General features: G+C 59.9%; 53 protein-coding genes and 2 tRNA genes (2 of these 55 running past the window's edge). 23 read left to right on the top strand and 32 right to left on the bottom strand.

Annotated elements, in window-relative coordinates; genetic code table 11:
- From GSQ82_RS20650 to GSQ82_RS20665, 4 genes are all read left to right on the top strand, one after another.
- A protein-coding gene (locus GSQ82_RS20650; protein WP_158794156.1) for a DUF507 family protein crosses the window boundary here: on the top strand, positions 1-236 show its 3' portion. 43 nt of this gene lie to the left of the window's left edge; 236 of the gene's 279 nt are visible here — the last part of the coding sequence; the start codon falls outside the window, past its left edge; its stop codon occupies positions 234-236.
- Positions 233-508, top strand: coding sequence for a DUF507 family protein (locus GSQ82_RS20655; protein WP_158794157.1), 276 nt, complete (start codon positions 233-235; stop codon positions 506-508). Before GSQ82_RS20650 ends, GSQ82_RS20655 begins: the two co-directional genes overlap by 4 nt.
- 586 nt (positions 509-1,094) lie before the next feature.
- Positions 1,095-1,171, top strand: a tRNA-Glu gene (locus GSQ82_RS20660).
- A 73-nt stretch (positions 1,172-1,244) separates the two neighbouring features.
- Positions 1,245-1,321, top strand: a tRNA-Glu gene (locus tag GSQ82_RS20665).
- A gap of 119 nt (positions 1,322-1,440) precedes the next feature.
- On the opposite strand, the gene GSQ82_RS24595 is transcribed toward GSQ82_RS20665, so the two are convergent.
- Both GSQ82_RS24595 and GSQ82_RS20670 read right to left on the bottom strand, forming a co-directional pair.
- On the bottom strand, positions 1,441-1,926 hold the full coding sequence (locus GSQ82_RS24595; protein ID WP_174243120.1) for a hypothetical protein: 486 nt from the start codon (positions 1,924-1,926) through the stop codon (positions 1,441-1,443).
- A 296-nt stretch (positions 1,927-2,222) separates the two neighbouring features.
- Positions 2,223-3,146, bottom strand: a complete 924-nt coding sequence (locus GSQ82_RS20670; RefSeq protein ID WP_158794158.1) for a glycosyltransferase family 2 protein — start codon at positions 3,144-3,146, stop codon at positions 2,223-2,225.
- A 342-nt stretch (positions 3,147-3,488) separates the two neighbouring features.
- On the opposite strand from GSQ82_RS20670, the gene miaB reads away from it, so the two are divergent.
- Genes miaB through GSQ82_RS20685 form a run of 3 tightly spaced genes read left to right on the top strand, consistent with a single transcriptional unit; the run spans position 3,489 to position 6,597 of the window.
- Positions 3,489-4,874, top strand: a complete 1,386-nt coding sequence (miaB, locus tag GSQ82_RS20675) for a tRNA (N6-isopentenyl adenosine(37)-C2)-methylthiotransferase MiaB (RefSeq protein ID WP_158794159.1) — start codon at positions 3,489-3,491, stop codon at positions 4,872-4,874.
- A gap of 37 nt (positions 4,875-4,911) precedes the next feature.
- A complete protein-coding gene (locus tag GSQ82_RS20680; RefSeq protein WP_158794160.1) occupies positions 4,912-5,436 on the top strand; it encodes a bifunctional nuclease family protein in 525 nt (174 codons plus the stop codon).
- 36 nt (positions 5,437-5,472) lie between these two features.
- Positions 5,473-6,597, top strand: coding sequence for a glycosyltransferase family 9 protein (locus tag GSQ82_RS20685; protein ID WP_158794161.1), 1,125 nt, complete (start codon positions 5,473-5,475; stop codon positions 6,595-6,597).
- 19 nt (positions 6,598-6,616) lie between these two features.
- Here GSQ82_RS20685 and aroA read toward each other — a convergent pair whose 3' ends face one another.
- Positions 6,617-7,918, bottom strand: coding sequence for a 3-phosphoshikimate 1-carboxyvinyltransferase (gene aroA, locus GSQ82_RS20690; protein ID WP_158794162.1), 1,302 nt, complete (start codon positions 7,916-7,918; stop codon positions 6,617-6,619).
- Between the two features lie 302 nt (positions 7,919-8,220).
- Here aroA and GSQ82_RS20695 point away from each other — a divergent pair, with 302 nt between their 5' ends.
- Complete coding sequence (locus GSQ82_RS20695) at positions 8,221-9,129, top strand: DUF2076 domain-containing protein (RefSeq protein WP_158794163.1); 909 nt, start codon at positions 8,221-8,223, stop codon at positions 9,127-9,129.
- Between the two features lie 69 nt (positions 9,130-9,198).
- Here the strand turns inward: GSQ82_RS20695 and GSQ82_RS20700 are convergent, their stop codons facing one another.
- The 4 genes from GSQ82_RS20700 to GSQ82_RS20715 all read right to left on the bottom strand — a co-directional run bounded on the left by GSQ82_RS20700 (position 9,199) and on the right by GSQ82_RS20715 (position 15,090).
- A complete protein-coding gene (locus GSQ82_RS20700) occupies positions 9,199-11,073 on the bottom strand; it encodes a SpoIIE family protein phosphatase (RefSeq protein ID WP_158794164.1) in 1,875 nt (624 codons plus the stop codon).
- A gap of 155 nt (positions 11,074-11,228) precedes the next feature.
- Positions 11,229-12,020 carry a deoxyribose-phosphate aldolase gene (deoC, locus tag GSQ82_RS20705; RefSeq protein ID WP_158794165.1) on the bottom strand — a complete coding sequence of 264 codons (792 nt, stop codon included), beginning with the start codon at positions 12,018-12,020 and terminating at the stop codon, positions 11,229-11,231.
- Between the two features lie 235 nt (positions 12,021-12,255).
- Positions 12,256-13,857, bottom strand: a complete 1,602-nt coding sequence (locus GSQ82_RS20710; RefSeq protein WP_158794166.1) for a UdgX family uracil-DNA binding protein — start codon at positions 13,855-13,857, stop codon at positions 12,256-12,258.
- On the bottom strand, positions 13,858-15,090 hold the full coding sequence (locus tag GSQ82_RS20715; RefSeq protein WP_158794167.1) for a putative DNA modification/repair radical SAM protein: 1,233 nt from the start codon (positions 15,088-15,090) through the stop codon (positions 13,858-13,860). It abuts the gene before it with no gap.
- A gap of 135 nt (positions 15,091-15,225) precedes the next feature.
- Between GSQ82_RS20715 and GSQ82_RS20720 the strand changes: the two genes are divergently transcribed.
- Both GSQ82_RS20720 and GSQ82_RS20725 read left to right on the top strand, forming a co-directional pair.
- The gene (locus GSQ82_RS20720; protein ID WP_254061823.1) at positions 15,226-16,245 is read left to right on the top strand and encodes an LLM class flavin-dependent oxidoreductase; all 1,020 of its coding nucleotides are present in this window, start codon (positions 15,226-15,228) and stop codon (positions 16,243-16,245) included.
- Between the two features lie 67 nt (positions 16,246-16,312).
- On the top strand, positions 16,313-16,918 hold the full coding sequence (locus GSQ82_RS20725; RefSeq protein WP_158794169.1) for a hypothetical protein: 606 nt from the start codon (positions 16,313-16,315) through the stop codon (positions 16,916-16,918).
- Between the two features lie 27 nt (positions 16,919-16,945).
- Here the strand turns inward: GSQ82_RS20725 and hpt are convergent, their stop codons facing one another.
- Positions 16,946-17,524, bottom strand: coding sequence for a hypoxanthine phosphoribosyltransferase (gene hpt, locus GSQ82_RS20730; RefSeq protein WP_158794170.1), 579 nt, complete (start codon positions 17,522-17,524; stop codon positions 16,946-16,948).
- Positions 17,525-17,590: 66 nt separating this feature from the next.
- On the opposite strand from hpt, the gene GSQ82_RS20735 reads away from it, so the two are divergent.
- On the top strand, positions 17,591-18,439 hold the full coding sequence (locus tag GSQ82_RS20735) for a prolipoprotein diacylglyceryl transferase (RefSeq protein ID WP_158794171.1): 849 nt from the start codon (positions 17,591-17,593) through the stop codon (positions 18,437-18,439).
- A gap of 40 nt (positions 18,440-18,479) precedes the next feature.
- Here the strand turns inward: GSQ82_RS20735 and aqpZ are convergent, their stop codons facing one another.
- The 8 genes from aqpZ to ileS form a co-directional block, all read right to left on the bottom strand.
- Entirely contained in the window at positions 18,480-19,214 is a 735-nt protein-coding gene (aqpZ, locus tag GSQ82_RS20740) for an aquaporin Z (protein ID WP_158794172.1), read from the bottom strand.
- A gap of 227 nt (positions 19,215-19,441) precedes the next feature.
- The gene (locus tag GSQ82_RS20745) at positions 19,442-20,134 is read right to left on the bottom strand and encodes a M48 family peptidase (RefSeq protein WP_158794253.1); all 693 of its coding nucleotides are present in this window, start codon (positions 20,132-20,134) and stop codon (positions 19,442-19,444) included.
- 259 nt (positions 20,135-20,393) lie between these two features.
- Positions 20,394-20,942 carry a hypothetical protein gene (locus GSQ82_RS20750; RefSeq protein ID WP_158794254.1) on the bottom strand — a complete coding sequence of 183 codons (549 nt, stop codon included), beginning with the start codon at positions 20,940-20,942 and terminating at the stop codon, positions 20,394-20,396.
- A 101-nt stretch (positions 20,943-21,043) separates the two neighbouring features.
- The gene (locus tag GSQ82_RS20755; RefSeq protein WP_158794173.1) at positions 21,044-21,505 is read right to left on the bottom strand and encodes a hypothetical protein; all 462 of its coding nucleotides are present in this window, start codon (positions 21,503-21,505) and stop codon (positions 21,044-21,046) included.
- A gap of 25 nt (positions 21,506-21,530) precedes the next feature.
- Positions 21,531-22,826: a lipopolysaccharide assembly protein LapB gene (locus GSQ82_RS20760; protein WP_254061809.1), complete on the bottom strand. Its 1,296-nt coding sequence runs from the start codon at positions 22,824-22,826 to the stop codon at positions 21,531-21,533.
- Between the two features lie 113 nt (positions 22,827-22,939).
- Positions 22,940-25,933: an excinuclease ABC subunit UvrA gene (gene uvrA / locus GSQ82_RS20765; RefSeq protein ID WP_158794175.1), complete on the bottom strand. Its 2,994-nt coding sequence runs from the start codon at positions 25,931-25,933 to the stop codon at positions 22,940-22,942.
- A gap of 8 nt (positions 25,934-25,941) precedes the next feature.
- Positions 25,942-26,490 (bottom strand): signal peptidase II, encoded by a 549-nt coding sequence (gene lspA, locus GSQ82_RS20770; RefSeq protein WP_158794176.1) that lies wholly within the window; start codon positions 26,488-26,490, stop codon positions 25,942-25,944.
- Positions 26,490-29,468, bottom strand: coding sequence for an isoleucine--tRNA ligase (gene ileS / locus GSQ82_RS20775; RefSeq protein ID WP_158794177.1), 2,979 nt, complete (start codon positions 29,466-29,468; stop codon positions 26,490-26,492). The genes lspA and ileS overlap by 1 nt, the downstream gene beginning before the upstream one ends.
- A 166-nt stretch (positions 29,469-29,634) precedes the next feature.
- Between ileS and GSQ82_RS20780 the strand changes: the two genes are divergently transcribed.
- Complete coding sequence (locus tag GSQ82_RS20780; protein ID WP_254061810.1) at positions 29,635-30,843, top strand: energy transducer TonB; 1,209 nt, start codon at positions 29,635-29,637, stop codon at positions 30,841-30,843.
- A gap of 140 nt (positions 30,844-30,983) precedes the next feature.
- Here GSQ82_RS20780 and GSQ82_RS20785 read toward each other — a convergent pair whose 3' ends face one another.
- The 3 genes from GSQ82_RS20785 to GSQ82_RS20795 form a co-directional block, all read right to left on the bottom strand.
- Positions 30,984-32,690: a methyl-accepting chemotaxis protein gene (locus GSQ82_RS20785; protein ID WP_158794178.1), complete on the bottom strand. Its 1,707-nt coding sequence runs from the start codon at positions 32,688-32,690 to the stop codon at positions 30,984-30,986.
- Between the two features lie 72 nt (positions 32,691-32,762).
- Entirely contained in the window at positions 32,763-33,101 is a 339-nt protein-coding gene (locus GSQ82_RS24790; RefSeq protein ID WP_216847144.1) for an energy transducer TonB, read from the bottom strand.
- A gap of 96 nt (positions 33,102-33,197) precedes the next feature.
- The gene (locus GSQ82_RS20795) at positions 33,198-33,815 is read right to left on the bottom strand and encodes a class IV adenylate cyclase (RefSeq protein ID WP_158794179.1); all 618 of its coding nucleotides are present in this window, start codon (positions 33,813-33,815) and stop codon (positions 33,198-33,200) included.
- Positions 33,816-33,865: 50 nt separating this feature from the next.
- Here GSQ82_RS20795 and GSQ82_RS20800 point away from each other — a divergent pair, with 50 nt between their 5' ends.
- Entirely contained in the window at positions 33,866-34,891 is a 1,026-nt protein-coding gene (locus tag GSQ82_RS20800) for an L-threonylcarbamoyladenylate synthase (protein ID WP_158794180.1), read from the top strand.
- Positions 34,892-35,120: 229 nt separating this feature from the next.
- On the opposite strand, the gene GSQ82_RS20805 is transcribed toward GSQ82_RS20800, so the two are convergent.
- Positions 35,121-36,305: an ATP-binding protein gene (locus GSQ82_RS20805; RefSeq protein ID WP_158794181.1), complete on the bottom strand. Its 1,185-nt coding sequence runs from the start codon at positions 36,303-36,305 to the stop codon at positions 35,121-35,123.
- Between the two features lie 298 nt (positions 36,306-36,603).
- Here GSQ82_RS20805 and GSQ82_RS20810 point away from each other — a divergent pair, with 298 nt between their 5' ends.
- The 3 genes from GSQ82_RS20810 to GSQ82_RS20820 are packed head-to-tail and all read left to right on the top strand — an operon-like array spanning position 36,604 to position 39,179.
- On the top strand, positions 36,604-37,338 hold the full coding sequence (locus GSQ82_RS20810) for a hypothetical protein (protein ID WP_158794182.1): 735 nt from the start codon (positions 36,604-36,606) through the stop codon (positions 37,336-37,338).
- Between the two features lie 8 nt (positions 37,339-37,346).
- Positions 37,347-37,928, top strand: coding sequence for a class D sortase (locus GSQ82_RS20815; RefSeq protein ID WP_158794183.1), 582 nt, complete (start codon positions 37,347-37,349; stop codon positions 37,926-37,928).
- A gap of 12 nt (positions 37,929-37,940) precedes the next feature.
- Entirely contained in the window at positions 37,941-39,179 is a 1,239-nt protein-coding gene (locus GSQ82_RS20820; RefSeq protein WP_158794184.1) for a hypothetical protein, read from the top strand.
- On the opposite strand, the gene GSQ82_RS20825 is transcribed toward GSQ82_RS20820, so the two are convergent.
- On the bottom strand, positions 39,173-39,931 hold the full coding sequence (locus GSQ82_RS20825; protein WP_158794185.1) for a CAP domain-containing protein: 759 nt from the start codon (positions 39,929-39,931) through the stop codon (positions 39,173-39,175). The two genes, GSQ82_RS20820 and GSQ82_RS20825, sit on opposite strands and share 7 nt — an antisense overlap.
- A 224-nt stretch (positions 39,932-40,155) precedes the next feature.
- On the opposite strand from GSQ82_RS20825, the gene GSQ82_RS20830 reads away from it, so the two are divergent.
- Complete coding sequence (locus GSQ82_RS20830; protein WP_158794186.1) at positions 40,156-40,737, top strand: outer membrane beta-barrel protein; 582 nt, start codon at positions 40,156-40,158, stop codon at positions 40,735-40,737.
- 18 nt (positions 40,738-40,755) lie between these two features.
- Here GSQ82_RS20830 and GSQ82_RS20835 read toward each other — a convergent pair whose 3' ends face one another.
- The 6 genes from GSQ82_RS20835 to GSQ82_RS20860 all read right to left on the bottom strand — a co-directional run bounded on the left by GSQ82_RS20835 (position 40,756) and on the right by GSQ82_RS20860 (position 46,150).
- A complete protein-coding gene (locus GSQ82_RS20835; protein WP_254061811.1) occupies positions 40,756-42,213 on the bottom strand; it encodes a cytochrome P450 in 1,458 nt (485 codons plus the stop codon).
- An 86-nt stretch (positions 42,214-42,299) separates the two neighbouring features.
- On the bottom strand, positions 42,300-42,974 hold the full coding sequence (gene tmk, locus GSQ82_RS20840; RefSeq protein ID WP_158794258.1) for a dTMP kinase: 675 nt from the start codon (positions 42,972-42,974) through the stop codon (positions 42,300-42,302).
- A 190-nt stretch (positions 42,975-43,164) separates the two neighbouring features.
- Positions 43,165-43,521, bottom strand: a complete 357-nt coding sequence (locus GSQ82_RS20845) for a hypothetical protein (RefSeq protein ID WP_158794187.1) — start codon at positions 43,519-43,521, stop codon at positions 43,165-43,167.
- A gap of 89 nt (positions 43,522-43,610) precedes the next feature.
- Positions 43,611-44,444, bottom strand: coding sequence for a hybrid sensor histidine kinase/response regulator (locus tag GSQ82_RS20850; protein WP_158794188.1), 834 nt, complete (start codon positions 44,442-44,444; stop codon positions 43,611-43,613).
- Positions 44,445-44,520: 76 nt separating this feature from the next.
- Complete coding sequence (gene lpxD / locus GSQ82_RS20855; RefSeq protein WP_158794259.1) at positions 44,521-45,528, bottom strand: UDP-3-O-(3-hydroxymyristoyl)glucosamine N-acyltransferase; 1,008 nt, start codon at positions 45,526-45,528, stop codon at positions 44,521-44,523.
- Positions 45,529-45,610: 82 nt separating this feature from the next.
- On the bottom strand, positions 45,611-46,150 hold the full coding sequence (locus GSQ82_RS20860) for a hypothetical protein (RefSeq protein ID WP_158794189.1): 540 nt from the start codon (positions 46,148-46,150) through the stop codon (positions 45,611-45,613).
- Between the two features lie 208 nt (positions 46,151-46,358).
- Here GSQ82_RS20860 and GSQ82_RS20865 point away from each other — a divergent pair, with 208 nt between their 5' ends.
- Together GSQ82_RS20865 and GSQ82_RS20870 are read left to right on the top strand one after the other, a co-directional pair.
- Positions 46,359-48,176 (top strand): CCA tRNA nucleotidyltransferase, encoded by a 1,818-nt coding sequence (locus GSQ82_RS20865; protein ID WP_158794190.1) that lies wholly within the window; start codon positions 46,359-46,361, stop codon positions 48,174-48,176.
- A 204-nt stretch (positions 48,177-48,380) separates the two neighbouring features.
- Positions 48,381-48,971: an NADPH-dependent FMN reductase gene (locus GSQ82_RS20870; RefSeq protein ID WP_158794191.1), complete on the top strand. Its 591-nt coding sequence runs from the start codon at positions 48,381-48,383 to the stop codon at positions 48,969-48,971.
- A 25-nt stretch (positions 48,972-48,996) separates the two neighbouring features.
- Here the strand turns inward: GSQ82_RS20870 and GSQ82_RS20875 are convergent, their stop codons facing one another.
- The 5 genes from GSQ82_RS20875 to pdxT form a co-directional block, all read right to left on the bottom strand.
- The gene (locus GSQ82_RS20875) at positions 48,997-49,164 is read right to left on the bottom strand and encodes a copper resistance protein CopC (protein ID WP_158794192.1); all 168 of its coding nucleotides are present in this window, start codon (positions 49,162-49,164) and stop codon (positions 48,997-48,999) included.
- Between the two features lie 41 nt (positions 49,165-49,205).
- Positions 49,206-49,979: a cytochrome c oxidase subunit 3 gene (locus GSQ82_RS20880; RefSeq protein WP_158794193.1), complete on the bottom strand. Its 774-nt coding sequence runs from the start codon at positions 49,977-49,979 to the stop codon at positions 49,206-49,208.
- A gap of 35 nt (positions 49,980-50,014) precedes the next feature.
- A complete protein-coding gene (locus GSQ82_RS20885; protein ID WP_158794194.1) occupies positions 50,015-51,829 on the bottom strand; it encodes a cbb3-type cytochrome c oxidase subunit I in 1,815 nt (604 codons plus the stop codon).
- Entirely contained in the window at positions 51,826-52,599 is a 774-nt protein-coding gene (locus GSQ82_RS20890) for a cytochrome c oxidase subunit II (protein WP_254061812.1), read from the bottom strand. The genes GSQ82_RS20885 and GSQ82_RS20890 overlap by 4 nt, the downstream gene beginning before the upstream one ends.
- 298 nt (positions 52,600-52,897) lie before the next feature.
- Positions 52,898-53,560, bottom strand: coding sequence for a pyridoxal 5'-phosphate synthase glutaminase subunit PdxT (pdxT, locus tag GSQ82_RS20895; RefSeq protein WP_158794195.1), 663 nt, complete (start codon positions 53,558-53,560; stop codon positions 52,898-52,900).
- A gap of 173 nt (positions 53,561-53,733) precedes the next feature.
- Here pdxT and GSQ82_RS20900 point away from each other — a divergent pair, with 173 nt between their 5' ends.
- The 4 genes from GSQ82_RS20900 to GSQ82_RS20915 all read left to right on the top strand — a co-directional run.
- Entirely contained in the window at positions 53,734-54,486 is a 753-nt protein-coding gene (locus tag GSQ82_RS20900) for a YebC/PmpR family DNA-binding transcriptional regulator (protein WP_158794196.1), read from the top strand.
- A gap of 82 nt (positions 54,487-54,568) precedes the next feature.
- Positions 54,569-55,318 (top strand): acyloxyacyl hydrolase, encoded by a 750-nt coding sequence (locus tag GSQ82_RS20905; RefSeq protein WP_254061813.1) that lies wholly within the window; start codon positions 54,569-54,571, stop codon positions 55,316-55,318.
- Positions 55,319-55,334: 16 nt separating this feature from the next.
- Complete coding sequence (gene ftcD, locus GSQ82_RS20910; protein WP_158794197.1) at positions 55,335-56,249, top strand: glutamate formimidoyltransferase; 915 nt, start codon at positions 55,335-55,337, stop codon at positions 56,247-56,249.
- A 155-nt stretch (positions 56,250-56,404) separates the two neighbouring features.
- On the top strand, positions 56,405-56,625 hold the 5' portion of the coding sequence (locus GSQ82_RS20915) for a hypothetical protein (protein WP_158794198.1). 739 nt of this gene lie beyond the right edge of the window; the window shows 221 of its 960 coding nt (coding positions 1-221); it begins with the start codon at positions 56,405-56,407; its stop codon lies beyond the right edge, outside the window.

Genomic DNA, 56,625 nt, shown 5'->3' on the forward strand with positions numbered 1-56,625 from the left:
CCGTAAAACATCTCGTCGCCGAGAAGATGATTCATACCGAGAAGCCGGCTGTGGTTAATGAGCGCGTTGCCGCCGGAATGATCGATGAACTGTCGCTCGAAGACCGCATCAACGATGAGGTTCGCGTCATCCTGGAGGCGTTTCAGGAGGATATGCGCAAGACCGGCGCGAGCTATCCGGAGATGTTCAAAAAAGTGAAGATGGAACTGGCCCGCAAGTATAAGGCGGTGCTGTGAGAATCTCTCGCGATAAGTTGAATAAGCTGGCTCATACTGTGGCGGATACGCTGGCCGAGATTCCTGAGGTCGACTTTCTGGAGGATCGGAACACGATTCGGCAGGAGGCGCGCAAGGCGCTGGAGAAGCTGCTGCTGGAGGAGACCAAGATCGACGCAGCGGCTCGGATGAAGATCTCCTCGCAGCGAAAGATTATTGCCGAAGGCTCGCAGGAGTGGGACATTCTTTATCGGAAGTACTACAACGATGAGGTCAAGAAGCTCGGGCTGTAAGCCTTCTGGGGCCGCGCAGTCCCAGTACCCCCCTCCTCCCCCCGAAAAGTGCGCAAAGTATTCGAAGTAGATACTTTAGGTCTGGACTTAGGTTTGTACCTGGAGGCTAGAGCCAGGTCTGTGCATGGACGATCTGCGGTGCGCGTCAGGTGTGTGGCGATTGGGCGAGGGTGGATTTGTCAAGTCGACAGGCTTGCCTATGGGAATCCTGAACTGCACCGACTGTGTGGATGATTGAGCCGCTTGTAACCCTTCGGGTTTAGCATCTGCAGGAAGCTAGGCGGATGAGTCACAGAGTCCAAGCCGCTATCGCCATCCTTTTTATCCTTCTCGTTTTTATCCTCCTCGTTGAGGTGCTTGCCGATTTAGGTCAACGCACATGGCATGGAACTGTATTTTTGCTTGGACCCGTCGGTATGCTGGCTGTCGCAGTCTGGAGCAAGAGTAAGGGTGATTCGGATGTTGTAGGGTATGACTGAAACTGACCGGCGATCATTCGTCGGCGCTGCTTGTGTGAAGGGCTTGAAGCAGCTATACTTCAACGAGTGGTCTGGAGAGAATAACCCTCCTGTGCTGACGATGATTTGGCGTTATGGTGTAACTGGTTAACACGCCGCCCTCTCAAGGCGGAGAGTCCGGGTTCGAGCCCCGGTAACGCTACCAAATCTTCTCGTTTCTTCCGTTTCTACGAAGCAGACGGCATATAGTTGGTGAAGTAGGATGTAGTTGTGTGTTTGGCGCCATGGTGTAACTGGTTAACACGCGGCCCTTTCAAGGCTGAGAGTCCGGGTTCGAGCCCCGGTGGCGCTACCAAATTCAAATAAATGATTCGGACCAGGTTTTGGTTCGAAGATGCAGGCAAAAAAGGCCCCGGCGTTGTGCCAGGACCTTTCTTTTCGTGCGTTGTATTTGTGCTGCGTGGATGCTTCCGGTTAGCGGTGTCCCCCGCCGCCATGTCCACCACCACCGCCTGCATGCCCGCCTCCACCGCCGGGATGACCACCGCCGCCAGGACGTCCGCCACCTCCTCCGGGCCGTCCGCCGCCTGGGCGTCCAGCCGGATGTCCTCCGGCGTAGCCGCCGCGCCCGTGACCGATTCCTCCGTGTCCGTAGGAGCCGCCGCGATAGCCGCCACCATATCCACGGCCCCCTGCTGGTACGAAGCGACGACTGCCCCAGCCGTGGTTATAGCCCCAGTGATACCAGGGGCCGACGCCAAGGAAGATGCCGTTGTAGAAGTAGTTTGGTCCGTAAAAACCCTGAGGAACGCATGAGTAGGGGGCGTAGTTGTAGTAGCCGTAGGGACAGGAGGGTGGAGGACCGCCTACGCTGACGACAACCTGTGCGTTGGCATTTGGTATGGAGGCCCAGATGAGAAGGATTGCGATGCTACAGAGCAGAGCTTTCAGGACGCGCATTGATGCTCCCTAAGGATGTTGCGGTTGGTTGAATTGCGTGAGACGGCGGATGATATCTATCAGTTTAGAGGCAGATGCAACAAAAAAGGTTACTTAGCGGTGTTCCATCAGGCATATCGAGTCTTCATCTGCGTCCGATGCTGCGCCTGTTGCCTGCTATGGCCAGATTCTTACGAAGGATTTGAAGTCTTCTTGAGAGATAATTTGGCCGCTTTTGGGAGGAGGTTGTTCGTTGCGCTGGGGCACATCTCTACTCTGGTTCTCAGGAGCAGATGCGAGAGAACCGGCGGACGCAGTTACGGGTTGGATTCGATATATCCGTAGTGTCGATGGCTGCGCAGGAGCATGGCATGCAACTTTCCTGGCTTTACAAGACGCGGCAGGCGCTCCACTGCGAAGGTCACTGCGTGCAGCAGCGAAGGCCGCTCTCCGGGGAGGTTACAGATCTTCATCTTGCGGTCATGGCTTGAAGGACGGGCGACCGGCCAGGTCTCGTAGAAGAGGCGCTCCGAACGACCTACTGTACGCATTCGCCTGATCGCCTGCCGGAACGTTGTTGGATGCAGATGTGTGGCGACGGCGTTCGGGAGAAAGGTGAGTTGTAGATTGTTGTTCATCGTCAGTCGGTAGGCGAGTTCTATGTCCTCCCAGACTGCCGACTTGAACCTCTCATCGAACGGATTCTCGCGAATCAGCCTGGTCTTGAAGGAGAGGTTGCTAGTGTAAAAGTGTTTCCAGATGACGGGACGACCTGCCGTGAGGTGTTCGTAGTCGAACTGGATCTTTTCATACCATTGCATGAAGGGCGTTATCTTCTGGTGAACCGGGTCCCACTGCGTCCAGCCGATCACGGCTTTTTTTGTATCCGGATTGACGCAATGAAACTGAAGATGAGACTCGACGACTGTTGGAGTCGCGAGAGTATCGTCGCCGATCAGAAGGCAGAGATCGGTCGTGACGTGGGCGATCGCAACGTTTCTAGCTCGCGCAGGCCCGGCATTTTGCTGGTGCAGAACCTGCAGACGGAAAGGGGATCTCTGCTGAATCTCCGTGAGCGCTGCTTTTGTGCCGTCGGTCGAACCATCGTTGATGACGATGACGTCGAAGTTGGTTAGAGTCTGTGCTTCCAGGTGCTCCAGACAGATACGAAGCGTAGGCAGATGATTGAACGTTGGAATGACGACTGTGATGACGCTCGGCGCAGTGGGTCCTTCGCTCATGCGGCTCTCCCTTCGTCTGCTGGATAGGCCAGCGAATACTAGAGAACTGACGTGCGGATGAATGCTAGGGGCCCATGAATCGTGGGGAGTCAGATGATCCTACAGCATTTCGCCACAGGTTTTAGGCGGATGTTAGACATACTGGATTTCTTCACAAGTCCGAAACACTGAAACTTCGATAAAGCGCTCGGCGTCTATCAGACCAGTAACAAACCCTTTTTGGAACGTTATGCGGCCCTGCACTCCTTCCGAGCGCGCAGGGCTGGTTTTTTGCAGGGTCGACCGCCTTTGGAAGCACTGGACGAATGTAATCCGGCGTTTGCATCCAGCTATACTGGATAGGTGAGCAAGACTTTTTATATTGAGACCTTTGGCTGCCAGATGAATGCCCATGACTCGGAGAAGGTCATCGGGACGCTGGAGCAGCAGGGTTATGCCCAGGTGCAGGATGAGGCCGAGGCGGGATTGATTCTGTATAACACCTGCTCGATTCGCGATAAGGCGGAGCAGAAGGTGTTTCATCGTCTGAACGAGTACAAGAAGCTGCAGGGCGAGGGGAAGAAGTTTGCTGTGCTGGGGTGCGTGGCTCAGCAGGAGGGCGAAAAGATCTTCGAGAAGGCTCCGTATGTGTCGCTGGTGGCGGGGTCGGCGAGCTACCGCAATCTGCCGGAGATGCTGGCGCGGCTGGAGGCTGGGGAAGAGCGGATTACGGGGCTCGACGACCGGCAGACGGATCTGACGTTTGAGACGGAGTTTACGGCGCGGTCGAATCCGCATCGCGGGTACATCACGATTATTGAGGGCTGCGACAAGTTCTGCGCGTACTGCGTGGTGCCGTATACGCGCGGGAAGGAGCGCAGCCGGACCTCGGCTTCGGTGCTGGTGGAGGCGCGGAAGATGGTGGACATCGGGTTCACGGAGATCCAGTTTCTGGGGCAGAATGTGAACTCGTGGCGCGATCCTTCGGGGAGGATGTCGTTTGCAGAGCTGCTGGTGGCGGTGGGCGAGCTGCCGGGGATTCGTAGGGTCAGGTTTACGACGTCGCATCCGAGGGACTTTACGCGGGATATCGTGCAGGCGATCGATGCGACGCCGACGTTATGCGACCATGTTCATCTGCCGGTGCAGTCGGGTTCGAGCGCGGTGCTGAAGGCGATGTCGCGGGAGTATACGCGGGAGTGGTATCTAGAGCGGATGAGCTGGATCAAGGCGGCGACACGGGACATCAGCATCACGAGCGATATGATCGTCGGGTTTCCGGGTGAGACGGATGCGGACTTTGAAGAGACGATTACGCTGGTGGGCGAGGTGAAGTACGACGCGGTGTTTGCGTTCAAGTTTTCGCCGCGGCCGAATACGCCGGCGGTGACGATGGCCGATAGCATTCCTGATGAGGTGAAGACGGAGCGGCTGCGGATTTTGATGGATCGGCAGCGAGAGATACAGCGCGTACACTATGGCCGGCATCTAGGACAGGTGCAGGAGGTGATGGTGGAGAGCTACAACCCGTCGCGGAACCAGGTGGTGGGGCGGAGCTCGCAGAATAAGACGGTGAACTTTTCTACTGCGCAGATTGTGCAGGCGCAGCCGCCGGTGGGGAGCTATCTGCCGGTTCGGATTACGCAGACGCTGCCGAACTGCCTGGTGGGCGAGGCGATTGCGGATACGCTGGATACTGCGCCGTTTCTTGCGGTGGCGCGGGTTCCGGACTTTGTGGTGTTGAACTAGCTTCGTTGTTTGAACTGATTGGGAGTGTGGGTTTGATATGAGTGCTTCGGTGGTACATCCCGTGACCCAGGCTCCCGATGAGGTCGAGGTGCAGATTCGCGGGCTAATGATGGACCCGGTGACGAATATGCCGATTGTGGTGTTGAAGGATGTGGCGAGCGATATGGTGCTGCCGATCTGGGTGGGAATCTTCGAAGCAAATGCGATTGCGTTGGAGTTGGAAAAGACGGCGACGCCACGGCCGATGACGCATGATCTACTACAGAATCTGGCGCGGGGGCTGAATGCGGAGGTCCGCAAGGTGGTGGTGTCGGAGCTTCGGGACGATACGTTCTTTGCGGTGATCTGGATGGAGCATGCGGGCGAGACGGTGGCGATGGATGCGCGGCCCTCGGATGCGATTGCGCTGGCGTTGCGGTGGGACTGCCCGATCTATGTGAATCGCGATGTGCTGGATAGTTCAAGGCAGGTGGCGGGGAGTTCGCCCAACGTAAACGCGGAAGAGATGCGGCGCTGGCTGGAGAATCTGAACGACGACGATATGGGCCGCTATAAGATGTAGGCGGGTCTGGAGTCTGGGTCGAGAGGAAGCGAAGGGTTGAAGCTTAGATCGCGATTACATGCGTTTACATTTTCAGCCATTGCGAATCTTGAGCGTGGACGCGGCTTTTCTGACGAAAAACCTCTGGCTGACATCAAAGACTTTTTGCTTTTGCAGCATCCGATGGCACTGGGCACGGCGGTGCATGCGACTCCGCTGATTCCGGCACTGCGAGAGGCGGTGCCTGGTTGTAGGATCGCGGTGGCTGCGAGTGGATTTGGCCTGAACGTCTTTCACAATCATCCGGGAGTTGACTGGTTGATCGAGACGCCTGATCCATTGCGCGACTGGTGGGGTGCGGCGCGTGTTTTACGCAGGAAGAATCCGTTTAGGGGCGGCCGTTTTGCGGTGATCACCACACGCGGAAACGACCGGACGAAGGTGTGTCTGCAATCCTTATTTCTTGGATCGAGCGCACGCGTTGGTTTTACTGAGGTTCCACAGCTCTATCGAACGCCGGTTGACTATGATCCGGCCAGGAGCATGATTGCGAACAATCTTTCGATCCTTCAGGCGTTGGGTCATCGCTCTCGGCACTTTGAGCCGCAGATGTTTTTCTCTACTGTGGACATGAATTATGCCAAAGGGATGTTGGCCGAGAGCGGCGTAGAGGCTGGACAGATGATCGCTGTGTTTGTGACGCAGACGAGCTTGACGCAACGAAAGAGCTGGAGGAGAGAACGATTTCAGGCGGTGGCGAAGTTCTTGATCGACCGGTATAACGCGCACGTTCTCTTTGTCGGCACAGAGTCGGAAAGAGAGATTATCGAGGGTGTGCGCCAGGTTCTTCCGCATGGAACGAGCAATCTTGCAGGCAGGACGAGTTTGGCGCAGATGACTGCGTTGTTAAGTTTGTGCGACGTGGGTGTGACGCTGGACACCGGTACGCTGCACATCGGGCGGGCGGTTCAACTGCCGATGGTGATCGTTGCTCCAGCGTGGTCGCCACCCGTGCAGTGGCTGCCGTTGGGTGACGAGAGATATCGCATTCTCATGGGTGCGAAGCTGGACACATGCCCGCCTGAGTACGTGATCGATGAGGTCTCGGTCGATCACGTGACGGGCGCGCTCCGGGAGCTGATAGAGGCTTTTCCGCCGGGACAGCGCGGCCAGCCTGAGTGACTAGGCTGGCCGAGGATGTTCAGCGTTGGGAGAGGTCGTTGAGGTGAGTGAAGAACTCTGGGAAGCTGATGGCTGCGGCTTCGGCTCCCTGGATCTCGGTGTCGCCGTCGGCTCGAAGGGCTGCGATGGAAAAGGCCATGGCGATGCGGTGGTCGGAGCCGGAGTCGATTACGGCGCCGTGGAGTTTTTGGTTGCCGGGGATGACGAGGCCGTCTTCGTGCTCGGTGAACTCGGCTCCCATGGCGCGGAGATTTTTTGCGACGAGTGCGATGCGGTCCGACTCCTTGACGCGGAGTTCTTTGGCATCGCGGATGGTGATGCCGTCGCTGGTGTAGGGGGCGATGGCGGCGAGGACGGGGAGCTCGTCGATGAGCTGGGCCGCGAGGGCTCCACCGATGTGCATGCCGCGGAGGCCGCTGGGTGAGGCGTTGACCTGGAGGGTGCCGATGAGTTCGCCGTGAAACTCTTCGACGTTGAGGATCTTGATCTTGCCGCCGAGGGCGGTGATGACGTCGAAGAGTGAGGCGCGGGTGGGGTTCATGCCGATGCCGTCGATGATGAGGTTCGAGTCGGGGAAGAGTAGCGCGGCGCAGAGGAAGAAGGCCGCGGAGGAGATGTCGCCGGGCACGGTGGCGTCGATGGCTTTTAGTTTTTGGCCGCCGGGGATGCTGAGTCTTTCGCCGTCGCGGGTGAGGGTTGCGCCGAAGGCTCGGAGGGCGTGCTCGGAGTGGTCGCGGGTGCGGATGATCTCGGTGAGGCTGGTGGTGCCTTTGGCCTGGAGGCCGGCGAAGAGGACCGCAGTTTTGACCTGGGCGGAGGGAATGGGGGTGTCGAAGTCGATGGCGTGGAGCGGGCCGCCGTGGATGGTGATGGGGGCGTGGCCGTCGATGAGGTCCATGTTTGCGCCCATATGGCTGAGCGGCTTGCGGATGCGCTCCATGGGGCGATGGGTGAGGGAGTGATCGCCGATGAGGGTGAAGGTGTGGGGGTGCGAGGCGATGAGGCCGCTGAGCATGCGCATGGTGGAGCCGGAGTTGCCGCAGTCGAGCGGGGCGGCGGGCTGGCGGAAGGCGCCGCCGGTGCCTGTGATCTCGACGGTTCTGTTCTCTTTATGGACGATCGTCGCGCCGAGCGCCTCCATGCAGGCGAGGGAGGAGTGCGGGTCTGCGCCGGTGGAGAAGTTGGACAGGCGCGTGGTGCCTTCGGCGATGCCGGCGAGCATGGCATAGCGATGGGAGATGGACTTGTCGCCGGGGAGGGTGAGGGAGCCTTGAAACGTGCGGGCGGGGCGGACGAGCTGGGTTGTCGATATAGAGGACATTGCTTCCAGCTTAAATGCTTTTTTCGGTTGACGTGAGAGGGAGAGGTTTTCTACGGCGAAAGCAGCTTGCCGGGCGGCAGGGAACTGAGGGAGATTGCTTTGCGTAAGTTGACTGTGAGGGTTTGAGAGGCATCCCATGTGAGTCGTATTGATTTGAAGGTTGGATTCGATCGACTCGTTGGCTGGAAGCGACTTTGACGTTTGGAATACGTCTACCAGTGGTGAGTTTTCGCTGCGCTCGAATCTTCGAGGGGCGCTGTGTGCAGTTGGGCAGGAATACGGATTACTAAAAAGGACGAGAGATGACTCCTCAGGAACAGGATATGATCGGCGGTCTGATCGACCGGGTGCAGAAGACGCAGCTTGCCGAGAAAGATATGGACGCAGAGCAGATGTTGCAGCAGGGTCTGGGTGCGAATCCTGACTCGCTCTACATTCTGGCGCAGACGGTGCTGGTGCAGAAGTACGCGCTGGAGCAGGCACAGGCGCAGTTGACCCAGGCGAAGGCGCAGATCGAGCAGATGCAGCAGCATCCTGAGCCGAAGCATGCGACTAGCTTTTTGGGCAGTCTGCTAGGGCGGAACGATGCGCCTGCTCCGCCTCCTCCACCACCACCGCAGGCGTATCCTCCGCAGGGACAGGCTTATCCGCCGTATGCTCCGGTTGGTGGCGTGTATGGTGCTCCGCAGTATGGTGCTCCTCAGTACGGCGCGCCGATGGGCATGGGCGGCGGCGGATTTTTTCAGGGTGCGTTGCAGACTGCGGCAGGAGTGGCTGCGGGTGCGCTTGCGTTCGAGGGTGTTGAGTCGCTGATGCATGGGTTCGGCCACGCTGCTGGATATGGCAGCGAGGGACTTGGCGGATTTGGCGGCGGAGCAGGTGGTGGGCAGCGGCCGGAGGAGGTTATCAACAACTACTACGGCGATGACAAGGGAGACCGCGGCGGGCACGATGTCTCCTCCGATGAGAAGACGTTGGGGCAGCAGGAGGATCGCGAGTTCGGGTCTAAAGGGTCCGAGGGATCGAACTTTTCCGGCGATTCAGCGAGCTCGAAGGATGACGTTGATTCGCTGTACGGCGCAGATGGGTCGGACTCGATCGACGATGAGACCTTCGATTCGGACACTACAGATGACGCTTCCTTCGACGATAGCGGAAGCGACTTTGGCGATGATGGCTCGGGCGGCGGCAACGACGATAGCATTGCCTGATCCTGCACGATGTTTTATTGGATGAATGGTTGCGAACGAGGTCTGCGGGATGCGGACCTCTTTTGCTTGCTAGATGACGCGGAGGACGACGATGGTCTCGTCGTCGAAGTGATCGGTGCCGGATTGAAAGTCGGTGACAGCCTGGAGGATGGTGTCGACCGTCGACTTTGCGGTGGGACGGTTCTGGGTCTCGAGGAGATGAATGAGCCGCTCGTCGCCGAACATCTCATCGGTGGCGTTGATGGCGTCGACGATGCCGTCGGAGAAGAAGACGATGAGGTCGCCGGGGCGGGTGGATAGGGTGAACTCCTCGTACTCGGCGTTGGGGAAGAGGCCGAGCGGGAAGCCTTCGGCCTTGATGGTGCGGACGGTGGGAGCCTTGCTGGGATCGGAGCTGGCGGCGACGAAGAGCGGCTGGACGGAGCCGGCGTTGGCGATCTGGAGGGTCTGGTTGTTGTCGTCCCACACTGCCATCAACATAGTCACGTACTGCGAGTCGAGCTTGCGCTGCTGGAGCTGGTCGTTGAGCGCGGCGAGCATCTCCGAGGGAGAGAGATGCTGCGGCGCGAGCGAGCGCAGGATGCCGCTGACCAGTGCGGCGTAGAGGGCGGCGGGGGCGGCCTTGCCGCTGACGTCTCCGACAGCGATGGCGGTGCGGCCGGGGCCGTAGTCGAGGAAGTCGTAGACGTCTCCGCCGATGGAGCGCGCGGCGACGAACTGGGAGGCGATCTCGGCGTGTTCGAGGATCGGCGGGTTGGCCGGCATGAGGCGAAGCTGGACCTGGCGGGCCATGTCGAGGTCGCGCTCCATACGCTGCTCTTCCTCGTGGATGCGCTGGTAGAGCCGGGCGTTGGCGATGCTGATGGCGACCTGCGAGGCGAGGGTAGAGAGGGTGCGCTGGTGGTCTTCGTTGTAGTAGTTGACGCGGGTGTGTTCGAGGTCGAGGACGCCGATGACCTCGCTCTTGTAGACCAGTGGGATGGCCAGCTCGGAGCGGACTTCGGGATTGGCTTCGACGTAGCGAGAGTCTTTGCGGACGTCGGGCGCGAGGATGGGTTCGCGCAGCTGGGCGGAGGTGCCGATGAGGCCTTCTCCGAGGGCGATGGTGCGTTCGCGGGTGACGCGTTCGCCGAAGCGCGAGGAGAAGCGGTGCTCGAAGAGCTGGGTGCGCGGGTTCCACAGAAGGATGGTGAACATGTGGAAGTCGATGACGCGCTTGAGCAACTGGCCGATGCGTTCGAGGAGGTCGTCGGGATCGAGGATGCTGGTGATCTCGCGGGAGATGTCGTTGAGGACGCCAAGGGTCTGGGCCTGGCGGGAGACGCGGGTGTAGAGGCGGGCGTTCTCGACGGCGATGGCCATGCGTGAGGCGACGAGTTCGAGCAGGCGCTGATGCTCGTGGGTGAAGTAGCCGATGGTCTCGGACTGGAGATCGAGGACGCCGATGACCTTGTTTTTGACGACGAGGGGAACGGCCAGTTCGGAGCGGACGTTGGGGTTGGCGTCGATGTAGTTCTCGTGCATGGTGACGTCTTCGACGAGTAGGGATTTGCGGAGGAGGGCGGCCTCGCCGGAGACACCGCGGCCAAGCTTGATGCGCATGCGCTCGATCTCGGAGGTGTGGCCGATCTGGAAGCGCATGCGGAGGTCCTGGGAGCGGTCGTTGATCAGGAGAATGGCGAAGATCTTGTAGTCGATGACGGCGCGGACGAGATCGGCGACACGGTGCATCAGGGTGTTGAGGTCGAGGGTGGAGTTGAGGGCGTCGGCGAGGCGGTGGAGGAACTCGACCTGGAGGGGCTCGACGCGGATCCTGGGGTCTGCGGCGTGAGGATGAAAGAGGCCAGCCGCGGGTGGTCGATAGTCTCCCTCAAAGGGATGTTCCGGCTGGATCATGCCGGGTTCGGCGGGCGGGTCGGTTGGCGGTTTGGTGGGGGGAGGCATTCGGCTGCGTTGATATTACCGGGTGGGTCGAGGTTTTGGGGAGTGTTTCGTAAGAGCACGGCGCATGAGGCGAACGAGGGCGTGGAAAAGCGAGTTCGCGGACGGATCGGATTGGATTGACCAGTCTGTGTGGGAGCAGCGTTGGAGTGTTTGGGTTAGTAGCCGGGTGCGGTGGTGGATGGTTCGGTGGCGTGGCCGGCCAGCTCGGCTACGATCTTGACGCTTGCGCTGGCTCCGATGCGTGAGGCTCCGGCGTGGAGCATGGTGGTGGCGTCGGCGAGGGAACGGATGCCGCCGGAGGCTTTGACGCCTGCGCGATGGCCGGCGACTCCGCGCAGCAGGCCGATGTCGTCGGCGGTGGCTCCGCCGGTGGAGAAGCCGGTGCTGGTCTTGAGGAAGTCCGCTCCTGCAGAGAGGGCGAGTTCGGAGGCGCGGAGTTTTTCTTCGAAGGTGAGGAGGCAGGTCTCGAGGATGACTTTGACGATGGCGCCTTCGGCATGGGCGAGCTGGACGACGCCGTGGATGTCCTGGCGGATGGCCTCGTAGTCGGCTGTCTGGCCGGACTTCAGCAGGCCGATGTTGAGCACCATGTCGATGTCGTGGGCGCCGTGCTTGAGCATGTGGGCGGTCTCTTCGCGTTTGGAGGCGGAGAGCGTAGCGCCCAAGGGGAAGCCTATGACGACGCCGACGGGGACGCCTGTGCCCTGGAGGGCGGCGGCGGCGAGCGAGACCCAGGTGGGGTTGACCATAGCGCAGGCGAAACGGTGCTCGGCGGCCTCATGGCAGAGCTGGAGGACCTGGTTGCGGGTCGCGTCGGGCTTCAGCAGGGTGTGGTCGAGGATCGCGGCGAGATTCTGCGGGGAGGAGAGGGTGTGGGCGGCGAATGCGGCGGCGTCGAAGTGCTCCGGGCCGTTGGGGAGTGGATCTGTGATCGACAGCGTGTTCAAAAGAGTGCTCCTTCGGCGAGGGAGGGTGTTCGCGCCGGGTTCTTTCTATCATACGAGCGTTACGGCTGGCTTATTGGATCGAGTCGTTGTGACTATTTCGACGTTTTTGAAAGTTGAGTTTGAGGTAGTTCGCGTATATGGCTGAAGTTGAAGTGCTTGTTCAACGCGTGTCGAGACGGTCTAAGAGTGGCAGCAGATTCATTTGCAGCCGGATGCAGGCTGTGGAAGGGATGCCTCAGGCGTTTTGCGGGACGCGCACAGACTTTTGAGCCGTCTGCCAGGCGAGAGCCATGTCGTCGCGGAGAAAGTTCTGCAGTTGTTCGCCGGACTCCTTGTCGCGTGCCCGCAGGATGGCGCTGGGGTGAATGGTCGCCACGACCTGGCTGGCGTAGGGGCTTTCGAGCACCTTGCCGTGGTCGCGCATGAGGCCGAAGGTGCCGCCGAGCAGCGACTTGGAAGCAGACGCACCCAGGCAGAGGATGACGCGGGGCCGGACGGCGTCGATCTCGGCGAGCAGCCACGGACGGCAGGCGGTGATCTCGCTCATGCGCGGGTTCTGGTGGAGGCGCAGCTTGCCGCGCTGGACGAACTTGAAGTGCTTCACGGCGTTGGTGACGAAGACCTTGGTGCGGTCGATGCCGAGCTCCTCGAAGATGCTGTCGAGCAGCTTTCCTGCAGGTCCAACGAAGGGTTTGCCCTGCAGGTCCTCTTGATCGCCGGGCTGCTCGCCTACGAGCATGAGCGTCGCCTTGGATGCACCGGTGCCAGGGACGACTTGCGTCGCGTGGAGGTACAGATCGCAGCCTTTGCAGGAGGGAAGCGCGGCCCGCAGCACGGGGAGTGTGTGTTCGGGTGGGACGAAGGGTTGGGCAGAGGACTTCTGTTGCTGGCTGGTGACCATGGCGGTGACTCGGGTCTGTGATTTTGTGATGAGTTCGGGCAGCAGGGAGATCTCGGGAAGATTCTTCCAGTAACGGACAGGCATCTCGCTGCGCATCATATCCGGATTGAGGCGTGCGGGGTTGTAGATGCTGGCGTAGTAGGAGCGCCAGAGGTCTTCGAGTTCGTCTTCGGCTGGAGCGGACTCGCGGGGAAGGCCGGGGGCGAAGGTGAGCTGTTTGGCGGTCGGATCCCAGGAGACGGAGGCGTCCGGGGTGAGGATGCTCCAGCGCATGATGCTGAAGCGCTCGGCGAAGAAGGGTGCGGCGAGGGGAAGGATGCGGTGGTCGGGTTGATACCACGCGATGAAATGCTCGCAGTCGTCTATGGTGGCGTCGTTGGTGGAATTCGGCTCGCAGGGCTCGAGGTCGGTCTTGACGGTGCCGAAGGGTGTCGTGGTCTCGAGGACGAGGTGATGCGTGGGCGGATCGGTCTGGATGGGGACGAGCTCGTCGATTACGACGGGACGTTCGCTGAGGATGGGAGAGTGGGGCTGGTCGAGCACCTTGCGGAAGCGCACGAAGGCGTGCATCTTGTGAAGGTCGCGCTGGACTTGCGACTCGAGGCGAAGAAGCTCGGAGATGTCAGGATCCGTCTCGATCTTGAGTAGATTGCGGCTCATCTGAAGGCGGTAGAGGACGCGATAGAGGAGGTTCCAGCGTTGCGGGTCGCGGTGGACGGCGGCGAACTTCGCGGTCTCGAGGAAGGCGCGAGAGGTATGGGGATCGGAGATTGGCTCGCCGGTGGGAAGCTCGGATGACTCTAGCGTTAGCTCCAGCGTGTTTGGAGCGGTGGCATCCTGGAGGTCGAGGTCTTCGGGGCGATAGCCGGCGTGAAGGGCCTCGCGAGCGGCTTCACGCCAGGCATCGAAGTCGGGTTCGAGGAGGATGCGTTTCATCTAGAGTGAGCCGGTAAGCGCGCTGATGGGGGCGAAGAGGTCAAGTTGTGTGTTGGACGCTGACGCAGTGGCGGGAGTTGTGAGCGACGGAAGATGATCGCCCGTGATGAGGTAGGGAAGTACGCTCTTGGTGCGGACGTGAAGCTTTCGCAAATCTTCGAGCAGAAGGCGGTGGTACCTGCGGATGCTGAGGATGCGTTCGACGTTCTGGTAGCCGATGCCGGGGACGCGCAGGAGCGATTCGCGTGGCGCGGCGTTGACGTCGACGGGGAAGAACTCCGGGTGTGCTTCGGCCCAGGTGGTCTTAGGGTCCTGCGTGAGCGAGAGGTCGGGTGCATCGTCGCTGGTGAGCTCGTCTGCACGGAAGCCGTAGTAGCGCATGAGCCAGTCCGACTGGTAGAGCCGGTGCTCGCGCATCATCGGCGAGGCCTTTAGTGGAAGGCGTGCGTCGGCGGCAGGGTAGGGGCTGAAGCCGGTGTAGTAGATGCGTCGAAGTTTGTACTGGCCGTAGAGATGGGTGGCGGTTGAGAGGATCTGGCGGTCGCTCGCTGGAGTTGCTCCAACGACCATCTGGGTGGACTGGCCGGCTGCGGCGAACTTAGGGGCTGTGCGAGTCTTGCGACGATCTTCGTCGGCTTCGTCCTTGCGCACGGCAATCTGGCTCATAGTCGATTCGATGATGGCTGACTTCTTCTCCGGGGCAAGCTGGACGAGGTCCTGCTGGGTGGGAAGCTCGATGTTAGCGCTGAGGCGGTCGGCGTAGAGGCCGGCTTCCTTGATGAGCAGTTCGCTTGCACCTGGGATGGCTTTGAGGTGAATGTAGCCGCCGAAGTGGTGGACGGTGCGCAGCGTCTTGGCGACCCGGATGAGCTGCTCCATGGTGTAGTCCGGCGACTGGATGATGCCGGACGAGAGGAACAGGCCCTCGATGTAGTTGCGCTTGTAGAAGTCGAGCGTTAGGTTGGCGACCTCTTCCGGAGTGAAGCGTGCGCGCTGGATGTCGGAGGAGACGCGATTCACGCAGAAGACGCAGTCGTAGGTGCAGAAGTTCGTGAGCAGGATCTTGAGCAGGGAGACGCAGCGTCCGTCGGGCGTGTAGCTGTGGCAGATCCCCATGCCGTCGGAGTGGCCGATGCCCTGGCCGTTGCCGCTGCGCTTTGCGCCGGAGGAGGCGCAGGACGCGTCGTACTTGGCGGCGTCGGCGAGGATCTCGAGTTTTTGCTGGACGTTCATGCTTAAGTTGAGTGAGTCGTCTTCTTGTCTGTAAGTAAGATGCGTTGATTGTAGCGAAGAAAAGGTGAAAGCAAAACTGCGGAGTTTGGGTCGATTTCAGCGGGTGAACATCTATCTGATATGAGCGTAGATGTGATGAAAGGGAAGTTGCGGCTGTCGGTGTTGGATCAGTCTCCGGTGCCGGAGGGCAGTACGCCGGGCCAGGCTTTGCAGAACTCGATTGAGCTGGCGCGGCTGGTGGATCGGCTTGGCTACAACCGGTTTTGGATGTCGGAGCACCATGCGATGGATACGCTGGCGTGTACGGCGCCGGAGGTGATGCTGGCCAGGATTGGCGCTGAGACAAAGCGGATTCGGATCGGATCGGGTGGGATCATGCTGCCGCACTACACCTCGCTGAAGGTGGCGGAGTGCTTTCGCATGCTGCATGCGCTCTATCCGGGGCGGGTGGATCTCGGGATCGGACGTGCGCCCGGCGGTGGGCCGATTGAGGCGCTGGCGTTGAAGCGCGATCGTAAGACGAAGATGATCGACGACTTTCCTGAACAGGTAAGCGAGCTGCTGGCGTTCCTCGGACACGAGTTTCCGGTAGGACATCCGTTTGAGAAGATCAAGGTCTCGCCCGAGATGCCGGGCGCGCCGGATGTGTGGATGCTGGGGTCGAGCATGTGGAGCTCGGCGGCGGCGGTGGAGTTTGGTCTGCCGTATTCGTTCGCGCACTTCTTCAGCCCGGTACATACGCGCGCTGCAATCGAGACCTATCGCCGCAGCTTCCGAGGCGGTGCTTATCGCAGTGAGGCGGAGGCTACAGTGGCGGTCGGCGTGGTGTGCGCGGAGACCGATGAAGAGGCGGAGTTCCTCTTCTCCAGCGTGCGTCTGTTGCAGCGGCGCATTCGACAGGGAGACCGGCGGCCGGTGGCGTCGCCTGAGAGCGCAACGCGGGAGTTGAAGCTGCTCGGCGATGTGCAGATGGAAGAGGGTGAGTGGCCGCGCTACTTCGTTGGCACTCCGGCGAAGGTGAAGGCGGAGTTAGAGCAGATGGCCAACGAGCTTGAAATCAAAGAGCTGATTGTCAATTCAATTGTGTGGGAGCAGTCCAAGCGGCTCCGGAGCTACGAGCTGCTTGCAGATGCGTTCGAGCTTGGTACCTACTGAGCACTCAAGCTGAAGTCTGTGGCAGAAAACAGGTTTGATGCTAAAGTTTTGCGTGAGGAGCGATGCGATGAATCCAGCACCGGGGAGCATCGATCAGCATCAGGCGCAGCTAACGGTACATCTGGCCGAGTACTCCGCACTGCGCAGCGAGATTACGAACTTTCAGTCGATCGAGCATCAGTCGCTCTCCTTCGCCATCGCGGCGATCACCGGGTTGATTGCTCTCATCGTCACAGCACAGCTGGGCAAAGATCCTATCGCGATCCATGCTTATATGGAGCGCCCCGAGATTCTTCTGGCGGGGCCACCGTTTCTCTTGCTGGGATTCTTATTTGCCTATGCGCAGATCCGCATCATCCAGGTTGCGAGCTATCTGCACCAGGATCTCTGCCCAAAGATTGCGAAGTTGAGCGGTGGCCAGACGATGGGATGGGAGTCGCATCGCCGCAAGAAGATGTGGCGTGGAGCCCATCTCTGCGCCGAACTCTTCTCCGGCTCGCGCTGGCTGCTCTTCGTCTGGCCGATTGTGCCGCTCTTTCGGGACGCGGCATGGAAGCAGACGCTCTACCCGACGACGCAATGGATCCTTCCCGCTGAACAGGCGGCGTTCGTCGCGTTATGCGTGCTGGGATTTTATTGCTGGCTGTGGCTGCCGCGCCGTGTGGTCTCGTAGTTCCATCGCACAGGCTGCGGCACGAGTTCAGTGGCCGGCGACCTCAGCAGGGAAGATGCGGATGTCGTCCACGCCGCGGTAGCGTTCTGCGTAGTCCATGCCGTAGCCGATGACGAACTGGTTGGGAATCTTGAAGGCTACATAGTCGGCCTCGATAGGAACGAGGCGGCGTTCGGGCTTGTCGAGGCAGGTTGCGATCTTCAACGATGCGGGCTTGTGCTGAAGCATGAGGCCGCGCAGATAGCTGAGCGTAAGGCCGGTGTCGAGGATGTCTTCGACGAGGATTACGTGCTTGCCCTCGATGGGATTGTCGATGTCCTTGATGAGCTTCACCGCTCCGGAGGAGACCTGAGCGCGGCCGTAGCTGGAGACGGCGACGAAGTCGAAGGTGTTGTCCACTTCAATCGCGCGGGCGAGGTCGGCGAGAAAGATCGCCGCGCCTTTGAGGACGCCGATCAGCACGATGGACTTGCCTTGATAGTCGGCCGTGATCTGCGCTCCGATCTCGCGGGTGCGGTCGGCGATCTGTTGCCGGGTGAAGAGAATCTCCATGGTGGAGGCGGGCGGAAAGACGGGCGTGCTGGAGGGCGGCGTACTTGAGGACATAAACGACAGCGTAGCGCGAATAGGGGGCTGAGGGAAAGGTCGCTATACTTTAAAAGAGCGAGGACTATGTTTCCCTATATCGATTTTGGCCCGGTTCACCTGGGTACGTTTGGATTATTGCTTTGGCTGGCTGCGGTTGCGGCAACGGTGGCGCTGCATAGGAACTTTGTGCGCAACGGCGTGGACGCGGATGCGCTGAGCGTGGTGGCATTTGTGGTGATCGCAGGCGTGCTCGGGGCGAAGACTTGGCACGAGCTTCAGAATCCTGCGGATATGTTTTATGCTCTGAAGCATATCGGAGCTCCGGGCTGGCATCGTCCGCTCGCGGTGGCGATGGACTTTCTGCACTGGTTCCAAGCGGGGTTTGCATGGTTTGGCGGCATGCTCGCCGGTATTGCGATGCTGATGTGGCAGGGACGTCAGGCGCGGCCGGGCGGTTTGACGGGATGGCGCGCCGCGGTGAGAATGCTGGATCTCGCGGCTCCGGCGGCGGCTATCGGCTACGGCGTCGGACGGATTGGCTGCCTGACCTCGGGCGATGGAGACTACGGCATCAACACCACCCTGCCTTGGGGCGTCCACATGGCGAAGAACGCGCTTGTGCCGCCGACTCCGCCTGACGCTCTGGTGCAGCCCACGCCTGTGTATGAACTGCTGTTCTCCCTCGCGCTGGCGTGGCTGTTGTGGAGGCTCGGGCGCAAGTCGCGACCGCTCGGATGGCTGACCGGACTCTACCTTGTACTGAGCGGCTTAGGGCGATTTCTGGTGGAGTTCGTACGAATCAACCCACGGCTCTACTGGGGTATGAGCAACGCGCAGGTCGCGGCGCTGGGATCCATCGTGGTCGGTTTGCTTGTGATGGTGGTGACGCGGAAGGGAACTGTAGTCTCGGCGCCGGTGGGGGTGAGTTCGTAGAGGAGACTCTGCGAACTCACCGATAGATTTCTGACGGATGTTATGGACGGTCGCGCGCCATCTCTTCGCGGATGGGCGGCTGCGGCGCGGAGAAGAAGGCCGTTGAGATGAGGCCGCCAATAACGGCGCCGAGGATCGGTGCGACCCAGAAGAGCCAGAGTTGACTTAGTGCCCATCCGCCGACGAAGATCGCGGGGCCTGTGCTGCGGGCCGGGTTAACCGAGGTGTTCGTGACCGGAATGCTGATGAGGTGAATTAGCGTAAGGCAGAGTCCGATTGCGATAGGGGCAAAGCCTTTGGGAGCGCGCTCGTCGGTGGAACCGAGGATCACCAGAAGGAAGAAGGCAGTGAGAACGACCTCGGCCACGAAGCAGGCCAGCAGAGAGTAGTCACCTGGAGAGTGGTCGGCGTAGCCGTTCGACGCGAATCCGCCCGCGAGTGAAAATCCAGGCTTGCCGCTGGCGATCATATAGAGAACACCCGATCCGGCGATGGCTCCCAGAACCTGCGCGATGATATAGGGCAGAAGCTCGGAGGCGGGAAAGCGCTTGGCCGTGAAGAGGCCGATGGAGACAGCCGGGTTGAGATGGCAGCCAGAGACGTGGCCGATTGCAAATGCCATGGTGAGGACGGTAAGTCCGAAGGCCAGGGCGACGCCCACAAAGCCAATGCCAAGGCCAGGGAACGCCGCTGCGAGGACGGCGCTGCCGCAGCCGCCGAAGACCAGCCAGAACGTGCCGAAGAACTCAGCGGTAACGCGTTTCGAAAGATGCATGTGTGATTACCTGCGCTTTCCCATGAATTATTTTCGCTAATGGAGAAGAAAGACTGGAGTGCGAGAGCCCGTGCATCTGGTGTAATTGGCGACAGGCGACCGAAGAAGCTGAACGTTACGCCGCGCTTCGATGGCCGCAAAGACGGTGATTTTGCGTAGCGGAATCGTAGCACGGCACATCGCGCCTGCGCGTGAAATCTTAGCCATCTGAATTGAAAGGGAAGGATTTACAGGCGTTTCAGGTATGCCTTCGCGGCTTCGAGCTCGGGAAAGAGACGCTCCTCGGCTTGAAACTCGCGGGAGTGGACGCATCGGCGCCCGGCCTTCACACGGACGGGATGCTTGAGGTGCAGCATCTCGTGGTACAGCAGATACTCGATGGCGCAGCGTGGCGTGTCCGGCCGATCGAAGACGCGGCTGACGACGATGGTGTTGTGCGCCGCGTCATAGTGGCCCAGCATGCGGCGTGCGTGGTGCGCGCTCCAGGTCAGCGTCGGGCGTCCGAGCAGGCCGTTAAAAAAGCGTGTGTTCAAGGCCTCGAAGACCTCGTTCAGGTCGTAGTGATGACCAGTCGGCGTGGAGAGACGCTTGCGCCCACGCGTCTGACGAATGTGCTCGGCCTGGCGGGAGACGGCCTCTGAGGAGACGTGTCGACGATAGCGGTCCGCATGGGTGGGCGAGATTGGCTTCTTATAAAGCTTTGCCAGCAGGATATGAGCGATCGCGTGATGCACAGTCTCAGGCGCCGGTTCTAGCAGATCCGACAGACGGACGTGCAGCCTGCCCTCGCGCAGTCGAATGGTCGTGTTCAGGGAGGTGAATCGGCGAAAGCGAATGTCAAGCGGAGGGATGGGCGCACGAGGCCGCAGCTCGCGGTACTCCTCCTCGAAGATGGCGATGAGCGATGTGGGTGCGGGCAACTTCGCTGCTCGGGGTTTCCTGACTACAAGCGGACGACGAGGCGCGGCGACGGGCGCGGGTACGTGGTCGAAGAGGGTCGGATGCTGCTGGGCCGGCGAAAACAGCTGCAAAAATTTGCGCAGGGGTGAGGCGCCGGGATGTTTCGGTGTACTCAGGGTAAGGATCCTGAATAGATTTTATAAGACAGCAGCCTGTGGACAGGTGTGTCGGCAGGTACGCCTGCGCTATCCGCAGTAGACGAGCGATAACAATTGGCCGTTAGGGGCGAGGTATCTCGATAGGTCCGTTCTTATTTGGAGGAGCTTCCTTCGCAGGCGGATGCGCGGTGAACCACGCCTTCTGATCCGCGATCATCTGCGTCGCCTGCTCGTGCAGATCGCGCACCGCTTCCAGAGCCAGGCGGCGGGAGACGGCGTAGGCTTCGTCGTCTGGCGGCGACTTCAGGTTGGAGGCCCAGCGTTCCGTGGCGTCCACCAGCTTCGGCAGCGACTTGCGGATATCGCTGTGTCGCGGACCATAGTCGTCGAGATTGTCGTTCAGCTCGTCTGCGATGGAGGTGAACTGCTCCAGCAGATCGTGGGTGTCCTCCTCACGCCCCGGCTTGCGCGGATGAGCGAAAAGGTCCTGGATGGTCTTGTTCCGCGTATCCAGCAGTTTGATGAAGAGCAACACACGATCATTCGGGACATAGGCGGACTCGCGAAGCTGCTCCACCTCGCCCTCGGAGAGAGCGTTATCGGCCCTCTGGGCATGGGCAGTTAGTGCGAGACCGAACAGAAGAAGTCCAAGCGAAAGATGACGAAGCATGGGTGACACAACCGAACTCTGGCTAAGTGTATGCGAAGGCAGACCGACGCGGAACCCCGAGCTTCTTTGTCCGGGCCGCTTGCTGGTCAGGAAGGGAAGGCTCAGTGCCGAAAGACCTGCGCCAGAAGCTCGTCGTGGACCTGATCGAGTTGCTTCAGGGTAAGCTGCAGCGTCGCACGGTCTTCGCTGGAGGCCTGATGCAGATACTCGTTCAACCGGTACGTTGTGTGGTGCATCAGCAGCTCGGCATTCTTCAGGCGCTTGGTGTTGCTGGCCAGGTCCATATGGATAAGCTGCGCATACGCGTTCACCTTCTTGAGCGTGGCGCTGGCCTGATCGATGTCACCGTCGCGCATCTGCTTGCCCGCAATCTCCGTCATCACATGGACGAGTTCGGTATAGAGGAAGCACTGATCGCGTGGATTGGCTTGCTGGGCGCGGAGTTCCAGTTGGCTGAGCGCACTGGCGTCGGGCAGGGATTCGTCGATGGAGTTGGCGGAAGCGGAGACAGGCAGAACCAGTGGCAGGAGCAGAACAGCGATGAGGCGAAGTGTAGACTTCATAACGCACCTCGATGGGAGCGCTTGCCTACTTCATGTGATCGAGGGTGATGAGGCGGTGGCGGGCCTCCCACTCCTCGTCCGGAAACTGGCCGTTCGCCACGGAGAGGAACTGTTTGTACAGGTCGGCCGCCTGTTTGGTGTGGTGGAGCTTATCGTGCGCAGTTGCTGCAAGAAAGAGCGAACTCGGTGAATTGGCCTGTACTGTAGCACGAATATCCAGCGCTTGCAAGGTAGTTTGCGGATCGTTGTTTGCCGAGGCCGCAAAAGCGAGCCGGCTGGCTGCGTCGCCGAGGCTCTCTTTGGTTGGAAACTCAGACGGTTGGGCGACCGCGCGTTTGAGCAGGGACTCCGCTGCGGCGTAGTTTTTCAGGTGGATCTGCACATCGGCGCTGTCGTCGAGCAGCGTGGGGTCGTGCGGCACGGTGGCCACCAGCGAGGCGTAGAGGGGAGCGGCTTTATCGTACTGCTGGCTATGGCTATAGAGACGGGCCAGCAGCCGGGTGAGAGTCGGGTCGCCGGGGTGAGAGGCATGCAGTTTTTCAACGATCGGCAGAGCCTGTTCGGTCTTGTTCTCCTGCTCGTACAGGCTGGCAAGCTGGGCGTTGAGGGTCGGATTGCCGGGATCTTTCGCAAGGGCCTCGGTAAGAAGTGGTTCTACCTCATCGGTCTTTTTCTGTGTCAATAGAACGTGCGCGAGCGCCGAGATCGCGTCCTGATTGTGCGGATCGGCGGCCAGCAGGCGGCGGTAGGCGGCTTCGGCGGAGGCGGGGTCGCCGGAGGCCTCGGCAAGCTCGCCGGAGAAGAGAATGTCGTCAGGGGTCTCGGGCGAGATCTTCATCGCGGAGAGAAGCTCGTCACTGGCGACCGCAGGATTTGCGCTCTCGTCCAAGCGTGCGAGCGCCCGGTAGGCACGGGCCTTCAAAAGCTGGTTGTCCGTGTTGAGGGTGACTGCTTTAGCCAGTTCGGCGTGGGCACCGGCCTGGTTTCCTGTGCGTGCCATCAAAAGGCCAAGGGCGAGGTGAGGATCAAAGTATGTAGCGTCGGCAGCAATTGCGCGGTTATAAGTCGCCTCGGCCGCGGAGGTCTGGTCGAGCGCCTCCTGCGCAAAGCCAAGGTCGTAGAGCAGCCGCGCATCGTTCGGACTCTTCTCTGCGAGCGGCGTAAGCAGCTTCAACGCGGTGGCGAAGTCTTGTTTATCGAGAGCGTCACTGGCTTCGGCCCGGGCAGGGTCCTGCGGTTGAGCCTGTGGCTGCGCGGTCGTGTCGGTAGTACCTGCAGGCAGCTGGGCGTGCACTGCGGAAGAAACAAGAAAAATGAGCACCGGGAAACAGATGCTGAGCAAAGTAACTTTGAGGCGGCTTCTGTATAGAGAGCGATCCTGTTGCACAGAGCGAGAGAAAGGGAATCGAGACAAGGAGTGCGGTGTAGCAGACGTCATGCGGTGACCTGAAGTTCGCGTTCTTTGTATGCAGGCAAATTGAGGACAGGTGCGAGCCAGTGGCCGGTGTGGCTGGCGGGGTTGGCAGCAATCTCCTCCGGCGTCCCGGTGGCGACGATCTGCCCACCGCCCGAACCGCCCTCTGGTCCCATGTCGATGACCCAGTCAGCAGATTTAATGACATCGAGATTGTGTTCGATCACAAGCAACGACCCGCCACCTTCGATCAGCTTACGGAACGCCGCCAGCAACTTGGCCACGTCATCGAAGTGCAAGCCGGTGGTGGGCTCGTCGAGTATGTACAGCGTGCGGCTGCGTGCTTTCGCCGCAGCATCGTTGTTCGCCGAACGATTAGTGACCGAACGCGCTGTGGCAAGATGAGAGGCAAGTTTGACCCGCTGCGCTTCACCACCGGAGAGCGTCGTGGCCGACTGTCCCAGGCGCACATACCCCAGGCCAACCTCGTCGAGCACATACAGCTTATCCACGATCTTCGGATGACCGGCGAAGTAGACCAGCGCCTCCTTCACCGTCATGTTCAAGACGTCGTGAATGTTCTTGCCCTTGTACCGGATATCGAGGATCGCAGATTTGTAACGCGTACCGTTGCACTCTTCGCAAGGCAGTTCGATATCGGCAAGGAACTGCATCTCCACAGTGACCGTGCCATCGCCTTCGCAGACATCGCAGCGTCCGCCCGGCACATTGAAGGAAAAGTGGCCCGGCCCGAAGCCGCGTCGTTTCGCGTCAGGCTGCGCCGCAAAGAGAGCGCGAATGTCGTCGAAGGCCTTGATATATGTCACCGGATTCGAACGAGGCGTGCGCCCGATCGGCGACTGATCGACGAGTACGACGTCGTTGAGGTGCTGTGTCCCCGTCAGCTCACGATAGAGATGCGTCGGATCACCCGAACCCTCCGTCTGACCCAGCGCCTGCATCAGCGCCCGATAAAGTACCTGATGGACGATGGTAGATTTTCCCGAACCGCTGACGCCCGTCACGCAGCAGAGCAGGCCAAGCGGGATATCGAGATCGACGCCGCGCAGGTTATGAATGCGTGCGCCTGTCAGCTTCAGGTGCTCGCGGCCAGGCTCACGCCGATGCTTCGGGATAGGAATGGTTGCGCGCCCGGAGAGATACTTTCCTGTAATCGAGTTTGGATTCGCAGTGACCTCGGCAACCGTACCGGAGGCTAGCAGTTGGCCGCCTAGCTCCCCCGCACCCGGACCAAGATCGAGCAGGTAATCCGCGGCTCGAATAACATCCGGATCATGCTCGACGACAAGGATGGTATTCCCGAGGTCCCGAAGATCCTTCATGATGCCGATTAGTTTCGCGGTGTCGCGCGTATGTAGCCCGATGCTCGGCTCGTCCAGAACATACAGCGCTCCAACCAGCCGCGAGCCCAGCGATGTCGCCAACTGAATACGCTGCGCCTCACCACCCGATAGCGTCGAACTCAGACGATCGAGCGTGAGATAGTCCAGGCCTACCTGATGAAGGAAGTGAATCCGCTGGCGAACCTCTTCCAGAATCTTTCCCGCCACTTCCAACTGCGCCGGTGATAGTTGCAAATTGTCGAAGAAATTCTGCGCCGCCGTGATCGTGAAGGCGGATGTCTCGCAGATATTCTGATTATTGATCAGGACCGCACGTGCTTCGGCGCGCAGCCGTTGCCCCCGGCAGTCAGGACACATCGCATAGCCACGATACTTCGACAGAAAGACGCGCACATGCAGCTTGTACTTCTTGCGATCGAGCGCAGCAAAGAATCCGCGAATCCCCGGAAAGCTGCCCTTGCCGTCTTCGATGAACCGCTGCTGCTCCACGCTCAGGTCGTACCACGGGATATCCGTAGGGACACCGGCAGCCTTCGCCGCGCGCATCATCTCGCCGTGATGCGGGCGGTACTTCGTCGTCGTCCACGGAGCGACCGCACCCTCGGACAGCGTCTTCGACTTATCCGGAATGATCAAGTTCGGATCGAAGTCAATCGTGTTTCCAAAACCCTGGCAACGCGGGCATGCGCCGTACGGATTGTTGAACGAGAAGAGACGAGGTTCAGGCTCGCGATAGGCGCGATGGCACGTCGTACACTCAAACGCCGCCGAGAATCTCAGGCGCTGCGGTTCGCCATCGTCCTCCCGTGGAACCGTATGAAACTGCACCTCGCCGGACTCGCGATATCCCGTTTCAATCGCATCGACAACGCGGGCGCGAGATTCAGTACTGATCGCCAACCGGTCGATCAGCGCAAAGATCGGTTGCGTGAAGTCTAGTTCGAGCAGCGACTCAGGAGTCGAGAACTCAACGATCTTATCCGATTGATACAGCCTGTTATAGCCGCGGCGGCGCAGCTCGGTCAGCCGTTCTTTCAGCGAATCCGTCAGCGTAAGCGAGACATCAGGCGCAGCCTTGGCAACCTTCGCAGGCTTCTTCACCGCTGCTTTCTTTGGCTTTGCAGTCTCCTCTACCACCTCTGTCGCCGCCTGCTGCATCGGCTCCAGCTTTACCTCAGCGCGAACGATAGGGAAGAGCGCGTACGTACGTGTGTCTTCGGGCAGCGCAAAGAGAGTCGTAACGATCTCGTCCACCGTGTCATGTTTCACGATGCCGCCGCAATGCAGGCAGGTCACCGTGCCGCAGCGCGCATACAGCAGGCGCAGATAGTCGTAGATCTCTGTCGCAGTCGCAACCGTCGAGCGCGGATTGCGCGTCTGGTTCTTCTGCTTGATCGCAATCGCCGGTGCAAGTCCGTCCATGTGATCGACGTCAGGCTTCTCGATGCGCTCCAGAAACTGACGCGCATACGCGGAGAGCGATTCGACGTAGCGCCGCTGACCCTCAGCGTAGACGGTATCGAAGGCGAGCGACGACTTTCCCGATCCACTGACGCCAGAGACGACAGTGAGTGCGTTGTGCGGAATGTCGACGTCGATACCCTTCAGGTTGTGGGTGCGGGCGCCGCGAATTGTGATCTGGTCAACCATAAGGGGAACTAGGAGTCTTGTGTCGCGGGTTGCGTGCGAAAGATTTCAATCAACAGGAGGCAGGCTCCGATGACGATACAGCTATCGGCTACGTTGAAGTCCGGCCAGTGATAGTGAACGATGTGGACCTCGAGAAAATCGATGACATACCGATACACGACGCGATCGTAGAGATTGCCGAAGGCACCGCCGAGAATCAAAGCGAAGGCGACAGAACTCACCGTCACCGCCCGCCCTGCGCGCCACAACATCACCAGCAGAATGAGAACGGCGATGATCGAAAATCCAATCAATATATTGCGCACGCTCTCAGGCGAGGCGGACTCGGCGAACATGCTGAACGCCGCGCCGGTATTATGCACATCGGTGATGCGAAAGACACCGGGGATGACAGTGTGGGCCTGCCCGTCGGGCAACTGCTGCGCAACGACATGTTTGGTAATGCGGTCAACAACAACCACCGCGGCTGCAATCGCAAGCAGGATGCCGCGCTGGTCGCGGACCTTAGGTTCGGACGGCGTGGAGGAAACTTCACGAATCTCGTTGTTCGTCGGCATCAGGCTTGCTGCTCCGTCGCGTGCGCGGTTGCAAGTGCGGTGTAGGGAGCGAAGCCGATCGCTTCGAGAGCATCGGAGCAGCGCAGGCACACGGTCGGATAATCTGCATCCTCACCCACATCTACGGTGAAGCGCCAGCAGCGTTCGCACTTCGCTCCCGCAGCGGGCTTTGCTTGCGCGTAAAAAGCGCCTCTGGCAACCTCGCCTTCAGTGACGGTCGCGTTCACGATCTCCACCTGGGCCACGCCGAGCAACTCCGGAAGGATGCTTGCATACCGCTCAAAGACCGGGTTGGGCTGCTCAGAGATGGAGTGCAGCCAGCCGAGCACAACCTGAACCTCCGACGGCTTGTTGCTCACCGTCTTCGCGGTCCGAGCCTCTTCCAGAACCTTGAGCACCTCATCGCGAAGCGCAAGAAGATGATCGAAGTCGTCTTCTAGCTCGCTCGTACTGACCGGAACGATATCGGTAATCTGCGGAAAGAGTGCAAGATGAACACTCGATTCGCGACCCTCGACCTGCGGAAGAAGTGGCCAAGCCTCATCCGCTGTAAAGCTGAGAATCGGCGCGATCAGACGCGTCAGTGCCTCGGCGATGTGCCACAGCGCTGTCTGCGCACTGCGACGTCCGGGATGATTCGGCGCAAAGGTGTATAACCTGTCCTTCAGAACATCGAGATACAACGCGCTGAGATCCGTATTCACGAACTCGTTGATGGCGTGATATGCGCGATGAAACTCGAACTTGTCATACGCTGCGCGAATCTTGCCTGTAAGTTCAGCGAGCCGAGCCAGAATGTACTGATCCAAAGGCTGCATCGCAGAGAATGCAACCGCGTCCGACGATGGATTGAAGTCATGCAGATTGCCCAGCAGAAAACGAAGCGTGTTGCGCAGCTTGCGATAGTTATCGCTCACACGCTGCATCAGGTTTTCGCTCGCGGCAACGTCCTCGCGGAAGTCGACCGAGGCGACCCACAGCCGGATGATCTCACCGCCCAGACGCTTCGCGACGTCCACCGGATCGACTCCATTGCCAAGCGACTTGGAGAAGGCGCGTCCGTATTCGTCGAGTGTCCATCCGGATGTCGCAACCATCTTGTAAGGAGCTTTGCCGCGCGCCGCAACCGACGTCAGCAGGGAAGAGTGGAACCACCCGCGATGCTGATCGCCGCCTTCGGTATATAGGTCCGCCGGGAACATCCCCTCCGGTTCGAGCACCGCATGCCAGCTCGCGCCCGACTCGAACCACACGTCGAGGATGTCCATCTCCTTGCGAAACTCTTTGTGCCCGCAGTTACTACAAGCGGTGCCTGCAGGCAACAGCGCAGATGCCTCGTGGATATACCATGCGTCGGCGCCCTCTTTTTTGAAGAGCTCGACGACACTCCTGTTCACGGCGGGATCGTTCAACGGCTGGCCGCACCCGTCGCACAAAAAGACCGCGATAGGAACGCCCCAGATGCGTTGACGCGAGATGCACCAGTCCGGCCGCGTGGCGATCATATTCGAGATGCGCTCTTCACCCCACGCAGGGTCCCACGTCACCTTCTTGATCTCGTCCAGCGCGCGCTGACGGAAGCTGACCTCGCTGCCATCTTCCGTAGTCATCGGCGTCTCCATGCCGATGAACCACTGCTCGGTAGCGCGCACGATCACAGGATTGTGGCAGCGCCAGCAGTGTGGGTACGAGTGCTCAAAGCTGGTTGCGCTTAGCAGTGCGCCGTGTTCGCGCAGTATCTCGATGATGACCGGGTTGGACTTGAAGACAGTCAGATCTTCATACGGCTGGGCCACCGCATCGGACGGCATCGCAAGCACACTTCCGGTGTTGCGCTGGCGTCCTGCGTTGTCGACATACTGCAGCTCAGGCAGCTTGTAGCGCTGTCCAGTGTAAAAGTCATCGACGCCGTGCGCAGGCGAGGTGTGGACAGCTCCCGTGCCTTGCTCCGCCGTGACGTAGTCCGCAGTGACGCCGAGGATGCTGCGATCCAGAAACGGATGCTTGAACGTCGCATGCTCCAGCTTACTGCCATGAAAGAGCGCAACAATATCGGCCTGTGACGCAGGCTCCGATGGATTCTTCGCGCTCATCAACCGGCAGTGTGCAACGACCGAAGACATCAGTGCCTGCGCAACGATGTAAGTTCCGCCTTCGCAAGCAATCGCGACGTACTCCATCAACGGATTGAAGGCGACGGCCTGCGACGCCGGGATGGTCCACGGAGTCGTCGTCCAGATGACGGTGTAGACATCTGTACGGCCAGCCAGCGGCGCATCGATCAGGCCAGGATCACTGGTGAGCGCATAGCGAACGTAGATGCTGGGGGAGTTGTGCTGCTCGTACTCCACCTCCGCCTCGGCCAGCGCGGTCCTGTCGTGGATGCACCAGTAGACCGGCTTCAGCCCCTTGTAGACGAATCCCTTCTCGAAGAACTCATAGAAGGTCTCTACGATCCCGGCCTCGTAGCTCAGGGACATCGTCAGGTAAGGATCGTTCCAGCGCCCGAACACCCCTATCCGCTCAAACTGAGTGCGCTGAAGATCGACATACTTCTGCGCATACTCCCGGCAGGCGCGGCGAACCGCGATGGGCTCCATCTCCAGCTTCTTACGCCCCAGCTGCTCGTCCACCTTGATCTCGATCGGCAGCCCGTGGCAGTCCCAGCCCGGAACATACGGAGCGTCGAAGCCCGCCATCGTCTTCGTCTTCACCACAAAGTCCTTGATGCACTTGTTCAGCGCATGCCCAAGGTGAATCGCCCCATTGGCATAGGGAGGGCCGTCGTGCAGAATGTACCTCGGAGAGCCGTCGCGTGCGGCGCGAATCTGGGCGTATAAATCCCGCTGCTGCCACGCCTCCAGGCGGGCGGGCTCGTTCAGCGGCAGATTCGCCTTCATCGGGAAGGTCGTCTGCGGCAAGTTTAGCGTGGACTTTAACGCCTTGGGCTCGGGATTGGATTTAGGTGCTTCCGACATTCGTTCCTCGTCATTCCTGATCAGCAGTGCAGTTTGCGCCAAACTTCTATTGTAGACGGCCTGGCAGCAGGAACAAACCGACCCGGAGGAGACATTCAGCCGGGAAGGTGCGTCCAATGGGAGAGGCACTGTAAAGTGAATGTTTGTAGAATGTCTGTAAAACTTTGTGCCGCTTCCCGCACAGGGTAAAATCCGGCGAAGACCGGAGCCGCAGGAATTACGTTTTGAGGCGGACGATCAGGAAGTGGGTGTGCGGTGGCTCCGGCCTGCCGCCACCGAGGCAAATCAGCTTATGGCGAATACAGTGTTGACACCACCACCGGAGATCGATCCCAACAGGCGCGGGCCAGACCTGCATCCAGCAGAGGCTCCAAACCTGAACGAGGAGACCGATGGCTCCATGTGGACCTCGCTCCTGGCCAACCTCAAGGACGCGTTCCGCAAGACCGACGACACCCCCCTGCAACTGGAGTCGAAGCCCGTCGACAACGACCTCCTCATCGAGGAAGACGGCGTCTTCGCCTCGCTCTGGGCCAGCGTCAAGGACGTCTTCTTCCCGGTAAAGCTTCCGCCGCTCGTCCTCGAGTCCACCCCGATCGCAGTCGTCGACCGGATGAAGACCAAGCAAAACCCCGTAGCGATCGGCTCAGCCATCGCCATCTACGGCCTGCTCATCCTCCTCATCGCCTTCCTCATCGCCAAAAAAGTCCAATTCGCCGCCCCGGTCAAAACCGTCCAGGTCACCGAACTCACCGTTCCCCCCACCGCTCCTCCCAAAGCTCAGGCCATGGGCGGCGGCGGCGGCCAGCGCGGACCAACCCCCGTCACCAAGGGAACCCCGCCGAAGTTCGCCGAACAACAGATTGTTCCCCCGAAGGCTCCTCCACTGGTTGAGCCCAAGATCAAGATCGATCCCACCCTCGAAGTCCAGCCGGACGTAAAGATGCCCAGCAGCCTGCCCCAGATCGGCATGGCCAACTCGCCCATCATCGGACCCGTCTCCGGCGGCGGCGGGCACGGCACGGGCCTTGGACCAGGCTCCGGCGCTGGCCTCGGACCAGGCTCCGGCGGCAACACCGGCGGCGGCCCAAGAAGAATCGGCGGTGGCGTCTCCGCTCCTCAGCTCATCTACTCGGTCGAGCCTGAGTTCTCCGAGGAGGCTCGTAAGGCAAAGGTCGCTGGAAACGTCCTCGTCAACCTCTGGGTCGATACCAACGGCCTTCCCAGCCACGTCCACGTCATCCGCGGAGTAGGCATGGGGCTGGACGAAAAGGCCGTCGAAGCCGTCAAACAGTACAAGTTCAAACCCGCGATGGAGAACGGCAAGCCGGTCCTCGTGGAGCTGAACGTCGAGGTCAACTTCCAGATATTCTAACCACTTCGTGGGGTGGACCGCGTCACGCAGTCCTCCCGTTGGTCGCCGAAAATCTTCCAGGCGACCAACGGGAGCCCCACCCAAAGGGGTATACAAGTCACGAAGTGACCGCCGCCCGCGCAGGGCGACCAGCCGTCAGGCTAAGCTGGCTGAAGAACCGTCAGCCGCTCCGCCCCACCCGACGTCCGAACCAGCCGTGAGTCCGGCGCAGCCCGCAGATTGAAGCGGTCCACATGCTGCTCCAGCGACACCGCCGTAGCCCTCAGAGCCTCTATCCCCGTCGCCGTCGTCGCCATTCCACTCAGGTTCTCGTGGCTCAGCGTATGAATCGCATCTAGGCTCGCACTCGACTGGTCCGCCGCAACCGTCTGCTGCGACGTCGCAATCGCAATCTGCGTAATCATCCTATCCACTCGCTCCGCCATGCCGATGATGCGCTCCAGAGCCTCGCCCGCCTGATTGGTCGTAATGACCCCCTGCTGGACGGTGCCCGTACCGCTCTCCATGCTTGCAATCGCGGTCAGCGTGCGGTCCTGAATCCCCTGAATCATGCTCGCAATCTCACCCGTAGCCTGCGCCGTGCTCTCCGCCAGCCTGCGAACCTCCCCAGCGACGACAGCAAACCCGCGTCCCTGATCCCCGGCCCGCGCCGCCTCAATCGCCGCATTCAAAGCCAGCAGATTCGTCTTGCGCGCAATCTCGTCGATCACCGTCACAATCTGGCTGATCTTCCGCGAATCCTCCCCCAGCAATCCAACCGTCGTCGACGTATCGCTCACCGCCGTCGCAATCGAGTGCATACTCCCCAGCACCTGCTTCACGATCGTTCCACCCTCACGCGCCGTCTCCGCAGCCCCGCGCGCCGTCTCCGCAGCCGACTGCGTATGCCGCGAAACCTCCGCGATCGACGCCGACATCTCCTGCATCGCCGTCGCCGCCTGCTGGGTCTGCTGGCTCTGCTGGTCCATGCGTCGATGAATCTGGTCGCTGGCCGAACTCATAGAGCCGACGCTCCCGCTCAGCGTGCCTGCCGTCCCAGCCACCGTACCGATGATCTCGGCCAGGCTGTTCTGCATCTGCTGCACCGCATGCGCCAGGGTTCCGGTCTGGTCGGTCGTATGCAGCACCAGCGGCTCACCGCTCAGATCGCCCGACGCAATCGCATGGGCGCGATTCATCACCATATCCAGAGCGTGCGTAATCTTCCGAGCCAGATACAGCGCCATCGTGCCGCCGATCAGCGACGCCAGAATCGTACCCAGCCACAGAACCACAATCGAGCTATGGGTCGCCCGCCGCAGCTCCGCCTGTTCCTCATCAGCCATCCGTGTCTGCGACGCCGTCAGCTGCGAAGTCGTATCGAAGAGAGACTTCTCCAACGGCAGAATCTGATTCTGCAGCATGTCGTAGGCGTGCGCAGTTCCGTCAGAACTCTTCGACTCGTTCAGCGTCTCCACCTGCTCCTCAAGCCCCTTCAACGCCGTCAGGTTCGACTCCAGCGAGTTGATCCGTTCGGCATCCGCTCCAAGATCGACGCGCGTGCTGTCCTTACGCAGATCCGCAAGCGAGGCCACAGCCTGGTCGAACTGCTCGCGCCTTGCATTACGGTACGCAATCGAAGTTGCAGGATTGATGCCGAAGAGCATGTACGACTCCAGCGATCGAATCGTCTCGGTAAAGTGCGAGCGGATGTCCCGCGTCGTCATGATGATCGGAATGCGATCCTCCGTCACCCTGGTCGAAAGAACGTTCGCCTGCTCAATGTAGCGGTGGGCAATGCCGGCGCTCAGGACGATCGTTCCGATCATCGCGCCAGTAATCAATAACATCTTCGATTGCAGTTGCATGGAGTCCCTCGAGACGAAGTTTGGATAAGAAAGAAGTCGGAAGCTACCGGCTAGTCAGCTACTGGCCCGCCACTACTGGCCATCGATGTTGAAGTTCACTTCGATCTCCGACTCGGACTGCTCCGGGTTCGGCGCGAAGCGCCAGCGGCTCACAGCGGCCTGGGCAGCGGGCACAAGCAGCGCGTGGCCCGACTCGACCTTCGTGGCAGAGACGGACCCATCGGCCTCGATGGTCACCAGAAGCACCACCTTGCCCACCACATGCATGCGATGTGCAAGCTCAGGATAAGCAGGGGCGACGCGTGAGACGACGGCTCGATGGACGTTCGAAACTGCAAAGGCGGTGCCGGCGCAGAGAGCAAGGCTGCCGGCAAGGACAAGGGGACGGGAAACGCGAAAGGGAATCGCCAAGTGAAACCTCCGGATACAGAGGTTGTATCGGCGGAGGTGGGCTTGGCTTTAGCGGAGCCACAGAATGATCGCCTGGCGACGCAGCAGAGCTACAATCTAGCCGACCGAAAGAACCGTCGGAACAATCTCGGCGAACGTCAGGTTCTCCGCCGTGCTCGACGTGCGCTGCTTCCAGTCCAGAAACAGCTTGCCGTAGCTATCGGTCAGGCAGGTCGCAGGATCGATGTGCAGCTCCTCCAGCATCTGGTCGATCCACGACGTCGGGCCTTCCAACTCCGCATAGTTGCCGATCGGTGTCTCGTCGATCACCAGGTGCGCCACCGCCTTGCCGTCCGGCGTCAGCGAGTACGACCACTCTGAGCGGTACTTCTCATACACGAACGCAGGACCGTACCCAAGCTGTTGAAAGATCTCGGCCAGCGCCTCGGGTTCGGCCACGGCCGTCTCGGTCTCGATGCGAATCTTGTAGCGCGTCGTATCTACCGGGTCCTGCTGGTCGGGCTGGCGCTTGTGCGTCACCGTATTCAGTCCGCCGTACTGGCGCAGACGCAGAATCTGCCTGCGTGCGCGCAGGTCGCGGCCCGGCGTGTCGTACAGGGTATTGTGTTCGAAGGTGCGTGCGGTCTCCAGATGGAAGCCGAGCGAAGGGAGGACGGACTGGAGAGCTTCTGGATCAACGACGGGGAACTTCAGTTCGATCTCAGAGTTCTGCATTGGTGGAGTATACGTCCGGCAGCAGACTCCGGAACGATAGAATAGAGATTATGTTCAGTGGAAAAACGGTACGTTTAAGCGCGGAGGCCGGCATCCCGCGGGCAGCCAGCATCCTGCGCTCCGGCGGCACCGTCGCTTTCCCCACCGAGACCGTCTACGGCCTCGGCGCCAACGCTCTTGACCACGCAGCAGTTGCGAAGATCTTCGAAGCGAAGAAGCGCCCCGGCTGGGACCCCCTCATCGTCCACATCGGCAACCGCGAGATGCTCGATCGTGTCGCCATCGTCTCCACCCGTGCGAGATCGTTGATCGAGACCTTCTGGCCCGGCCCCCTGACCCTCCTCCTGCCACGAACCGCCGCCGTGCCCGACACCGTAACGGCCGGCCGGATGCGGGTCGGGGTGCGCATGCCCGGCCACCCGCTCGCGCTCTCGCTCATCCGCGCCGCCGGCGTTCCCGTCGCAGCCCCCAGCGCAAACCTCTTCGGCAGAATCAGCCCCACCACCGCGGCCCATGTGCTCGAAGATCTCGACGGCAGAATCGACGCCGTTCTGGACGGCGGCCCGACTACGGTCGGCGTCGAGTCCACCGTGCTCGACGTAGACGCAATGGTCATCTACCGGCCCGGAGCGATCACGCCGGAGATGATCGCCGCCGTCGCAGGCGACGTCACCCTCTTCCACGCCGAGCCACAGGACCAGTCGAAGCCGCCCGAGAGCCTGCCCTCGCCCGGAGTTGGGATGCGCCACTACGCCCCCAAGGCAAAGCTCGTGCTCGTCGAAGTCCGACCCACCGTCGATCCGGTCTACGCCCTCAACCCAGCGATCGAGCGCTACGAGAGCTCCACCCAGCACCTCGGCCTGATGCTGCCCGCAGGATGGGACCCCTCCGTTGCCAAGTACGTCTTCCCCTGGGGTCCCTGGGGCGACAACGAGACCCTCGCGCGCCGACTCTTCGCCGGTCTGCGCATGCTCGATGAAGCCGGAGCCAAGGTCATCATCTGCCCCTTGCCACCCCCCGAAGGAGTCGGCCTGGCCCTCAGGGACCGTCTCGAAAAAGCCGCCCGCGCCAAGTAGTCAGAGCCGTCTCAGCCCTCCCAAGATTGCCGCCCCAAAATAAAGTTGAAAAACCTGTCGTACCCCGCGCCCACCGGAAAGATGGCCGCTAACCCACCACGTTCACCACGCAACCCGCCACAACTTCACCACCAAATCACCACGTCAAACACGCAGTTTTCGTAAAAACCCCAGCAAAAACACCCACCCACCACACCTATAAAAAAACTGCAAAATCTCAGCCAGATTTTTACCGCGAAGACATCGCCAATTGCCCTGCGAACGAGTCCAGCGAAAGACTGCGAAGCAGATTCCGCCGCATCCCACTTTGCACCTGGTCCAACCCCCGCGAAGCCCCCTCAATCCAGGCAAACGTCAGCACCCCGTTCAGCCTCTCCAACTCCTGCCGAAGGTCCGTGTTTCGAACAAGTTCCGGCGTTCCCGCACCAAGCAGAAGTAGATCCTCCAACAGCAGCGAAAGGCTACGCAGCAGCGCCTCCGTCTTCTGTTGCCCCTCCGCCCCGGCGCGATACGTCTCCGTCATCTTGAACAGTGCCGTATGATCCGGCTCCGCCGAGCCTCCACTGGCTGCCGCAGCCGCATTTCGCAGCATCAGCAGCGCATCCGCCCGCGCCCCCGTATACGCCTCCAGATCAAACCCCAGCGCCTTGCCCGCCGCACCCTGCGCCAGCCGCGCAATCAGCGTGCGCTGCTTCGGCGCCACATCCGGCCTGCGGTCCGCAAGCAGCATCTCGATCTCCTCCACCGGCAGCGCGCCCAGCCGCACCGTAGCGCAGCGCGAGCGAATCGTCGGAAGAAGTTCACCCGGATTCTCCGCAAGGATGAAGATATGAACCGTGGCAGGTGGCTCTTCAAGCACCTTCAACAGCGAGTTCGCCGCCTCCTTCATGAAGTTCGCCGCAGTGAGAATGAAGATCTTACGCGGAGCCTCGCTCGGCAGATAGTGCGAGCGCTGAATGATCGTCCGAACCTGCCCCAGCTTGATGAGAAGCTGTGGCGGATCGGGCGGAACGATGAGCACATCCGGGTGCGGCTGAACCAGCACACGAGTCTCTTTCTTGTCGGTCTCGCGAAGCTCCTCGCGCGCAGCCACGGCTTTATCAACCTCGTCGGCAAGGTTCGCAGCAGAGGCGATGCGTGTGCAGTTGTGGCACACCCCACAGAAGCTCGCAAGAGACTGTCCGCTGGCCCCAGACGCCTCGCTGTAGGAGCGCAGCTCCCGAGGCTGGCGCTCGCACTCCACAGCCATCGCCAGCATCAGAGCAAGCGTGTACTTACCAGCGCCGTTCGGTCCCGCAAGAATAAGAGAGTGGGGAAGGCGGCCTGCGGCGATTGCGGTACGAAGGTGCTCGATGGCCGTGGTATTGCCGAGGAAGTCGTTGAACGTAGCAGGAAGAATCACCGGGTTAGTCATGATTGAAGATCTCTTCCATCTCGCCGCAGATATCTGTTGATCTCATGATACAAGTTTCGGCCAGCCGTGAAGTCGAAGTAACAATCGCAGCGCTGACGATTACGCTGTCTCTCAAATTACTTTAGTGAACCTTTGCTTCTAAACATGGTTACCAAGCTGTTAATCGATTGTGTTTATAGGGTTTTTCCTGCACTTCAGCAAACCTAAAGCACTGCTGGAAGCGTACAACATATGTACTCAGGGCCAGGTCGACTTCCCAGGGATTCAACTTCCAGGATTCACCGGAGACATGATGAACATGAAGATACCAACGATAAAGTCCCTAGTCTGTTCTCTCACTCTTATACTGCTGGCAGTTCCAGTACTTACAGCGGCTCCGTTGTCCAAGTCCTCCGAGTTCACCGTCCCTTCGCCGCTGAAGATACCCGGCGCAACGCTACAGCCGGGCTCCTACTCGATCCACGTTCTCAACCGGCTTTCGGACCGCATCATCCTCAAAGTCGATGCAGCCGACGGCAGTGTGCAGTCAGAGTTCATTGGTCTACCGAACAGCAGCATCTCCAAACCTACAAGCGCGGGCGCAGTGAAGTGGGCCAACCCAGCAGATGGAAACACCTACGTAAAAGGATGGTACTTCCCCGGCGCGCTCTCTGTTGTCGAGTTCGTCTATCCGAAGGCAGAGGCAGTCGCAATTGCCACTGCGAATCCGGCAAAGGTGCCTGCGGTTGATCCGGAGTCCGAAGGCAAAGTATCGGACAAAACCCTCTCACAAAGCGACATGCAACTTCTGACCTTGTGGCTTCTCTCGCTGCAACAGGTAGGTCCAGGAGACCATGCCGGCAGCATCAAAGCGGAGCGATATGAACAGATCGCAAGTGTAAGCCACAAGCCTGTCATCGCTGCGTTGCCCCACACTGCCAGTCAGATGCCGCTGGTATGGCTGGTAGGCCTTTCGTCTCTGCTTGGTGCGGTGATCCTATCCGGCATGAGAGCGTATAAGCACTCAGCGATCGACGCGAAGGTATCGCAGTAGGAACCTACATGCGGGCCGTCTCCCACATCGAGCGCGCACTCTACGCGGTAGCTTTTCTGTGTGTCGCATACTGCGTTTTTGTCGGGCTGCGTGCAAGAGAGTTTGACGTCTCCGCGAAGCAGATCGTTGGTTCGCCGGTATCTTCTGACACGCCGGCTTCGAGCGTAAGCAGCGATCTCTTTGGAAGGATCGATATTCCCGCTCTATCGCTCTCGGCGCCCTTCTCATCGGACTACGACGCGGACAGCCTTCGCAAGGGAGTCGGACACGTTCGTGGGACAGCGATGCCTGGTGGCCTTGGAACGGTGGGACTGGTTGGGCATCGCGACTCCTTCTTCAGGCCATTGCGAAAGATCGCCACTGGGATGGACATTCGTCTGACTGATTCGAGTGGAACCTATCACTACGCAGTAGACTCGACCGAAGTTGTCACTCCGGACAAGGTCGAGGTATTGGCAACTGGACAAAGACCCGAACTGACCTTAGTAACCTGTTTCCCGTTTGACTACGTGGGCGCCGCTCCGAGACGTTTCATCGTGCACGCTCATCTGTTGTCGGCTTCACCGGACGCCGTCACCCCTGTCCGGTAGAGAGAGTTTTCCGTGAGATTCCAGACCAGCGAAACAGTTGCTGTGCGCGATCCAGAGATGGTGCTCCGAGCACTCGAGATGTGCCTGCGCAACGTTTCGAGTGAGGTGGAGCGATATGGCCACCAGATCACCATGCACGGACTCGGCCCTTCACCACGAACCATGAACCGTCACGACACTACTGTACTTTGCGTCAATGCCGAAGACGACAGGACCATCATCAGTGCGGATGTGAACTTTCAGGCATCCGCGCTTCTCGGCGATATGCCCCAGGATGCCGTGGTTCGCTCGAAATTAGAGCAGGTCTTTGGCGACATGAAGATGCAGTTGGATCTGGATGCTAAGCGAGCCTCTGCTCATAGTTCAAGCTTCGATGCACCAGCAATAATTACGCTGGTTGAAGTCCCGCCCTCCGTAGAGCCGGAGGCCTGTGAAAATTCTCTGCTTGATGATTACCTCACAGAGCAAACCGCAGGCGTATCACCCCTGATCGCTGATTCTCCCGTATCGATTGCGCACAACATACCCGCGTCCGTCGACGCAGATGATGAAATACTCACGGACCTGCCAAGTACGCATAAGCCAGAGCAAGAGTCGGCAAATTCGGAAGAACCCGCTTCGCGTAAGAGTTCAGGAGCGGTACTTGCTTCCGTGCTGCTGGCTTTTATTCTCGTTATCGCTGGCGTCTTCTCTCTGCGGCTCTGGCACGGAAATGTTCATCTTCTCTCGGCTTCACCCCATTCGCAGCAACCGGTCACAGTGAAGGAGTCTCAATCCGCTGAGAATGGGAAGACCGCAGAAAAAGATGCAATGATGCCGTCCCCTGCGGTTCCTTACGGCTCCGACGTGCAGGATCCCGCCTCCTGGTTACAGGAGTGGGCTGCGGCTATAAGATCCCGCGATCCGGTCAATCAGGCTTCTTTTTACGCTAATCCAGTCCAAAACTATCTTGGCCAATCCAACGTATCCAAGGATCGGTTGATCGAAGCGAAGCAAGCCGCTATTCAAAACCGGAAGGGACTTTGGACGGTCAGGATGGACAACATGGTTGTTGAAAAACAGGCCGGATCGGAGGCTACGATCCGTCTGGTGAAGCACATCATGTCGCAGGTCCTGCCGCACGAGATCTCCGAGCGATCCGTAACGTCGCGGCTGAGGCTAAAGCAGCTCGATGGGCGGTGGAAGATCGTCTCCGAGCAGGATCTACCACCAACAGAGGCACACAGACACGCTCCAGATCCAACTCAGTAGAGCAAGACAGCCACGTGGTAGGTGGTGAACTGCTGCCCGGATGGTTGGCTCGGACAAGCCCCGATAGCGGCGGAGGTAAACTTTCCGGTGGCGATCTGTTGCAGCAGAACGTCCGGCAGCTGCGTCGGATCGGACCCATCCCATTGGATTACAAGCTTCGGAGTGCCGACGGTGCTCTGCGGAGACGCGCAGGTCTTCCGGGCGTCCTCGTTCGAAGCAGCCGGGGCGATGCCGTGCTGCTGCAGACGCTGGGCGACCTGTCGCTCGATATCGCCGTGTTGCGGCACGGGAACGTCGCGTGCGAAGTCCTCCACGGCGTAGAGAAAACCCTGCGATTCGACGACCGCGATACCAACGGCGTTCAACTGAGGATCGAGAATGTTGCCACGGTGAACTGGTGTACTCATCCAGGTCTGATGAAGCTCAATTGGCGTCTGGGCGTGCCGTGCAAGGTTCTCTGAGACGGTCCCGAAGTGCGCTCCGGCATTGGCGGCACGAGCGGCAAGGTCCGGTTCGCCCGGATACTGGTGCGACAGGTCACCACTCTCGCGGACGATGTAGACGACGTGCGCACGGGCCGCTTTCGCCAGGGATGCGTCCCATTGCAGTGGAGCAGCGCCATGTTGTGCACGCGCCTGGTTGGCCATCTGCAGCAGCGCCTGCTCGGCAGGGGACGGATGGGCCTGAGCGAATCCTGAGGATGCAAGAGCCAGCAGAAGGCAGGCGAGGAAGAGGCGTGATCGAACGTTCATATCCTGTCAGATGCCTCGGAGACTGCGGGAACCAGTGAAGTGTCGCGACGGAAGAGAAGCGATGCAAGCAGGATTTTCCGTCTGAAATCGACCATATCGCATAGGCGCCGGAGATTCATCCCTTCCTTTGGTTAGACTGGAGAGACGGGTACGGCAATAAACTTGAAACTATTGCCTGCCTTTGGTCAGCATAATCGGTTTACACCCTTAGAGGATTGGTATCTATGAAATTGCGGTCTCTCGTTTTTTGTCTCGCGTTCGCTGTTGCAACCATCGCCGCCCACGCCCAGGTGGGTGTGTATGTCAATCCCATCGGCATACACGTGAGCAACTCGGAGACCGACACCGGCCCCTTCGCTTTTCTTGGCGATAACACCAAGGGACGCACGTTCTATGGCGTCAACATCGGTGGCTACTATGAGTTCTTTCAGAACCAGAACATCGTTGCAAGTGTCGACCTTCGCGACGGCTTCGTAAAGAGCAACAACGCCTCCCTGAACAGTTTTCTCGTTGGCGGCCGGGTAGCCTCGAAGCCGCTTGCGAACTCCTTCAAACCATACGTGCAGCTGTCGATCGGTCTGGGAACCACAAAGCCGCCCACCAGCACGCTCCGCCTGAACAGGTTTGAATATGACATCCTCGGCGGCGTCGACTACACGCTGGCCAAGCATGTGGACTTCCGCATGGTGGAGCTTGGCTACGGCTCAGTCTCGACCGTGAACAGCGGAGACTTCGGCGGCACTAACAGCCTGCCCGCATCGCATCTCTTCACCGTCAGCACCGGTCTGGTCTTCCGGATCCCATAACGCGTCGTTGCCTCGCCGCTAGCGCGCGACCAGCTTCATGCGGAGCGGGTAGCGTGGGCGCAATGTAATCTTCGCCTGCACCTGTGGCGGTGCTGCGTCCAAATAAGACATCCGCCAACGCTGGGCGATGGTAGCGATCGAAAAGACGCCCTCCATCCACGCGAAGCTCTCGCCGATGCACTGGCGAGAACCTCCGCCGAAGGGGAAGTAAGCAAATTTGGGACGCGCGGCCTTCTTCTCCGGAGTGAAGCGGTCAGGATCAAATCGGAGCGGGTCGGGAAAGTACTGCGCGTCGCGCCCCAGGATGTATTGGCTAAAGAAGAAGTGCGCGCCGGGCGGAATGCGGTATGGCCCCAGCACGACAGGCCGCGTGGACATGCGGCCCATCGCCCAAGCTGGCGGGTACAGACGCATGGACTCGGCGAAGACCTGTTCGGTATACCGAAGCGCTGGATAATCGGCAAGCGTGGGCAGACGCTGTGCGTTCGCGCTGCTCGCCGGGCCGTTGCCAAGCACTGTGTCCAGTTCGGCGTGGAGTTTCGCTTCGACTTCGGGATTCTGGCTGAGCAGATACCAAGTCCAAGCGAGTCCGTTCGCAACTGTCTCATATCCAGCGAGGAAGATGGTGAGAACCTCATCGCGAACCTGTTCATCAGACATGCCACCCTGGGATACACCGTCGTCTCCCTCGTACTTACTGGCAAGTAGCATGGAGAGAAGGTCACCTTTGTCAGGCTCTCCCCGAGCCGCAGACTCTCGATGTTCGCGAATGAGACGATCCACGACGGCATCAAGGCGCGTCTTCGAACGGCGAAACTTCATGATGCCCGGAATCGGCAGATGAAGGACAGACTCGATCTTTGGGAAGGCGACGATGAAGCTGTAGAGGCCCATGATGGTATTCACCTCATCGTTGATGCTGCGAATGTTGTCGGTGACCTCGGTGTTGAAGAGCGTGCGAGCGACGATCTCCAATGAGAGCGTCATGCTGGCCGCGGCGATGTCGATCTCCTGGCCGGATCGCCAGGCGCTCCGTTGATTGGCCGCACAGGAGACAATCTGATCGGCATACGCGTTGATGCGCTGCCTATGGAAGGCCGGCGCGGCGATCTTTCGCTGGCGCATATGGATGGGATCGTCGGAGGTGATGAGCCCTTCGCCGAGCAGCACCTTCATGCGGCGCACGGTGCGCTCTTTGACGAAGCTTGACGCCTGGTTGATTAGAATCTCGCGGATGTAATCAGGATCGTTGATGAAGACGATCGGCGTGCCCATGAAGCGGTAGCAGGCGATGTTGCCGTAAGTCGTCAGCAGATGTTCGAAGAGTAGGATCGGACTGCCGAGCTTCACCCACGGTCTGAAGGCGTAGAAGGGAAGCGAACGCCGCAGGCCTGGTGGCATGCGCCAGGGGCCTTGAACATCATCAGTAAGCATCTCCTCTGGGGGAGCTTCGAGGGTAGGAGGTGGTGTAGTCATAGTGCTTGATTGGCTCGATTCGATGGAACAGTGATCGAAGGAAAAGAGAGAGAATTTGCGAGCAGCGAAAGATGATTCGCTCTACTTTATGATGTTCGATTTGCCAAACGCGTCGAGACGATCTTGCGGATGCAGTCTTCTATCTCCTCGATGGGCGCCTCGTCGCGGATGGGAACAATCCGGTGTGGTTCGCGTAGAGCAATCTCTTCATATTTTTTGTAGATGCGCTCATAGAAGAGCCTACCCTCGCGTTCGAAACGGTTTTCGTCCGTGCCATGCTGTTGGATGTGCCGGGAGTTGCGGCGACGAGCGCGGTGCAGGGAAGACTCGAGCGGAGGTAGCAACAGCAGCGTCAGATCCGGCTGCAGATTGTCGCATGTCGCGGCGTGCATGGCGAGGATGCGCTCACTGCCAAGCTCCCGCCCTCCACCCTGGTAGGCCTCGGAGGAGTCGGTGTAGCGATCGCATAGGACGATCTTTCCGTCCGAAAGCGCAGGCAAAATCACCTCGGCGATGGACTGAGCACGATCGGCGAACATGAGCGCCATCTCGGCGGCGGGAGCGATAGGCCCAAGCGCAGCCTCGGACTTCGAATCGAGCAGCACGCTGCGGATGCGGTCGCCCAGAGCCGTACCACCCGGCTGCCGCAGCGTGACGACACCGTGACCTTCAGCCTCAAGCGTAGTGGCCAAGCGGCGAAGCTGCGTCGTCTTGCCGGAGCCGTCGAGGCCTTCGAAAGTAATGAAATATCCGCGCGGCATAGCTACCAGCTTACCGCAGATGGAGCGCACGACCTCTTATGCGGATAGGGGTTCGCTGCAGCGTGGAAGAAGAATCCGTGCATTGTGTGCATGCCCAAAAAGAGCTTGGGTTATAAGGGCTAAGGTGGACCTACGAGTATGCCGTCAGACAGGGAGACGCACGGCAGCTCTCCGGACTTAGATTAAACGCTTAATGGGTCGAAGAAGCAGGTACAGCCTGCCAGCTGACGCCTGTGGAGGAGATGGTAATGGTTAATCGCCCCTCAGCGCCCTCTTGATAGGAAGGACCGTCGGCTTTGTGATCCTTGTGCGTGCTATCGGTATAGAGGATCTTCGTTGGCCCGGACCCTAGAATCTTGAATCGATAGTGAAAGTCAGCTCCCGGCGCTAAGTTCTGGGTACCGAAGCTCGCGCTCGGATAGTCCACCTCCACCAGTTCAATTGCCTGGCCGGTACGGTTGCTCACCGTCGCTTCGATGTAAGGAGACCGGCAGCCGGTGGTTGCGATAAGAGCGGCGAGGAGTACGAACTTCGGCAGAGACTGCATAAGACTCAAGGGTATCAGGCAGTGATGGTGTGGAGTTCCACATGGTCGTCAGCCCACCATCTTTCACGGCCAATTGAACGTCCGTGCGCCTACAAGAAGGGAAGCATCTCTGAAGAGCGGCCAGGCAACTTATCCAGAATGCGCGCCGTAAGCACAGCGCCCGATCGATTGTCGTGAAGGGTGATCGGGAATGCCAGGACACTCCATGTAAAGAACTGCTCTCCGGGTCGTTGTTCGCTGAGCAGCCCGCGGCGCGTACGGTCGATGTAGGTCTCGCGGGTGTGACAGACTGCCTGGATCACCTCGCCCCAATCTCGAATGAGCGTCGGAAGCTCCTGCCCGATGTTGCGGCCAATGAACCAATCGCGCGGCTGACTCAGGTAGTCGGCGACAGCCTCGTTGCAATACTGCCAGATACCACGTTCATCGAAGATTTGGACGAGGACGTCGGAGCCGATGGCCATCGAGATGCGCGAATAAAAGAAGTCGCGCGCATCGACCACGACCGGAGCACCACGCCGTTTGGCCTCCAGCGAGCTGAGAGCGTCCAGAAGGTCTTCGACCGAGCTGTGACCCTTCAGCAGATGCATATCCTCGACCCCGCCAAAGTAGCGGTCGAGGGTAGCGGAGAGAATGATGATCGGCACGTGAGGCCTGCGCCGACGTAGAAGCGCAGCCACCTCTGTCCCGAACTGCCCGGCTCCAAGGTGGTAGTCCAGTACGGCGATGTCGATGCCGTCTAAAAGCTCTGTGGCCTCCTCGATGGTGTTTGCCGGAACCGATTGGTAGCCATGCTGCCGGAGAATCGAAGCGCGAAGAAACAGATTGTCGGGATCGTCGTCGAGCAGGAGGACACGAACCGGCCGGCTCGCCACAGGCTGTGTGTACTCCGAAACGTAGTCAGGACTATCGGAAGTTTCCATTGCTAACCCTCTTCCATGCGGACGCTACGCCTTCACCTATTGATGCTTAATCGAACTAAAGTTACCACTTCTTTGATTATTTTAGTTTGGATTTTATCTCCCGAAGGACCTCAGGAAGGCGATTGAAGAGAGTCACAGACCGCAGCCACTGTCGGTTATCGATCGCAGGATACCCACTGACCACCTTTCCCGCCGCGACATCGCCCGGGATACCGCTTTGGGCGGTCGCAATGGCTCCGTCGCCGATCGTACAGTGACCCGCGACCCCCACCTGTCCCGCAAGAATGACATCTCGGCCGATGATCGTTGAACCCGCCAGCCCGACCTGGGCGCAGAGCAGGGTATCAGCGCCCACCGTCGAACCGTGGCCAACCTGAACGAGGTTATCCACCTTGGCTCCGGCATGGATGCGGGTCTCGCCGATCGAGGCGCGGTCGATGCAGGCGTTGGCCTGAATCTCAACCGCATCTTCGAGGATCGCGGGACCAGACTGCAGAATCTTGTACCAGGTCTTACCCGGACCCTCGGTTGGCTGTTTGGCGAAGCCGAAGCCGTCGGCTCCAATGATGGCTCCGTTCTGCAGGATCACGTTGTCCCCAAGCTGGCAGTGCTCACGAACGACCGCGTGTGCATGAACGAAGAGGTTATCTCCAGCGCGGACGTAAGGATAAAGAACCACGTGGGGAAGAATCACCGCGTTATCGCCGACGACGACGTGATCCATGACGACGGCGTAGGCACCGATATGAGCGTTGGTCCCGATGCGTGCGCTGGCCGCGATTACAGCCGTAGTGTGGATACCGGGGGCGTAGGCTGGCGGCTGATAAAAAAGTTCAATAGCCCGGGCGAAGGCCAGGTAAGGATTTTTGAGCCGGAGCGTGGCGGCGGAGATATCGGGAAAGCCAGGTTCGACCAGAACAGCCGTCGCCTTTGTGGTGTGAGCCAGGGAGGCGTACTTCGGATTGGCGACAAAGGCAAGATCGCCTGCAACGGCATCCTCGATTCCGGCGACGCGAGTGATACGGGCGGCTGGGTCACCCTCCAGGACAGCTCCGAGATGGGTTGCAAGCTCGGCCAGCGTCATCGACTTTGCATGGAATGGCATGGGGTCGATTGTAGTGGAACAGCGAATATTGACCGGCCTGGTGATCCCTAAACCCTATTCATTAGTTCGGGCGAGTATTTGGTGGGACGAGGTCGTTGAACAGGTCTTCCTGCATCGTCGGAACAGAGGCTGCGGGAAGCGGTTTTCGACGCGACGGTGAGGTGATCACAGCGATGAGCTGGAGCTCGGTGAGGGAGCTGCGCGGAACGAAGATGCGCTGCGTATTGGACCGCGTATCGGGCGGCGTCAGGTGGAGGCCGGAGTCCTGGATAAGGTCGTCCAGAAGCGTCGCGTCCGTGGGCGCAAGTCCTTCCAGAACATCGCCTGTACGGAACATCATTCGCAGCCAGAGACCCTCCGTGCGCGGCCGGGCAAGAAACGTTCTCCGTAGTAGCCGCTCCGGGTTGACCGAATCGTTCAAATTGAACTCGCGCACATAGCAGATGTGCTTGATATCATTGATAGGCAGGGAGATAACCCGGCCGCTTAAGTCCAGCAGATCGACCGAGCGGTTGCGTACAAAGCTCGAGAGCGGCAGATAGCCTGGGAGGGTCTCTCCCGTAAAGCGACGAATAATGACCTTTTTGTGAGCGGATGACATAAGCCTCGCGGATTGTCGCATGGATGCCGCAGCCGCAGCGAGAAAGGTGCAGAAAAGGTAGTCAATTCGCTAATGCTGTGTTACATTGGCCTTTTGCGTTTAGCTGTTGTGTCCTTTATAAACGCTTGATTCGTCTGAGCTTATGGTATAGCTTCGGCGGGTTTGCGTGTACCGGTTCGGATATTTACTTGGAGTAAACGTACCAGCTATGGCCGACTACATCTACCTGCTCGAGAATCGCCTGTCGAAAGCCCAGAGGGCAGCGCTGCTTGCTATACGCGAAGTAGCTAGAACCAAGGGACTTACTGTATTTCTGGTGGGTGGCGCAGTACGTGACATGACCAGCGGATCGCCTGTGCGCGATCTTGATGTCGTGGTTCAGGGAAATGCCCTCAAGCTAAAGAAAGATATAGAGAAAGTACACGGCGCAATCTCCGGAGAGTCTGAAGCCGGACAGGCGCTGTTTGTACGGTTTCCGGGTGGTGTGCGCATGGAGATTGGCAGCACTTTGTCAGCCACCTATCCGAAGCCCGGCAAACCCGTGTTCAAACCGGCGACCATCCTGGACGACCTCCGGCGGCGGGACTTTACCGCCAATGCGATGGCGATTTCGCTCAATGATGGCTCCTATGGCCTGCTGATGGACCCGCTGAACGGCGTAGCTGACATTGAGAATCGCGAGCTGAGGCTGGTGAGCAACTACGGCTTCATCGAAGACCCGATCCGCATGGTTCGGGCAGCCAGGCTGATGGCGCGACTGGGCTGGCAGATGGACGAGAAGACCCAGACCCGGTATGAGACCGGCAAGCAGGAGAACTACATCTCGGCGCTGGACGACTTCCATCGCGGCTACGAGACCGAAGAGATCTTCCACGAGGAGGACCCGCTACGGGTGTTGAAGCGGCTGGAGTCCGAAGGCTGGATGAAACATCTCTCACCCGCTCTATCGGTAGCCAAGGCGAACGTGGCGGAACTGGAACGCCTGCGCGACAGCCAGACCAAACTGCAGATGCAGGGAATTCACCCCGAGACCGCCTCGGCGAACTTCCCCCTGTTGACGGCGAAGATGGCTCCGAAGGATGTCGAGACGCTGAAGAAGAGCTTTCCGCGGCAGGGTTTTGTCTCCGAGATCGAATCCCTTGAGAACGAGGGCAAGGCATTTGCGGCGGAGTTGTCCGGAAAGGCTGCGACATCGCCCTCGCAGGCGTGGAAGATGCTGTATGCCGCCGCGCCGGAGTCAGTCCTGTGGGTAGCGCATACCTCGAAAAACGCAAGTATTCAGGCAAAGTTCAAGGGATTCTTCAGCGAATGGGGATCGGCGAAGCAGAGAGTGCCCTATGCGCTGATGCAGGAGATGCGAATCGTTCCCGAACTGCCTGGCTATGACGAACTGGTCGACAAGCTCTTCTTTGAGTTGATGGACGGAAAGCTGGGAACGGTGGAAGAGATGAAGGCGTACCTCGAGCCGTACTCTCCTCCCGCTCCCCCGCCTCCGGTGCATCTGCGCAGGCCCCGAGTCGCGAAGAAGGACGCGAAGCCGGCGAAGAGCAGGAAGAAGGCTGCAGTCGTGGTGGATGGTGAAGCGTCTGACGCGGCCGCCGCTGAGTCTCCCGATGGATCCGAGGCAAAGGCTGCGACCCCGGCGAAGAGCGCAACCACTGCGAAGAGCGTCGCACCAGCAAAGACAGCCCCTGCGGTAAAGGCAGCTCCCGCGAAGGCCGCACCTGCAAAGACTTCGGCGCCCGCCAAAGCAGCCACACCCGCGAAGAAGGCGACTCCTCCGGCGAAGTCTGCGCCAGCGAAGAAGGCACCAGCCAAAGCTCCGGCAAAGAAAGCGGTTGTCAAGGTTCCTGCGAAGAAGACCCCGGCAAAGGTCGCAGTCAAGAAAGCACCTGCGAAGGCTACTCCGAAGAAAGCGCCGGTCAAAGCCGTTGTAAAGAAGAAAGTTCCAGCGAAGAAGGCTGCCGTCGTCAAGAAGTCTCCGGCGAAAAAAGCTCCGGCAAAGACAGCAAAGAAGAAGCGCTAGTCGTTCGTATGAAGCCGGGATGTCGGCGACTCCGCCGCCTCGGCTTCGCGTTTCTTAGAACATCGCATCACGAGCAAAGATCAACAATCCTACCTACTCTTTTCCTCTGCTCAAATCGAAGCTTGATGAGGCGATGAAAAATCTCGTCTGTTCGTAAAGCCTCGCGAGCGCAGGACACATCTTACCCGGTACGAGGTGAGATTCATGGTTGTTGCGGTATTGCTTGGTTCGGTACGAAGCGATCGTATGGGAGGTCGAGCTGCGAAGTGGGCGATAGCGCAGCTCGAAAGACGGGGACACGAGGCGGTACTGGTGGATGCGGCTGAGTTGAAGCTGCCCATGTTGGACAAGATGTGGAAGGAACTCAAGAAGGACACATCGGACGAGTACAAGGATCTGCGAGTTAAGCTTGCTCCACTGGCTGAGCTATACGAACGCGTGGACGGCTTCTGCATCGTCAGCGCGGAGTACAACCACTCCATTCCGCCCGCGATGACCAACCTGATCGACTACTTTCTGGAGGAGTATTTCTTCCGCCCATCGGCGATCATCTGTTATTCCACCACACCGTTCGGTGGTGTGAGGGCCGCGATGCAGCTGCGTGCTCTTCTGGCCGAGGCAGGTATGCCGTCGATCCCTTCGCTGCAGCCGATACCCGCGGTCGACAAGTCTCTAAGCCACGACGGCAAAGCTCTGACGCAGGAGCTGGCGGAGAATACCGGCAAGTTCTTCGACGAGTTCGACTGGTACATGAGAGCGATGAAAGCAGAGCGCCAGAAGGGCGTGCCGTACTAAGTCCCACCAGAAACGCCATCAAAAATTAGCGCTGCCGCTTCAGCAGAAGAAGCGTACCCAGGAACAGGCTCCCGGCGCTCACCGTCATGAAGATGATTGCGTGACGGTACGCGGCCTGGGTTCGCGGCGGCGTGGCAGCGGTGTTGTCCTGACACTGCGTGCAGCCTTGCGCATGGACGAACGGCGCGGACATAACGAGCGCTGTGAGCAGTACCGCATCCTGAAGAGACGTTCTCATTGAAAGAAGGCCAGCAGTCCAAAGAGGAAGAGCCAGAGGATGCCCATAGCGTGCCAGTACCACGCGGCGCCGTCCACCAGAATCTGTCGTGTCTCCAGCTGGCGCGAGACGTAGAGCCCTGTGAACGCAGCCAGCAGCGCACCGATCCCAAGAAACAAGTGCAGCGCGTGTGTGCCGGTAATCAGGTAGAAAAAGTGGCTGCTCTGGTTGGTGCGGAAGAATATCTGCTGGATCGCGAGTTGACGCCACGCCACCCACTGACCCGCGAGGAAGAGCATTCCGAGCACGATGGTAGCCGACAGCCAGGGAAGGGCACGGCGCGTGATTGGCTTCCCAAGCCCCAGCCACTCATCCATCACGTCGGTCTCGCGGAACATGTTGCGGCGCGCAATCTCCATCGTGACCGAGCTCAGCAGCAGAATTGCCGTGTTGAGCCACAGAATCGGCGGAATGGCCGTCGGCAGCCACTCGTTCACATAGTGGTTATAGGCGTCGAAGTGTCCGGTCGACTGATTCACGAAGAAGGTGCTAACTATGGCGACGAAGAACATCAGGTCGCTGGCGAGGGCGAAGAAGATCCCCATCCGGTAGCGGTGAAGACGTTCGTACGGACCGCGATGACCGCGGCTGCGTTCGTTCCAGTTATCGCCGTCCCCGCCCCCCCCGGTGCGCTTGTCGGTCGGCGGACGACGGCCTGAGCCGTTGTCGTGGTCTTCTAACCGGCGCTTGCGTTCCGGCTCCGTTTTATTGGGCGTGATGGTCGCCGGCATCGGGGTCTCTCTTCGGGAACACCTTGTGGAACAGCTTACTCCGGTTTCGGGTTTATGGCGCTCTCGAGTGCAGCTTGCACGACAATATCAGGTTCCCACTGCGGCAGAAACGTCTCTCCGGAGGGGCTGGATTGGTAGTGGCAGGGAGCGCGATGAACGGCAATCACCTGTATATGGGATGCGGTTGCCGCCAGAAAAGGATTAAAAGCTGGATGCCATTCGAGGGTTGTAGCCTGCCACGGGTTCGGCGGCGCGACGACGCCTCGCCGCAGACTGCGAATCAGGTTGAAGAGAAAGACAATCTGTGCGCAGGCCAGAAAGATAGCCGCGTATGTGATGTGGAGGTTGAGTGGGAGAGTGTGAGAGAGCAGCGCTCCGGCGGGGCTTAATGCGCCCCCAGCGCCGGGAACTCCGGTAAGCTGCGCATAGTGGCGGGGCTCGCCGGCCAGTCCGGTAAAGTGCATCGGCAGAAACGTGGCGTACGCTCCCACCAGCGTCAACCAGAAGTGCCATCTTCCAAGCGGCTCCGAGAGCAGGCGGCCGGGATGGCTGCGCGTAGCCGTCAACAGAGGAAACCAGTAGTACGTCGCAGCATAGAGACCAAAGATGCCGGCCATGGCCATGATGAGATGAAAGTGAGCCACGACGAAGAAGGTGTTGTGCAGGTATTCATCCAGAATGGGTTGGGCGAGGATCGGCCCGGTGAGACCGCCTGTGATGAAGAGGCTGACGAACCCGAGCGCGAAGAGCATGGCGGTGGTATATGTCGGGCTTGAGCGCCAGGTGGTGGCTAGCCAACTCAGTACCTTCGCGGCGGCTGGTAGCGCAATGGCCATCGTCGAGACCGAGAAGGCCGAGCTTGCGAACGGATTGAGACCGGCCACGAACATGTGGTGTCCCCAGAGCAGGATGCCGAGGAAGCCGATCAGCAGAGTCGTCGCGATCATCGTGCGATAGGCGAAGACGCGTCGGTGGCTGAAGTTCGCAAGCACCATCGACGTAAGCCCCATTCCCGGCAGGATCGCGATGTAGACCTCCGGGTGCCCGAAGAACCAGAAGAGATGAAGCCAGAGCAGGGGACTGCCGTCGCCGCCGCGATGAAGAACACCGTTGACGAGGTCGCCGGTGGGAAGGAAGAAGCTTGTGCCCGCGTGACGATCGCAGAAGAGTAAGAGGATCGCCGCCAGCAGCACCGAGAACGCGATAACGCTGAGCAGTGCCGCCGTAAACCATCCCCACACCGTCAGCGGAAGACGCTCCCAGGTCATGCCGTGGCACCGGTTGCGAATGATGGTCGTCAGGATGTTGATGGAGCTCGCGGTGGAGGCGACCGCAAAGAGCGCAATCGAGGCCAGCCAGAGATCCATCCCCATTGCCTGGCCTGGACCGGCGCTGGCAATCGCGCTCAAGGGCGGGTAGGCTGTCCAGCCGGAGATAGCCGCGCCGCCAGGGACAAAGGTCGAGCTGAGCAGCGTCAGCAGTGCCACCGCCGTCATCCAGAAGCTGGCAGCATTGAGAAAAGGGAAGGCCATGCCCCGGGAGCCGATCTGGGCCGGAAGAATCAGGTTGCCAAAGCCTGCCTGCGGTGCCGTCGTCAGGACGAAGAACAGCATGATGGTGCCGTGGATGGTCACCAGCGCCAGATAGTCTTCAGGCAGGATCGGTCCATGCAGCGGCAGCGGCCAGTCCGGCCACACCAGGTGAATTCGCATAAGCAACGAGAGCACAGTTCCTATCGCCACCGCGACCAGCGCAAGCACAAGGTACTGGACGCCGATGACGCGGTGATCGGTGGTGAACAGCCTGCTCCTGAAGAAGGACTGCTGCCGTGTTGCGTCTGCCGGACTCATGGAGCAGCCCTCCGTTTAGACGCCAGCCAGCTGGCGAACTCATCCGGCGGCAGAACTCGCAGCGTTGCGTTCATCCGGTAGTGGCCAAGACCGCAGAGCTGTGTGCAAAGGATCGCGTAGGTGCCTGGCGTCGTCGGCGTAAAGTGGATGTGAATCGTCTGCCCCGGAACAGCATTCTGCTTCAACCGCATCGCAGGGACGGAGAAGCCGTGGATCACGTCCTGTGCCTTCAGGCGCAGATCCACCTCCCGACCCGCAGGCAGGACAAGCTCCGAGGTCACCTCATCGTCCGCGCCATGCGCATCGGCAGGATCAACTCCCAGCGGATTGCCCTCGCCGGGAGCAACCAGCTGAGCCCGCGTGGGGCCGAACGTCGCATCCGGCCCCGGATAACGGAAGTACCACGCAAACTGCTCACCCGTGACCTCGACCTGCAGCGCCGCAGGATCGGCCCCGGTGTAGCGCGCGGCGGCCCACAGGCGCTCGGCCTTCACAGTGAGAAATGCAAACAGAATTGCCAGCGCGGCTAGTGGAAGGTACTCGACGCGCCACAGGTCGGCAGGCTCAGCTCGGCGACCGCCCAAAAGCCCGACGCCTAGAATCACATGTATCAGGACGAGGAGACCGAGCGCGATCCAGAGGTTCAACAGTAGATGATGATCGAGCGCCAGGCCGTGCTCACTCGCGTTAGGAGGAAGCCCCCACGGACCTAGGAAGGCAGCCACTACATGCAGGCGTGCGACCAACGGCAACGTGCTGGTAAGGATCACACCTCAAGGATACTGCCTGCTACCAGATCCCTTGCCCAAAGCGATCTTCAGCCAATCTTTCCCTTAACGAAGGCGTAGATGCAACCGAAGATCAACGCAGCCACAAGAGCGAGCAGCGCTGTGGTCAGGAACGTGGAAAACGGCTCGCCGGAGCTATCCTCAGAGTGTTTTCGACTGCCGGTAAATAGGACAAATGGGTTACTCGACCTGCCCGGCTTGATAACTCTGGTCGTCGCTGGACGAAACTTCATCAGTCGACACTAGCCGGATTGCCATAAAAAAGGCGTAACGCCGCACCCTAAACCTGAACCGCAGCTCGTTTCCGCACCACGTCCAGAAAGAACTGGTGGACCCGTGTATCGCCGCTCAGCTCCGGATGAAACGTCGCAGCCAGAAGATGTCCCTCGCGGACCAGAACAGGGAATCCATCCCGGCTGGCGAGCACCTCCACCTCCGGCCCCGTACGCGTAATGCGTGGAGCGCGGATAAAGACCATCTCCAGCGGCCCGCCCGGCAACTCCGTTGGCGCGGTCAAAATGGCGGAGTCGATCTGCCGGCCATACGCATTCCGTTCCACCGTCATATCCATCGCCGCGAGCGAGGTCTGGGCAGGGGATTGAACGTCTTTGGCAAGCAGAATTGCTCCCGCGCAGGTGCCGAACGTTGGCGTCTGCAGAACGAAGGTCGAGAGCACGTCGAGAAACTGGTTTCGCTCGAGAAACTTAAGCATCGTGGTCGACTCGCCGCCCGGAATAATGAGTCCATCAAGCGGTGATGGTTCGACCAGTTCGGCAGGGGTCCGAATCAACCTGGTGGTAACGCCAAGACTCGCCAGCGCCTTAGCATGTGCCTCATAAGCGCCCTGCAAGGCCAGGACTCCGATGGTGATCCCGGCGTCGGTCCCAGTCTTAGTTCCAGCCTGAATCTCAGTCGGGGCTGCGGCGTTTGGTCGCGGAGTCATGATGTCTCCAGTATAGAGAATTCGATCGGCCTTCGGTCCTCCACGGCTGCGGCAAGCCCGCTTCGTAACCTCTTCCGTGGAGACCGCGTCCGAAGCATGGACCCCGCACAACATGCTAAAATCGCAACGTCGCACAGGCTTCAACCTGCGCAAAATCACCACCGAGGTAGTCCATGTCCGGCCACTCAAAATGGGCGACAATTAAGCATAAGAAGGGCGCGCTGGACGCGAAGCGCGGCAAGATCTTCACACGCCTGATCAAGGAAATTACCATCGCCGCCAAGACAGGCGGAGGCGGCGATCCCGACGGAAATCCAAGGCTCCGTGGAGCTATCGCAGCCGCCAAGGCCGAAAATATGCCTGCCGACAACATCAAGCGCGCCATCCAGCGCGGCACCGGCGAGCTCGAAGGCGTCAACTACGAGGAGATCACCTACGAGGGCTACGGTCCCGGTGGCGTTGCCGTCATCATCGACGTCCTCACCGATAACAAGAACCGTGCCGTCAGCGAGATCCGACACGCCTTCTCGAAGAACGGCGGCAACCTCGGGGCGGACGGCGCTGTCGCCTGGATGTTCACCAAGAAGGGCGTCATCACCATCGCCAAGTCCGAAGCAAACGAGGACAAGCTGACCGAGATTGTCCTCGAAGCGGGCGCCGAAGATCTCAACGACGAAGGCGAACACTGGGAGGTTCTTACCAACCCCAAGGACTTCGAGGCTGTCACCGAAGCCCTCAAGGCTGCCAAGATCGCCACCGACCACGCCGAGGTCACGAAGATCGCCTCCACCTACACCAAGCTGGAAGGCTCACAGGCCAATGCCATGATCCGTCTCCTTGAGACCATCGAAGACCTGGACGACACGCAAAACGTCTACTCCAACTTCGACTTCGACGAAGCCGCAGTCGCCAATGCGAGTCACTAAACTTCCACGGTAGCTAAGTTTCCACGGCCGCCGTTCATCGGCGGCCTTCTTCTGCACCTGTCCCTGTAATCGGAGCTATCGAGTGATCAAGCATCTTCAACGTGTCGGAACGGCCGCAGTCTGCGCCTTTGCTCTCCTGTGCCTCTCACGCATTGCCAACGGCCAGGCCGTCGTCAGCACCGACGCCACCCCCTTCCACGACGATGTCTCCGGACATCAGCCGCTTGAAATTGGCGCTCTCGTTCAGGGTGGCTTCGGCGTCACTGAGAACCGTGGCGGCTTCAAGTTCCTTCTTGCAGGCGTTCACGCCGGCAAGGTCCTCACCTCCAACATGGGGCACGGCCCACTGCGCGGCAACTTCGAGTACGCCGTCGAAGTCTTTCCCTTTTGGCAGTCCTACACGCCGAAGTTTCAGCGTCCGTTTTGCATCAACCCGCCCGGAACTCCGGAGCAATGCACACCCTTGTACACCGTGGGCGGCACCTACACCGGAGCCTCCATCACGCCCATCATCCTTCGCTGGAACCTCGTCGGTACCAAACGCATGTCCTTCTGGGGACAAGCAGCCGGAGGCCTCCTCTGGACCAATCACAAGTACCCTGCCTTTGGTGGCGCGCCGTACAACTCACAGAACGACGGTCCCAACGCCGACGCCAGCGTATGGAACTTCACCCCGCAGGGAGGCGTAGGGATGCACTACTTCATCCATTCCCGCCGCTCCATCGACTTCAGCGCCAATGCCGTTCACATCTCCAGCGCCTCTCTGGGAGACCGCAATCCCGGCGTCAACGCAAGCGTCCAGTTCTCGCTCGGCTACAGCTGGTGGAAGTAACTCACACCGAGTTCCTATGAATCCAGAAGCCATCATCGAGTGCGTTCCCAACTTCTCTGAAGGCACAGATGAAGCCCGGGTCCGCCAGATCGTCGCCGCTACCCAGGTGGATGGCGTGCGTCTGCTCGACTGGTCGCTCGACACCGCCCACAACCGCTCCGTCATTACTCTCGCCGGCTCGCCCGAGGGCATCGTCGAAGCCGCCGTTCGCGCCGCCGGCAAGGCCGCCCAGCTCATCGATCTCACCACCCAGAATGGCGTCCACCCCCGCATAGGCGCGGCCGATGTCATCCCGTTCATCCCCGTTAGCGGAGCCTCGCTGGCGGAGTGCGCCGTTCTTGCCCGCCAGGCTGGCCTGCTCATCTGGCGCCGCTACGGCGTCCCGGTGTATTTTTACGGAGCCGCAGCCGCCCGCCCTGACCGCATTCTGCTCGAAGACGTCCGCCGCGGCCAGTTCGAAGGCCTCCGCGACGCCTCCCGCCGAGACGCTGCCCGCCGCCCCGACATCGGCGGTCCCGATCTCCATCCCACCGCGGGAGCCAGCGCAGTCGGAGCACGCAGCTTCCTCATCGCCTACAACATTCACCTCCAGCAGCCGGACATCGCCGCGGCACGCGCCATCGCACGCGACATCCGCGCCGCCAACGGCGGTCTCCACGGCGTTAAAGCCATCGGCGTCCTCGCCAACGGCCGCGCCCAGGTCAGTATGAACGTTACTGACTTCCGCATCACGCCTATGCACCACGTCTACGCTACCGTCCACCATCTCGCCCAGCGTCACGGCGTCCTCATCCAAGACGCGGAGCTGATCGGACTCATCCCCCAGGCGGCCTATGAGGAGGGCGCCGAGTGGGTGCGCCAGATCACCGGCTTCGACCCCGACGACAAGGTGCTCGAGCGTAAGCTGGATTCGCCGATCGCCTGGCCCTAGTTCGTCGCTCCAGCTAATACAGGCTTCAGGTACCACAAAAGGTGCAACCCTGCTAACCAACCTGGCCCACATCCAGTCTTGCCTCTAAAGCGTATTCACGGAAGAATAGAGCTAACGGAGCTACAATCCACGTAGTCCAAGGAGTAAAGGGAATCATGAACACCATTAAGCACAACCTATTCACCGCGGCCATTGCCGTTGCATCTATCGTGGCCCCATCGTTTGCCACCGCCGCCCAGCTCTCGAGCGACGCCAAGTCCGCTATTCCCAAGGAGATCCAGCAGCTGATCGTCGTTGACTACAGGGCGATGCAGAACTCCTCCGCCGCCATGGAGATGAAGGATCGCGTCCTCCCCCCAGAACTCAAGCGCTTCGA

This window comes from Granulicella sp. L60 (assembly GCF_009765825.1).
Lineage (GTDB): Bacteria > Acidobacteriota > Terriglobia > Terriglobales > Acidobacteriaceae > Edaphobacter.

Bases quoted from the DNA above. Each gene is read 5' to 3' on its own strand.
- GSQ82_RS24595 (WP_174243120.1), bottom strand. From the start codon at position 1,926: ATGCGCGTCCTGAAAGCTCTGCTCTGTAGCATCGCAATCCTTCTCATC.
- GSQ82_RS20670 (WP_158794158.1), bottom strand. From the start codon at position 3,146: ATGAGCGAAGGACCCACTGCGCCGAGCGTCATCACAGTCGTCATTCCA.
- GSQ82_RS20680 (WP_158794160.1), top strand. From the start codon at position 4,912: ATGAGTGCTTCGGTGGTACATCCCGTGACCCAGGCTCCCGATGAGGTC.
- aroA (WP_158794162.1), bottom strand. From the start codon at position 7,918: ATGTCCTCTATATCGACAACCCAGCTCGTCCGCCCCGCCCGCACGTTT.
- GSQ82_RS20695 (WP_158794163.1), top strand. From the start codon at position 8,221: ATGACTCCTCAGGAACAGGATATGATCGGCGGTCTGATCGACCGGGTG.
- GSQ82_RS20700 (WP_158794164.1), bottom strand. From the start codon at position 11,073: ATGCCTCCCCCCACCAAACCGCCAACCGACCCGCCCGCCGAACCCGGC.
- GSQ82_RS20710 (WP_158794166.1), bottom strand. From the start codon at position 13,857: ATGAAACGCATCCTCCTCGAACCCGACTTCGATGCCTGGCGTGAAGCC.
- GSQ82_RS20715 (WP_158794167.1), bottom strand. From the start codon at position 15,090: ATGAACGTCCAGCAAAAACTCGAGATCCTCGCCGACGCCGCCAAGTAC.
- GSQ82_RS20720 (WP_254061823.1), top strand. From the start codon at position 15,226: ATGAAAGGGAAGTTGCGGCTGTCGGTGTTGGATCAGTCTCCGGTGCCG.
- GSQ82_RS20725 (WP_158794169.1), top strand. From the start codon at position 16,313: ATGAATCCAGCACCGGGGAGCATCGATCAGCATCAGGCGCAGCTAACG.
- hpt (WP_158794170.1), bottom strand. From the start codon at position 17,524: ATGTCCTCAAGTACGCCGCCCTCCAGCACGCCCGTCTTTCCGCCCGCC.
- GSQ82_RS20735 (WP_158794171.1), top strand. From the start codon at position 17,591: ATGTTTCCCTATATCGATTTTGGCCCGGTTCACCTGGGTACGTTTGGA.
- aqpZ (WP_158794172.1), bottom strand. From the start codon at position 19,214: ATGCATCTTTCGAAACGCGTTACCGCTGAGTTCTTCGGCACGTTCTGG.
- GSQ82_RS20750 (WP_158794254.1), bottom strand. From the start codon at position 20,942: ATGCTTCGTCATCTTTCGCTTGGACTTCTTCTGTTCGGTCTCGCACTA.
- GSQ82_RS20755 (WP_158794173.1), bottom strand. From the start codon at position 21,505: ATGAAGTCTACACTTCGCCTCATCGCTGTTCTGCTCCTGCCACTGGTT.
- uvrA (WP_158794175.1), bottom strand. From the start codon at position 25,933: ATGGTTGACCAGATCACAATTCGCGGCGCCCGCACCCACAACCTGAAG.
- lspA (WP_158794176.1), bottom strand. From the start codon at position 26,490: ATGCCGACGAACAACGAGATTCGTGAAGTTTCCTCCACGCCGTCCGAA.
- ileS (WP_158794177.1), bottom strand. From the start codon at position 29,468: ATGTCGGAAGCACCTAAATCCAATCCCGAGCCCAAGGCGTTAAAGTCC.
- GSQ82_RS20785 (WP_158794178.1), bottom strand. From the start codon at position 32,690: ATGCAACTGCAATCGAAGATGTTATTGATTACTGGCGCGATGATCGGA.
- GSQ82_RS20795 (WP_158794179.1), bottom strand. From the start codon at position 33,815: ATGCAGAACTCTGAGATCGAACTGAAGTTCCCCGTCGTTGATCCAGAA.
- GSQ82_RS20800 (WP_158794180.1), top strand. From the start codon at position 33,866: ATGTTCAGTGGAAAAACGGTACGTTTAAGCGCGGAGGCCGGCATCCCG.
- GSQ82_RS20805 (WP_158794181.1), bottom strand. From the start codon at position 36,305: ATGACTAACCCGGTGATTCTTCCTGCTACGTTCAACGACTTCCTCGGC.
- GSQ82_RS20810 (WP_158794182.1), top strand. From the start codon at position 36,604: ATGAAGATACCAACGATAAAGTCCCTAGTCTGTTCTCTCACTCTTATA.
- GSQ82_RS20815 (WP_158794183.1), top strand. From the start codon at position 37,347: ATGCGGGCCGTCTCCCACATCGAGCGCGCACTCTACGCGGTAGCTTTT.
- GSQ82_RS20825 (WP_158794185.1), bottom strand. From the start codon at position 39,931: ATGAACGTTCGATCACGCCTCTTCCTCGCCTGCCTTCTGCTGGCTCTT.
- GSQ82_RS20830 (WP_158794186.1), top strand. From the start codon at position 40,156: ATGAAATTGCGGTCTCTCGTTTTTTGTCTCGCGTTCGCTGTTGCAACC.
- GSQ82_RS20835 (WP_254061811.1), bottom strand. From the start codon at position 42,213: ATGACTACACCACCTCCTACCCTCGAAGCTCCCCCAGAGGAGATGCTT.
- tmk (WP_158794258.1), bottom strand. From the start codon at position 42,974: ATGCCGCGCGGATATTTCATTACTTTCGAAGGCCTCGACGGCTCCGGC.
- GSQ82_RS20845 (WP_158794187.1), bottom strand. From the start codon at position 43,521: ATGCAGTCTCTGCCGAAGTTCGTACTCCTCGCCGCTCTTATCGCAACC.
- GSQ82_RS20850 (WP_158794188.1), bottom strand. From the start codon at position 44,444: ATGGAAACTTCCGATAGTCCTGACTACGTTTCGGAGTACACACAGCCT.
- lpxD (WP_158794259.1), bottom strand. From the start codon at position 45,528: ATGACGCTGGCCGAGCTTGCAACCCATCTCGGAGCTGTCCTGGAGGGT.
- GSQ82_RS20860 (WP_158794189.1), bottom strand. From the start codon at position 46,150: ATGTCATCCGCTCACAAAAAGGTCATTATTCGTCGCTTTACGGGAGAG.
- GSQ82_RS20865 (WP_158794190.1), top strand. From the start codon at position 46,359: ATGGCCGACTACATCTACCTGCTCGAGAATCGCCTGTCGAAAGCCCAG.
- GSQ82_RS20870 (WP_158794191.1), top strand. From the start codon at position 48,381: ATGGTTGTTGCGGTATTGCTTGGTTCGGTACGAAGCGATCGTATGGGA.
- GSQ82_RS20875 (WP_158794192.1), bottom strand. From the start codon at position 49,164: ATGTCCGCGCCGTTCGTCCATGCGCAAGGCTGCACGCAGTGTCAGGAC.
- GSQ82_RS20880 (WP_158794193.1), bottom strand. From the start codon at position 49,979: ATGCCGGCGACCATCACGCCCAATAAAACGGAGCCGGAACGCAAGCGC.
- GSQ82_RS20885 (WP_158794194.1), bottom strand. From the start codon at position 51,829: ATGAGTCCGGCAGACGCAACACGGCAGCAGTCCTTCTTCAGGAGCAGG.
- pdxT (WP_158794195.1), bottom strand. From the start codon at position 53,560: ATGACTCCGCGACCAAACGCCGCAGCCCCGACTGAGATTCAGGCTGGA.
- GSQ82_RS20900 (WP_158794196.1), top strand. From the start codon at position 53,734: ATGTCCGGCCACTCAAAATGGGCGACAATTAAGCATAAGAAGGGCGCG.
- ftcD (WP_158794197.1), top strand. From the start codon at position 55,335: ATGAATCCAGAAGCCATCATCGAGTGCGTTCCCAACTTCTCTGAAGGC.